Genomic DNA, 57,671 nt, shown 5'->3' with positions numbered 1-57,671 from the left:
AACACCTCTGGCGCCAGTTACTTCTTCAACAGCTTTGGCGATTTGATGCGTGAGCTGTTCTTGAATTTGAAAGCGACGTGCATACATATCAACAATACGTGCAAATTTGGATAGCCCCAACACTTTGCCATTTGGAATGTAGGCAATGTGGCAACGACCCACAAATGGCAACAGGTGGTGTTCACACATGGAGTACAGTTCAATATCTTGCACTAACACCATGTCATCGGCGTCGGAAGTGAACACAGCATTGTTGGTGATCTCTGTCAGGGTTTCACGATACCCCTTAGTCAGATATTCCATCGCTTTGGCTGCGCGCTTTGGGGTATCTAGCAAGCCTTCGCGTGAACTATCTTCACCAACCGCATCAATGATCTGTAAGTAACTGTTTTTTAAATTTTCGTGCATAATATTCTCTGTTTACTTTAAATGGCGTCCACCGTCTACAGGGATAGAGCGGCCTGTGATGTAACTGCTAGTGAGCAGCAGCTCTACACTGTTAATTATCTCGATACATCCAGGCTCAATACCCATCAGTGACTTTTTCAAGGTTTTTTCCTTGTAATCGGGCGTATCGTGTTGATTAAAGATGATCAAACTAGGGGCTACTGAATTGACTTTAATCTTGGGGGCTAACTTACTGGCAAAGGAGCGAGTCAGGTTGTCAAGTGCAGCCTTACTGGCTGCATAGGCAATGTGTTTAGGGCTACCTTTTTCAACGACGTAGTCGGTCAAATGAATGATATCAGCGATACCATCATGGGCATGTAATAAATCGGTCAATGCAAGATTCAGCATATAAGGCACTTTGGCGTGTATATGCATCATACTATCGAATAAATTGGCAAAGTTGGGGTTGCTGGCTTCACAGTCCCAGCTTGAAGCATTATGAATAACTGCACGCAAAGACGAATAACACATTCTTATCTGCGTCTCAAGTTGCTCTAGTGCTTGAGGGTGCTCAAAATCACAGGCAATACAATGTACACCTTGTTGCTCTAATTCATCAATCACAGGGTGTCTAGTTCGATAAGTCATCACGACGGGTTGATTATTAGCAATAAAGTGCTGTACCAACGACAAGCCAATACGCTGTCCTGCGCCAGTGATCAATATCGGAGATGTCATTAACAGGGGTATTCCTCTAAAAAATATCAATAAGTTAACTATAACGTAATTTTTACGTAATGTTTGGCTTTGTCGATCATTGAGATGTTGATTTTTAAAAGGAAGAGGACAGCATAGCTTGGCTATGCTGCTAGGTGGTATTAATCGTAAACGGTCGGGATTGGCTGGCGTTTGTGTTGTGTACGTTGATAAATAGCAATCAGCTTTTCACTGACTTCAGGAGCTACGTCTTTGCCTTCAAGAAAATCGTCGATTTGGTCATAAGTTAATCCCAGAGCTTCTTCGTCTGTTAAGCCCGGTCGGTCACATTCGAGATCTGCCGTTGGTGCTTTTGTAACTAACTCAATAGGGGCTTTTAAATGTGCGGCTAAGGCACGTACTTGGCGCTTTGATAGGCCAAATAATGGTGCTAAATCACACGCCCCGTCACCAAATTTAGTATAAAAGCCAGTGATATTTTCGGCGCTGTGATCAGTGCCTACCACGAGACCATTAGACAGACCTGCAACCTCGTACTGTGCTACCATGCGCTGGCGAGCTTTTACATTACCTTTGACAAAATCAATGGCGCTTGTACCTGGCAGTGTCAAGCCTGCATTTGTGACGCCTTGCATGGCTTCTTTGTGCATCGCATCGACGGCTGGTTTAATATTCACGGTAACGCGTTTACTTGGTTTGATGAAATTGAGTGCCAGCTGCGCTTCATCTTCATCGGCTTGGACACCGTAAGGTAGACGCATTGCGATAAACTGGTACACCGTTGTATTGTGTTCAGCGTTTAGTTCATCGACGGCAAGTTGGCACAATCTGCCACAGGTAGATGAATCTACGCCACCACTGATCCCTAACACCAGTGTTGTACAGTGAGCGCTTACAAGACGCTGTTTTATAAAATCAATTCTACGGGTAATTTCATAGGCCACATCGATTTGTGGCTGTACTTGCATTTCTGCCAGTATCGCTTGGCGCATGTTACGTTCCTCATTGCCTGTGCATAAGCGGGTATTATGTTTTTATTGTCCGAAAATTTAAAGTCCTAAGTGCTGTTTGATATCTGCTAGTTCTTTCTTCAGTTGTTCGATTTCGCTTAGCAGTGCGTCTAAATCGCTATTTTGGAGTTTATCTTCGTTAGCACAGTGGCTAATGGCGGCCGTTTCTTCCTTTTGAAACAGGTGTACGTAGCGGCTTTCCCGTTTTCCAGGTTCACGGGACAGCTTTTTGACATGGCCTTGCACTTGTAACTCGTTGAGGGCAGCTTCCACTTCTGTCACTTGATTAAAAGTTGCTAGACGTGTACTTCGAGTTCTCAGTTCGCCTGGAGTTTGTGGGCCTCGAAGTAGCAGTAAACAAATAATTGCTCTTTGCTGCTCACTAAACTGAAGGCGACTAAATTCGGTGTTACAAAAGCGGTGGATATACTTGGATACGCGCCCAGATAATGCTTCATCAACTAACACAACGTGCTTTTGTTCAAGGGTATTCAAGCCATCTAAAACTTGCGATTCACTTAAATCCATGACCGGCTCGCGGTTGGATTTTTGATTACACGCGTTTGTAAGTGCATTGAGTGATAAAGGGTAATGTTCGGGCGTGGTGGTTTGTTTTTCCAGTAAACAGCCGACGATGCGCTGTTCGATATCGCTTAATTCCATGATAATACTCGCTGTTTTTTTCTTACTCTACGCTATTAAAGGCGCTTTGTTTAGTCTCTGTACCCCATTGGCGAAGTTTAATTTCTAGCTCTTCAGGTTTTATAGGTTTCGCGAGGTAGTCGTCCATACCTACGGCTAAGCATTCTTCTTTGTCGCCTTGCATTGCGTTGGCTGTCATGGCAATGATGGAAGTTCTTTGATGTTGTTTTCCAGCCCCTCCTGAGCGTATTTGGGTGGTTGCTTGATAACCGTTGAGTTCCGGCATCATACAGTCCATAAAAATAATATCGTAAGGCGTGTCTAGTTTTTTCAAATGAGAGACTGCTAATTGACCATTTTCTTCACAATGTACGTTGATATCGAACCTTTTCAGCAGCTTTTGAGCGACAATTTGATTGACCTTGTTGTCTTCAACAAGTAGCACTCTAAGATGGCTCATATCCGTGATTTGATCTAACAGTAAAGTATCCGAAGATTTGATTTGGCAGACTTTTAACATATCTGAAGGAGTTAATGGCCTGAATAAGGTCAGGCTCGTTTGCAGCGCTATTTTGTCATGAAAAGAAAGGTATTGGTCATTTAACACGGCAAGGCCTCCTGAGGAGCGCTTAGCTATCTCTTGTAGTTGAGAAAGCTGAGCTTCTGAAGCTTGTTTGATAATATCGTATGCGATAATAAATGCTGGGTTGTTAATCGGCTTGTCGGTTGCAATCGCCATCCCGCTTTCAAGAGTGGCGACATGGATTAACTCAATTCCCCAAGCATCAAATAGGAAGTGATTGCTTGTTGGGTAATATTGCAATTGATCTATGATGATTAACCCCTCACAGTTAGATTTTACGGGGAGCACTTCCGCTGGTTCGCGCAGTTCAATACAAAAGGTGAAAGTACTGCCAATGCCTTCTTTACTATAAGCATTTAAAGAACCACCAAGTAACTCACACAGTTGCTTTGCTATAGTGAGACCAAGTCCAGTTCCACCAAACTTTCTTGTTGTTGATATGTCAGCTTGTGTAAAGGAGTTGAAGACCTTTTCAAGTTGGCCTTTATTCATACCTACGCCTGTATCTTCAATACTGCACCACAAGCGGCAGTGACGCTGCTGCTGTTCCGTATAGCAACTCAATGTTACCTGACCCTTTTCAGTGAACTTAATCGCGTTACTTAATAAGTTATTGAGAATTTGCTTGAGCCTGTTAGGGTCAGTTTTGGCGTACTGCACATGCATTTTATGGGTGTCTAAAAACAAGGTTGTTTGATTTTCATGCGCTTTGGGTGCAAAAGTGCTGATGCTATTGCTGATCACTTGTACAAGATCACACTCAATTTTTTCAACGCTGAGCTTGCCAGCCTCAATTTTGGAAAAATCGAGAATATCGTTGATGATGGTCAGTAGCGACTCTGCCGAGCTTTGCGCCAACTCCAAATGGTGCTTTTGTGAAGCGGAGAGTGTGGAATGTAAAACAACGTCGAGCATGCCAAGTACACCATTCATAGGCGTCCTGATTTCATGGCTCATGCTTGCTAAAAACTCGGCTTTCATTTTGGCAGACTGCTGTGCGAGCTCTTTTTCCATGATGGCTTGCTGGCGAGCATGGCGCTGTTCTTTACTGGCAAATAAACTGCCCAATGTTGCTGCAACTGCTTTCATTAACTTTTCGTCTGTTTCGTCCCACTCCAAATGAGGGTGCTGATATTCGGCGCAAAGTAGGCCAATGGCATGTCCTTTGTAAAAAATACCAAAGCCAAGTAGTGCATTCACCTCGTAAGGCTCTAGATAAGTGTCTTTGAGCTCTTTTGTGCATTCGTGTGTTTGCGCAAAGTTGGCACGAATGAATTCATTTTTAAAAATTGCGGAGAATAATGCGGGGAGCTGTTTTTTCCGCCAAGCAGGAAAGTGCTGTAGGCTTTCTTGCGTCGCGTTACTAAAGCTCATTGGGATCAGTTGCGTACCATCTGAGTTAAGCAACCAAATACTTGCCCGTTGTGCTTCAAGGCCCTTGCAAATAGAGGCGATGGCGATTTCTTGTGCAGCATCTAAGCGCAAATTAAGTACCGCTTCATGACTACTCAGTTTTGCTAAAATTTCATTGTTCCTCGCTACTTTGTTATGTTCGATCTCCAAACATTTGCGAGCATGTATGTTCTGCACCGAGCCGTAAATTTGGCTAGTGTAATGGCCTTGGCGAACAGTACGTCCTTTGATAAGTATCCAGCGCTCGTGATTTTTAGCGGTTGTGATCATAAGCTCGAGGTCGAAGTCGACGCCTTTTTTAATGGCGTCATCAAAGGTTTTTTGCATCAGGTTTCGGTGTTTACCAGCCACAAAAAATTCAGTCGTCGCTAACCAAGAAGGTTTGTAGTTGTCAGGTACGTCAAATATTTTTTTGGTGACTTCTGACCAGGTAATTTCTCGCGTTTTTAGATTGACTGTCCAGGCGCCAACTTCAGCCAGCGCGCCCATGCAAGTGAGTGAGTGGGCATTATCTTGGAGTTGCTTTAGTAGTTTATTGAAGAAGATAAAAGCAGCCAAAAAAAGCATAATGATGACTAACAAAGCAAGTCTAAATGGCCATATTGCGGCACTGTCTGGATGCCAGCCTCCTCTGGGGTAAACGTACAGTTTCCAGAAGCCAGAGGAAACCGCGATATTAAAGATTAGCGGTTGCTCCAATAAAACACTGCTGTCGCCATAGAAAAACTCACCTGTTTCACCAAGACCATCTTTGCCTTGAATCGCCACTAAGTAGCGATTGTTTAAGTTATCGAGTTGAACATGGTCGAATAACTTGTCGATATCAATGACGACAGACAGCAGCCCCCAAAATGCGTTGTTTTTATTGAAGATGGGCACGCGCGCGATGAGTGCTTGGCCGCCCTGCTGAAGTGTCAATGGACCTGCGAGTACAATTTCACCGGTGTCTCTTGCTTTAATCGCAGCACCACTTTGGGTCGGGTGGGACAAGTAATTAAGACCAACAGCTTTCTCGTTACCTTTTAATGGGTATATGTATTGCAATTTCATATCGGGAGCCGCGCCGATATTTCGCAATACACCACTGGAGCGGTATAGCGGTGAGGCAATTTGCTCAAACGAAGATTGGTCTAACTTATCTTGTTGCAACATGGCAATCGCAAGTCCGCGAACGAGTTGGATATTCGTCGCTAAAATACTCTCTAGCTGGGTTCTATAAACATTGATTTTTTCGTAGGTGCGGCTTTTTTCTTCTTGCATTAAGCGGGTGGTATTTACGGAGTCGACATACCAACCAAAAGCGATAACGGCGAGCAGTAACAACCAAAAACCGATTTTGATTGAGCGAGTCTTCCTTGGTGCATTGGACAGGTTTTCAAACATTATGGTTAGATGGTTGCTGATGATTTTTTAACTATAGTCCACGCACCGTTTTAGCAAAAGAATTGTCGTAAATTATACGAAATACAAAGGTTTCAGTTGAAGTTAGTAAAGTGGTCGACAAAATTTTTTAATTCGTCATAAATTATTGATTAACTACTATAGTTGCCTCACTACAAAAAAAGGGGAAAGGACATGTTCAAATTCTTTAAGTGGTTGGTAAGTGCCGTTATCTTTTTACTTTTGTTTGCCACCGCTGGCGTGTATGGCTTTCTATCACTGAGTTTACCGAGTTTGAATGGTACGCAAAAAAGTGATGCCGTTTTAGATGATGTTCATTTATTTAGAGATCAGCTAGGACATGCGGTGATTGAAGCGAATAGTCAGCGTGATGCCGCATATGGTATTGGTTTTGCGCATGGGCAAGATAGGTTTTTTCAAATGGATTTACTTAGGCGTAATGCTGCAGGGGAGCTCAGTGCGTTATTTGGTGAGGCTGCTGTAAATCTGGATAAAGAGATGCGCTTTCATCAGTTTCGAAAACGCAGTGAGCAAATAGTTGCCTCGTTAGACACAGAGCATCGCTCATTGCTAGAAGCCTATGCGAAAGGTGTTAATGAAGGCCGTGCGCAATCAGGCGTGAACTCATTTGAATATGTGTTGACGGGGGCTGAGGTTAAACCGTGGCAACCTACAGATAGCATGTTGGTGATTTTTAGCATGTACCTTGATTTACAGTCACTGACTTATGAGCGAGATCAGGCGGCACTACAAATTGAAAACTTGTTTGGCCAGCAAATGCGTGCGTTTTTAATGCAGCCGAGCAAGTATCAGGCAGCTTTAGACGGCTCTCGTCTTGAGCGATACAGCGGCCCGGTTCCAGAGTTAATTGGTGCCACCCGACATGCGCGCGTTAGTCACATTGCCTCTAAAGTGCATTTTGGCAGTAATAACTGGGCGGTTACGGGTTCGCATACAAAAACAGGCCATGCGATGCTATCGGATGATATGCATTTGAGCTTAAACGTGCCTGCTATTTGGTATCGAGCCCAGCTTAACTACAAGCACCAAGATGACACTGTGCAAATTACAGGGGTTTCTTTACCTGGTGTGCCCGCGATTGTGGTAGGCACAAATAACAAAGTAGCGTGGGGATTTACCAATGGCTATTTAGACGTTGCGGATTGGGTTGCGCTGACAAGTCAGAGTAAAACGTGGCAAGAAACTGAGCAAATCGAGCTACCCAAGGGACAGTCGCGTGCGTATCAGCTGACTATGAGTGACTATGGTCCAGTTAAAACCATCCAAGATAAGCAATATGCACTGAGTTGGGTTGCCCACCAACCTTATGCGGTGAATATGCGATTACTTGACCTTGCGCATACAAGCAGCGTCGATGAAGCAATGGCTATCGCGCCATCAGTTGGTATTCCGGTACAAAACATGATGATAGTAGATGCTCAAGGAAATGCGGGATGGCAACCGACTGGGGCGATACCCGCAAGAACGATGCCCTCAGATGTTGCCGTTTTAGAAGCAGACTATTCTGCAGCATGGCAGCAAAATGAGCATCACAGGCCAACCGTGGTCAACCCTAGCGCAGGTAAGCTCTGGACAGCTAACGCCCGAGTTGTATCTGCGCAGCAGCACCAGCGTTTTGGTGACGGTGGTTATGCAATGGGCGCGAGAGCGCAGCAAATCCGAGATCGTTTATTTGAAAAAGATCAATTTGTTGAGCAGGACTTCAACCATTTGCAGTTAGACAACGAAGCGCGATTTTTGCAGCCTTGGCATGCCCAGCTTAGCGCATTGCTTAGTAGCTCGAATGACAATGAACAAACGTATGCCCATGATCTGAATTATTTAGCGAATTGGGCCAAATGTGCCTGTGCTGACTCGGTGGGCTATACCTTAGTACGATATTACCGAGATGCCTTGATTGATCTTGTTTTCTCACCCATCGAAGAGAAAATGGGTGAGGTAAGCGGTACGCTCAGTCCAATCAAGCGTTATTTAGAAACGGCGTTATGGCAATTACTTGAACAGCAACCCACAAGTTGGTTGGCGGAATATACGAGTTGGTCTGAGTTACAGTTGGCAGCGTATCAAAAAGCAAAAGAGAACTTAACGCAAGAATATGGACCTCAAATGGCAGCATGGTCTTGGGGTGAGGTGAATGCGTTGAAGGTACGTCACCCTTTTAGCCGTCAAATGCCCATATTAAGCGGCATACTCGACATGCCTTCGGTAAGTGCCTTTGGTGATAATTTCATGCCTGCTATCCAGCGCTCTAACTTTGGTGCTTCACAACGCTTTATTGCCCAGCCAGGGGCTTTAGACAATGCCATTCTCACGGTTGCTGGTGGGCAAAGTGGCCATCCGCTTTCACCGTTTTATCGAGCGGGTTTTGAAGCCTATGCTAACGGCGATCAAACGCCGTTATTGCCAGGGCAAGTGGTGCACCATTTAACCATCAAAGCATCATCAGTGCAGTGAGATAGTGATCATACGGGGGCGACAGTCAGTCTATTTCGCCCCTTATGTTTGCTTTGGTAAAGTGCCAGATCAGCTCGTTTGAGTGTCTCTTCAAAGCTGTGCTCAGGAAGCCAAGTGGTGAGCCCAAAACTCATAGTTACCTCTAACTCATCCAGTTTAAAGGCCATCGCTTCTATTTCTTGGCGCATCATTTCCATACGGTGTTGTGCGTCATTTAATGTGCAGTTGGGTAGCACAATCAAAAATTCTTCGCCGCCCCAGCGAACGCCTATATCTGCCTCTTTTAAATTGTGCGAAATACAGTTAGCGACACGCCTGATAACCTCATCCCCCCGCTCATGGCCATATAAGTCATTAATCCGCTTAAAATGGTCAATATCGGCCATGATCACACTCATTATCTGTTGATTTTCTCGACAGCTCTTTGCGGCTTGATGGATGAGATCATGAGCATATCTGCGATTGAATAAATGAGTAAGTGGGTCTTGCGCTGCAAGTGTTTGTAAATCGACGCGCTGATTAATGGTGATCTCTCTGATTAGGCCGATGGTGTAGATCATGGGAATGCCACACACAACCACATTGATAAAGTGCACATAAGGTGCAAGGTCATGTATTTCTAATTGATATGGGGGGGGGGTGAATACCCAATACATACTCGCAAAAGCGATGATAATGGCTGCACACCAGACCACCGCTTGGGTTAACTTTAATTTGGTATCTAGCAACAAAAGACAGGATGCTGCCCACAGGTAAAATTGAAACCCGTAAGGAATACCTATTATTGCGGTCACTAAAATAGAGTGGGCGGTGACTTCTAAACTAAAAATACGTAGCGCCAATGACTGTTTTGCGTGTTCAAGTAGGCGAATACCAAACCACCAAGTCGCAACGCTGAGTACATTAAAAGCGGCCAGTAACTCAACACCCACATATAAAAACACACCAATCAATGATGCGTGGAGCGCCAAACAGTACCAAGCAACCTGTATGAGCAGTTGGTTTTTGCGTTGTTCTACTTCATCTGGCTGTCTATGCGGATGATCCACGTACCGCCTCTTCAATTTGACACTGCATTGCGAAATATCAGCGATTACAGTGTGATAAACACGAATAAGGATAAGTATAGTTGTTTCTATACTATTTGAGGCATTCACACTTTTGTTGATGTTTTCGACGATAGTATTTGTACCTAGCGCTCGCCAAAATCCAGTGTTACTGTAAACTTTTCAATAGCCTGTAATCGTTCTTCATTACTATGCTATAAACATGGTGGTGTAGGTAGGAGGGAGTATGTCGATAGAGAAAGCGCGGATCACTTTGTGTAACGTTAGTAAGGCTGACTATCCGCAAATTAAAACGCTGATGGACGAAGCGTATCCTGATCTCGGCGGGGCTTGGCCTAGTCATACTATTTTTAGATTGATTGACCAGTTTTCGGAAGGGCAAATCGGGATCTTAGATGAAGATCGGTTAGTGGGCTTGGCGTTGAGTGTCCAAGTTGATTATCAACGCTTTTCGAACCCGCATACCTATGATGAAATTGTCGATGCACATAATCGCGTGTTCAGTGACAACAATGGTGATGCGCTATATGGACTGGATGTGGTGATAGCAAAAAGTCACCGAGGTATGCGTCTTGGCAGGCGTTTATATGATGCGCGCAAAGAGTTGTGTCGGCAGTACAATCTAAGGGCGATTTTGGCTGGTGGTCGGATCCCTCGTTATGCCAATCATAGCGATGATATGACCCCAATGGAGTACATAGATAAGGTCGACCATAAAGAGATCTACGACCCCATTTTAAGTTTTCAACTGGCTAATGATTTTCAGGTAAAAAGGTTACTTAAGCAGTATTTACCAGAAGATGAAGACTCGGCAGGATATGCGACCTTGCTTGAGTGGAACAATATCTTATTCGAGCCAACCGACACTGTGATTGATGTACAAAAAACCGTGGTGCGCGTCGGAGCCGTGCAATGGCAAATGCGTTCGGTCAGCTCTGTTGAAGAGTTGATGCGCCAAGTGGAGTATTTTGTTGATACGGTGTCCGAATACCAAAGTGACTTCATTCTATTCCCTGAGTTCTTTAACGCACCTTTGATGGGGCTACAACAGCACCGTAATCAAACGGAAGCCATTCGTTATTTAGCTGAATATACGGAGCAGTTTCGCGATGCGATGTCGACCATGGCCATAGAGTACAATGCCAATATTGTGACAGGCTCCATGCCATTGTTGGATGGAGAAAAAATATATAATGTCAGCTACTTATGTCATCGTAGCGGTAAAATCGATGAGCAGCGCAAAGTACATATTACCCCTCACGAGGCCTATGATTGGGTGATTGAGGGGGGAGATGAAATAGCTGTTTTTGACACCGATGCAGGTCGAGTGGGGATCCAAATTTGTTATGACGTAGAGTTTCCAGAGTTGAGCCGGATCATGGCAGAGCAGGGGCTAGATATTTTGTTTATACCATTTTGGACTGATACAAAAAACAGCTACTTACGCGTACGCCACTGTGCTCAAGCTAGGGCCATTGAAAATGAATGCTATGTAGTGATTGCCGGCAGCGTTGGCAATTTGCCGCAAGTGGATTCTTTGGATGTGCAGTATGCCCAGTCTGCTGTGTTAACCCCATCGGACTTCGCATTTCCTCATGATTCAACCTTGAATGAGGCAACACCTAACACGGAAATGTTGTTGTTCAGTGATTTAGATTTGGATAAGCTAAAGTTATTACACAGTGAAGGCACGGTGCGCAATCTCAAAGACCGCCGCACCGACTTATACAAGGTGGTAATAAACCCGCCTATCAATTAACTTAACATAACCAGTGCAGCGGCAACGCCAATTAACACAAGACCTATATTGTCGCTGCGTTTACTTGGCTGCTTAAGCCAATAGAAAGAAATTAGCAGCGTAAAAAACACTTCAACCTGACCGAGGGTTTTAACATACGCAACATGTTGTAAGCTCATTGCGCTAAACCAACCGACTGAACCGACGAAGCTCGTGAGGCTGATAGCGGATGTGAGCTTGCGCTTTTGCCATAGCTTTTTCCAAGTGTGGCGCTCTTTGCATGACAAATACAGGCTTAAAATAATAGTTTGGGTGCATAGTACACTCAGTAGCACCCAGGCTGCACTGTGTAAGAATGGCAGTCCAGTCGTTAAGCTGGCCTCTCGCACCCACAACGATGTCAGCGCAAATGCTGTGCCACATGCCAGGCCTATCAGGGCCGTGTTAAGGCGAAACTGCTTTAAATTAAAGCCGCTGAGCATTAACACAGCGACTGCGCCGATGGCAACACCAAGCCAGCCAATGACTGATAAACTTGAGCCAAAAAGCAGCATGCCTAATATAGCGGCCATCAATGCTTCACTTTTGGCAAGGCCCGCGCCCACGGCATAATTATTTTGTTTAAATAGGACAACCATCAGTCCAGTGGCCACGATTTGCATGACGCTTGCACCGAGTATGTAACCGATGAAGGTTGGGCTTGTATTTAGCAGCGGTGCACTTTGCCAATGATATAAACTCACTAGATAGAGCGCAGCTAAAGGGCTCGCGAGCAAAAATCGAGCAAGTGTTACGCCAGCTACGCTTGCGCTCGCGCTTAAGCGGCTTTGTAAGGCGTTGCGCCAAGCTTGTGAAAATGCGGCAAGCAGGGTGAAAAAAATCCAAGTCATTGTGTTAAATCGTTATTTTTTATTGAATGTAGCAATTTCTGGGTGTGGGAGCGATTGAATTAAATTCATCATTTAGGTGTGACATTATGTCGCATCGTATTGTCTGCAATCGCTTTGTATACTTAACACGATGCTACGCAATTAGCCGCCAAGTTGTTGAGGCGGCTTTTTTATTGCTTACTTTGTGGTACTGTGACTTGGACAAATAATATTCAAGGAGTCGGTATGACAACCATCGTTATCTGCGCATTAATTGCGGTAATTCTTCCTTATCTCGCCAAAGCCCCCGTTGCCATTGCACAGCATCAATTGGGCGGTTATGACAATGCTCATCCCCGCGCACAACAAGCTAACTTAACGGGGTTTGGTGCAAGAGCGCTTGCCGCACATCAAAATAGTTTTGAGTCATTACTGGTTTTTTCCGTTGCCGTTGCCGTGGTGCTGGGCACAAAAACGCTTGGCTCTACGATTGAGTATTTGGCGATAGGGCATATTGTGGCGAGAGTGCTTTACTGCATTCTTTACTACTTGAATTTACATATTTTGCGTTCAATTACATGGGCAGTAGGGCTTGGGTGTGCGGTTGCGATGATAGCGCTAAGTTTATAAAAGATAAGCCAGCACTGGACTGTTAGCGCTGACTTATGGTGATTAATGTGCGACTCTTACGCGCTCATGTTTTACTTTCTGTTTGTAAGACACATCTTTTTCACTCATTGCATAGTCAAGTTGTACGGTATGCAGTTCCATTGTGTTCGAAGCGGATGTGTACTGCCATTGTCTCAGCGCCTTGATAGCACTTTGTTCAAACACGCCGTGAGGTTGTGCGTCAATCACTTCAATGTTATTGGTATAACCGTGCGCATCAATGGTAAATTGTAATGTCACGTAGCCTGATGTGCCGGCGTTCGCCGCTTCGGCTGGATACTTGGGCTCAATACGCATAATGGGCCTAGGTTTGCCATCATGTTTACTAGCCTCGACCTCAACTGATTTGGATAAGGCCACTGTACTCAGTGAACAACATGCCAGAGCAACTGCTAAGCATTTTGCGCCAAATGATGAACTTTTTAGGTTTTGTAAGTGAACAAGTCTTTGCTTCATAGTGTTTTTATCTCCGTAGGATGCGTATGCTAAGGCGCCATGACGGGCATTCTGTAGGCAATTTATCAGCGCCTTCGCATACATTAGGTGTTGATGATGGTCTTTTTGTTGTAATACTTTTTCATCGCATGCCAGCTCCTGTACACGGCGAAAACTTTGGTAGCCAAGCCACAGAATAGGATTAAACCAACAGCCGATACACAGTAATAACAGCGCCATATTGGCAAGGTTATCGCGGCGATGAATGTGCGTTTGTTCGTGCTCCAGCAATAGTTGCAAGGTATCTGAGTCATACTGCGTTTTATAGTCGCAGGGCAATACTACAATGGGGCGCCATAAACCGATCACCATAGGGGTGCTAACGTACTCACTTGTAAAAGATGCATGCTCAAGCCCTTGATTTGTATTGGCTTGGATATTTAATGTTTTAATAAACCGATAGTGTTGCCACATCACCACGGCCAGCAGTACCAATGTAACTAGAATATACATTGCACTTGTATTGAACTGCCAAGCTGATACTTGTTGATGAACTTGAGGTGTCACTAGAAAATAGCTAATGGCGCCATTACTGATTGGTTTAAGCTCATTAGGCAGGCAAAGTGCTAGGATACTCAGTGGCACTACCCACCATAAACTGTAAACCAAGCGTGCACCTAACCAAGTTATCGCATAGCGTTGTAAAACGATTAGGAGCGCTACCATGGCACTTAACAGCAGTTGCGTATTTGGGCTTAATAGCCACTCTGTATACGTATATAGCATGTTACTTTCCTTGTTTTTGTTCCCACTGTTCTATGATCTGTTTTAACTCATCAATATCCTGTTGCGACAGTTGCTCAGTTTTGGCAAAGCCGCTCACTAAGGGGGCAATGCGTCCTCTAAAAAATCGTTCTAAAAAGCTTTGGCTTTCTTTTAAAGTGTAAGCCTCTCTGCCAATGGTGGGGCTATAGATGTACTCGCGACCTTGCTTTTCAAAACTCACCGCTTGTTTTTTTACCAAGCGGCTAACAAGGGTTTTAATGGTTTTTTCATGCCATTGGGTATCGCTACTTAAACGCTGGATAATATCGCTGGCTTTTGCTGGGTGGCCTTGCCACAGGGCTTCCATCACGGCAAATTCCGCTTTAGACAGTTCAATCATTTTATTGCCTACAAGTGTAATCGATAAACTTAAGATTACACCTGTAATCAATTATGTCAAGCGGGTTTTTAGTCAATGCCTAATAAAGTGTGGTTGATCGGTTGGTACCTACCCTCTGATAAGTCAGAAGGTAATTGGTAATCGCCAATGCGTACTCGGTGCAAATCAATCACGCGATAGCCACAGTGTTTGGCCATTTTGCGAATTTGCCGATTAAGGCCCTGCTTTAAAATAATCTTAAAACGGTCGGGTTCGATTATGCTTACCTTACAGGGCAACGTCATTTGTCCATTGAGGGGGATGCCGTTCGCCATGGTTTGGCAAAAGCCAGCGTCGAGTGGACGGTCAACTTGTACCCAATATTCTTTTTCCACATGGTGATCGGGATGAATCAAGCGCTGACACAATTCGCCATCATTAGTGAGTAATAACAAACCTCGGGAGTCTTTATCTAAGCGGCCTATGGGGTAAACGCGTTGCTCAGAGGGTAAATGGTGGATCAGGCTGCTAGGGTCACTCGCGTTGAGTTTGCAGTCAATGCCTACTGGTTTGTGATAGGCATACAGCACTTTATTGGCGATGTAAGTGACGCGCTGCCCTGATACCAGAATGATATCGTCTTCAGTAACATGATCGATATGGTTTGCCAGGCGGCCATTAACGGTCACGTCACCCGCATCAATCAACCGAGAAGCTTGGCGGCGAGAACAAACTCCCGCATGACCGAGGTATTTTGCAAGGCGTGTAGACATATTCAGGGTTCACTGCAGCGAAAAAGGAAAACCTAACATATTTTCGCCAAATATAAACGGCTAATGGACTATAAAACAGCTCTGGGATGAGAGTTGTCTGTTTTTAATCTCTTAGTACTTACGTACTTCAAGGCTTACTGCAAAGCCATCGAAATCATACGAATCGCTATCTTTTGCCAATGAAGTCCGACCAACCCTTGTGATGCCCATGGTGTGTATGTAGGCGTCCACGGTCTCTAGTTCGGTCATCAGACACTCTAGGCCGATTCTCAAATCTCTTAAAGAAACATAATAATGACGAGTAAGCTGAGTGGCGCTAATTTAATAGAATTGGCTCATGTTTTATTAATCAAATTATGAATTCGTTTTTCTCGTGATACGTTCATGAATGGCACGTAGTTGCGTCATCCAAATTCCCCGTTTTAGGAAATCCTAAGGTGGAAACAAATACCAGCATTGAGGTTATGAGGTGAATAGATTTCCCTCTATCTTTAATAGCAAAAATAACTTTTTATAGATCTTTGGTTTACATGGTGGTGGCTTTAAATTAACATTCGTTTCGGATTTACATACTAAACAAAAAAGGAAATTTATAATGAAAAAACTACTATTACCCGTTCTAGCGTTAGTTTCACTATCTTCACAAGCAGCTCAACTTGAAATGGTTAGCGAGTTGAGTGTACAAGAAGCGCAAACTATCAGAGATAACTTATCAAGTGAGCAATTATATGCATTTGATAATGCAATCAACAGCCAGTCTTCAATGGCTATTCTTTATAAAGACAGAGACTATGGTAGTGAATATCGTATCGTGATTGGAAATGTTAGTAATTTCCGTGATATTGGTTTCAACGATACCGCATCTTCTATCAAAGTTGTTAATTCCACGGGTGTTATTTTATACCGTGATAGAGATTATGGTGGTGACTACCGTGTTGTTTTGGGTCAAGAAAGTAACTTAGTCAATATTGGCTTCAATGATGCGACATCTTCTTTGAAGTTTTTCTAAAATAGCAAATACAACAATTTGTTACTTTGAAATAAAGGCAGAGGAATCTGCCTTTTGTGTATTCTCAAAATATGTCATTTGACCATGCTGTATGGTAGTCTTACATTTTCGTTCAGTCATACCTATCACTATGAAAAAAGCCATTTTTACCCTCGCCATTGGTGACAACCCCATGTACCAAGCCGCGATTTTAAGTTTTAAACACTATGCTGAAAAGGTGGGGGCGGACTTGATCATTTCGGATGCGCTTCATTACCCCATTGATATTAAGAACCCTAAACATAATGCGAGCCCTGCTTGGACTGAGAAGCTAAGAATTGGCGAGCTTCAAGAGCAGTACGATAGGGTATTGTATGTTGATGCCGATGTGTTAATCACTCCACATGCAAGAGATGTATTTGAGCTTTATCCTGATCTTGAAACAGCTTATTGGTTTGATGAAGGTGTTATTCAAGAACGTGCAGATGATGTTGCCATGATCTGCGATGCGCTTGGTCAAGTTGACTGGCCTAAAAAGAGCCATCGACCAGTGTATTACAACGCAGGTATTATATTAACGTCTGCTCAATGCCCCCTTTTCAAGCTAACTAAGTTAGAAGATTTACAGGCTGTTTGTAATGAAATAACCCATTATGATCAGAGTTATTTTAATTACACATTACACAAGCATGGTATTAAGCATGAATCACTTGATCGTGCATTTAATCGTATGGACATGTTTGGGCAGGAGAAATACTTAGAAGCTGATTTTATTCATTATGCGGGTAAAGGCTACGCGAAAAATAACCGCCGCCGTGATGTGCAGTTTTTAAGAGATTTTGCGCAGCTTTATAAAGGCATCGTGCCGCAGAATGAAATTGAACGACTACAGGCCAAGGCGTGGAAGAATTTCTTAGACGTGGTATATAAAAAATATCCTGTACCAAACTGGCTAATAAAATTATGCAGCGAGTCATTTGTGCCTCGCTAAGCACAAAATTGGGTTAACCTTGCTTTGGTTAACCCAAACCGCGTTATTGCACAGTGTTGTATAAGATTGCGTGAATCGCCGTTTTAAAATCTCGTCCATACGCAATCCCCAGCTCTTTCAATCGAGAATCCGCCAATGCACAGTCATACGGGCGCGGCGCATCTTGCTGTGGCGCATCGACTCGCTCTATTAATGACGTTGGATAACCAAGAATATCTGCCATGATGCATGCCATGTCATACTTGGTCATGGCTTGGTTATCGGAAATATGAAAAATACCGCCTAATTGCACTGACTGTTTTAATAAATCTCGTAAAGTAAAGGCAATGTCTTCAACATGTGTGGGGTAGCGCACCGCCCAATTATCTTGATGGCTTGGTTCATTGGCGCTGATAGACGTGGCGATAACCGACACCGCCGATTCTGCTAAATGCGTTACCGCACCATATAAAACCGGAACACGAATAATGCTGTGTTTTTCGGATGCAGCTAAGACTGCTTGCTCGGCACTGGCTTTACTTTGGCCGTACAGGTTGAGTGGATTGGGGGGGGCGTTTTCAAAATAGGGCGCATCATTGCCATCAAATACATAGTCGGTACTGATGAACAAAAGTTGTATATTGCGTTGTGCACATTGCTCGGCCAAAAACTGACTAGCTGCCACATTGAGGGCGATGGTTTGCTCTGGTGCGTTTTCACACACGTCGGGTTTGCGCTCGGCTGCGGCGTGGATCAAAGCATCTGGTTGGTGGTTGTCTAAAAAATCGATAACGGCTTGCTGGTCGCCTAAATCAAGCGCATGTAATGGGGCTTTTGCGCGGCTAAACCCCGTACCAATGACCTCAAAATGTGCAGTTAGGGTTGAATAAAGCGTGCGACCTAATAATCCGGTGGCACCGGTGATCATTACTTTTTGCATAGCGGCTCCGAGGGTTAGTTCCTAGAATGAGCCGCTAGCTTAGCAAGTTTTCTCCGCTTATGCTTGGTTAACTTTCGCGTCGGTTTCCCAGTGTTTTGACTTTAAGCTAAGTAAACCAATGATGATGCCAACGCCTATGCAGAATAGACTAATTTGTAGGTATAAATTGGGCATTTCTTCCACTTTGTTGGGGTCAAAGTTACCCGCTAACAGGCCTGAAATAATATTGCCGATTGAGTAAGTCAGCACAAATACGCCCATCATTTGCCCGGCAAAACGCTTAGGCGATAGTTTGCTTACTGCGCTCAGCGCCACGGGGCTTAAGCATAGCTCGCCCACTGTGTGTAAAAAGTAGGTGGTGATCAACCAATAGGGCGCTACTTTTAGCCCTTGAGCCACATATTGCGATGCCATAAACATCACTAAAAAGCCGCTTGCCATGATCACCAGCCCAACGGCGCATTTCATGTTGTATGACGGGGTGATCATGCGTTTGGCTAGGTTGATCCAAAGTGCGGCAAAAAATGGCGAGAGAATAATAATGAATAAGGCGTTAGCCGATTGGAACCAAGCGGTGGGGATGGAAAAGGTGCCAACCATTCGGTCGGTATAATCTCGGGCGAATAAGTTAAGGGAGGAACCCGCTTGTTCAAAGCCTGACCAAAAACAAGCAGAGGCCACACAGACAAAAAACAGCGCCCACATTTTCTTTTTCTCCTCTTCATTTAAATCGCCTTTGAAATAAATAAAGCCATAATACATAAAGAAAATAATGGTAAAGGCAACAGCCACATATTGGGCAAGAATGACGGGGTTAATGGTCATGATACCCATGTAAGTCAGGGCTGTGATGGCCGTGACAGTTGCGATAACTGCCCCAATTACGCCCCATACTTTTTTAGCTTGTTGCGGTGAGTATGGGTTGGTTGGGTTTTCTCCTACGCCTGTAATATTGCAAAGGGTACGGCGATATTGAATAAGGCCAATGGCCATACCGACTGCGGCTGCACCAAAGGCATAGTGCCAGCCAACATGTTCCATAAAGTAACCGCACACATAGTAACCAATCACAGAGCCGATATTGATCCCCATGTAATAAATGGCATAACCACTGTCTCGGCGTTCATCGTCTGAGCTGTAGAGTTGACCGACCATAGCACTGATATTGGGTTTTAAAAGCCCTGTGCCAAAAGCCACAAAAATTAAGCCGACAAAAAAAGAATGCGCGCTGGGAATGGCTAAGATGATGTGACCACACATGATGATGATACCGCCGTACCATACGGTTTTTTGTCCGCCTAGCAGGCGGTCTGCAACCCAGCCACCGGGTAAGCCTAGGAAGTACACGGCGCCAGTATACAAGCCATAAATAGCGGCAGCGGAAGCGACAGTAAAGCCAAGCCCTTGCTCCTGCAGGCTGGCTGTCATAAATAAAACCAGTAGGGCACGCATACCGTAATAGCTCATGCGCTCCCACATTTCTGTAAAAAAGAGTGTTGAAAGGCCTTTTGGGTGACCAAAGAACCCCGTATCCTGTGCTGACATAGTACGTTCCACTGTTGTTTGTTTTTTCGTCAGCTTTTATTAGTAGGCTAAAGCTTGGCTGAATGCAACCAAGCACAATAGCTGGATAATGTCAGGGCGCGATGAGTGAAAATTGTTTATCTAAAATTGAGGTTATTTAACTGCAAAATATCGCTGATCTCAATGTCAGCCAAGCCTCGGTAATGATAGCTTTCGTCTTGATTATTCAACCACACGCTGTGGCAGTGTGCGTTATTGGCGCCTTGCACGTCGGTATCGAGGTTATCTCCGATGTGCAGTATTTGAGCGTTCTCAACATTCAATTGCTGGGCGGCATTATCAAATAGGTCGCGATAAGGTTTTGCGCGCCCATCAATACCCGCTTGCAGCACCAATGAAAACATCCCAGCTAAGTTAAACTGCTCAACATCGGCATTGCCATTGGTGATGGCGATAAGGGCGTAACGCTGACTTAATTGCTTTAGCATCGTGATCACGGGGTCGGGGACCACAATTTGACTACGCGCTTGCGAAAACGCGTCAAAAGCAAGGTCCGCATGCTGTTTTGCTTGTGAAGGTGCATAACCACATTCGAGCATACCGAGATATAAAGCGTGTTTGCGCCAAGCGCTGACATCATGTTCAATGGCTGGGTTTTCAGCCCTAGCCTGACGACGACAGTGCTGCCAAAACTGACCGTCTTGATGTGGCCAATTTGCAACTTGCGTGAGATAGTCATCCTGCGCTTTCAAGGCGCGAGCAATGATTGGATGGTTGTTATAGAGGGTATCATCTAAGTCAAAACTGAGTACTTTAATGTGACCGATAGCACGGTTAAATCGCATGTTACTTACTCGCTTTATGGTTATTTGTTATGGCTGCGTTTTTTGGCTCTTGGATGAGCTTGGTCGTATACCTTTGCCAAATGCTGAAAATCAACGTGTGTATAAACTTGTGTTGCTGACAAGCTACTGTGGCCAAGCATTTCTTGAATGGCCCTTAAATCGCCACTGGATTCTAACATATGACTAGCAAAAGAATGGCGCAATTTATGTGGGTGAATCGGCGTGCTGATCCCTTGTTTTACTCCCCACTCTTTCATGCGCTCTCGTACGTGACGAATTGAAATACGCTGTTTGCGGCGACTCAAAAAAACCGCGACTTCACCTTCATGGGCAAATTGCCCTCTGAGCAACAACCACTGCTCCAGTGCTTGCAGTGCCTTGCCGCCAACGGGAACAACACGCTCTTTTGAGCCTTTACCCAATACGCGAATTTCACCATCACGTATATCGCCTAAATTGACATTGACCAGTTCACTAATACGTAGCCCGCTGGAGTACATAAGTTCCATCATGGCTTTATCACGTATCGCCAATGCATCGTCATCGCTAATTGACAGCAGCTGCGCCATTTGGTCAACATCGAGATTTTTTGGAAGGGGCTTATCAAACTTTGGGCCTTTGATCCCTTCACCAGGGTTAGTGACTGTACTGGTTTGATGATGCTTTACTTTTAAAAACTTATATAAGCTGCGAATACAACTGAGCTTTAAGTTAATGCTGCGTGGATTGTACTGCTTGGCACGTAATTGCATGCTAAAGCGACGAATTTGTTCACTGCTGACCTGCAACCAGCTTTGTGTTTTTGGCGCGAAGTATTCAGCCGCTTGCTGTAACTGGGTTCGATACTGAGTTATGGTATGGTCAGAGTACTGTTTTTCATGGCGTAGGTAGCCCATAAAATCATCAATAGGCTTAAGCCATAAATCGCTCAGTGGTACTTCTTCATCTGCCACAATATTATGCCAAAGCGCTTAAACGTAGTTGCAATGAGGTAATAAATTCTTGCATAAACAAGTTGTCATTGCTGGGGGCGAAATGCTCGGCACTGCTGCTTGCGAAGGCCAGTAATGCCTCGGGCTTTTGTACATCACCAATTAAGTACAATGCCACCGATTGCACGTTGTCAGGTTGTTGCCATAATAATTCACGCTCTTGGCTGGATAATCGGCCAAGGTAGACGCCCGTTTGTGCCAAACGCCGTGAGATGATGTCGTCCAACTTGCACTCATAAGGGGTGAGTTCACAACTGATAACATAGGGTGCACGCACCAGTGTGTCGGCCAAATGCGAAGCCAATTCTGTAAAGCTATGGCAGTGCCAAAGTTGTCGTTGGCATTCGCTGAGTAACTTAAAAACTTGTTCATTTTCAAGGGCGCATTGTGACATCGCTTTAATTTGTTGCTTCAACCGCGCATTTTCTTCGCGCAGCAAACGCTGTTGTTGTAGTGCTAGGTTTGGCAAACCATCACTTTGGCCTTGCAATTCAAGCTCAAGCAATACATACGGATGCTTGATCAAAAAGTCGGGGTGATGGGTTAAATAATCACAGATTTGTTTCTCATCAATATCAGTTTTATTTGTCATCGTTCCCCCAAAGTTTATAGTGAGATCTGTCCGTCAAATACATGCTCTGCGGGACCCGTCATTTTCACGCTATGTCCCTCGCCTTGCCAGCGTATTTGCAAACTACCGCCCGGCAAATCAACACGTACTGTATTGGCGAGCTTTTTTTGTGCAATGCCAACGGCAACGGCAGCACAAGCGCCACTGCCACATGCTAAGGTTTCTTGTGCACCGCGCTCCCAAACACGCAACTTGATATGCTCAGGGTTAAGGATCTGCATAAAACCGACATTAGCGCGTTCCGGAAAACGTTCATGGGTTTCAAGTAGTGGTCCCAGCTCATCCACATTCGCTGTGTCTATGTCATCCACTTCCAGTACGCAGTGTGGGTTACCCATCGACACTACGCCGCAAAACACGGTATGTTCTTGCGCGCGCAAAATGTAAGTTAATTCGGGCTTACTGGCCTTAAACGGGATACTGCTGGGCGCAAAATGTGGATGCCCCATATTAACCGTCACTTGGCCGTCTTTTTCAGAGTACAAGGTGATGTTACCCGATTTGGTCGATACTGTGACCTTATGGCGATTGGTTAAACCTTTCATGCGCACAAAACGGGCAAAGCAGCGAGCGCCGTTACCACACTGTTCTACTTCCGTGCCATCGGCATTGAAAATACGATAATGAAAGTCGAGATCTGGTGAATAAGGGGCTTCAACCATCAACAGTTGATCAAAGCCTATTCCAAAGTTTCTGTCAGCGAGTTTTTTTATTTGGTCTCGAGATAAAAATACATTTTGGGTGATGTTGTCGACCACCACAAAGTCATTACCCAAACCATGCATTTTTGAAAAATTTACAAACATAATGTCTTAATACAACTCCAACTGAGTTTACTTTGCCACGCTCTGGGCATCGCTGTCATTAACAAATTAAGGTAATACATGCTCGCCTTGCCACAGCGATGAAATAGTCTCGCGTTGACGCACTACGTAGCATTGGTCGCCATTGACCATTAATTCAGCCACTCTTGGCCGAGAGTTGTAATTAGAACTCATGGTAAAGCCATATGCTCCCGCACTGCGCTGTGCCAGTAAATCCCCGGCTTGAATGGCTAAGCGCCTATTTTTACCAAGGAAATCGCCGGTCTCACACACCGGACCCACCACGTCATAATCATGACTTGGTGTGTCATCAGTGCGCGGGTTAACGGCAATTATGTTTTGCCAAGCTTGATAGAGAGATGGGCGTAGCATGTCATTCATACCCGCATCGACAATGGCAAAATGTTTGTCTTGTGAACATTTTAAATATTCAACTTTGGTCACTAAAATACCGGCATTTGCAGCAATGGCACGGCCCGGCTCAAAGACTAACTCAAGGTTAGGATAGGTCGTCAATTTGGCTTTTACTTCAGCGGCATAAGCACTCGGGTGAGGCGGCTTCTCACTATCGTAAGGTACACCCAAACCGCCACCAATATCTAAATGTTGTAATTCAATACCCGCACGTTTTAGTTGCTCAACCAGCTCCAGCACTTTATCTAATGCTGCTAAAAAGGGTTCAATTTCCGTTAGTTGAGAGCCGATATGAAAATCAACCCCAACCACTTCAATACCCGGTAGGGCATAGGCGCGTTGGTAAACAGCAAATGCTTGTTTAATATCAATACCGAACTTATTTTCTTTTAAACCCGTTGAGATATAAGGGTGGGTTTTTGCGTCGATATCAGGATTAACGCGAATAGACACTCGGGCAACCTTTGCATTGCTAACTGCTACTTCGCTGATCCTATCTAGCTCAGCAATCGACTCGACATTAAAGCACTTAATATTGTGCGACAGTGCAAAGGCAATTTCATCCGTCGTTTTAGCAACTCCTGAAAACACCACCTTGCTGGTGTCGCCACCGGCTTGAATAACCCGTGCTAACTCACCTTGAGACACAATATCAAACCCTGCGCCTAATCGCGCTAATACGTTTAACACTGCAATATTGGAATTAGCTTTAACGGCATAACATACGACATGCGGGTGGCCTTCAGCTGCATCGGTAAAAGCGTGATAATGTCGCTCTAGCGTCTTTCGCGAATAGATGTAACATGGCGTACCATGTTGTTTAGCAATATCGGCTACCGCGACATCTTCGGCAAAGAGTTGTTCATTTTTGTATTGAAAAAAGTCCATCTAGTCATCCTGCTTTTTGGTTTGTGTGTCATCGCCTTTATCACTGTTGTTTGTCTGAGCTGGTTGGGTTTGGTTCGTGGTTGGGCTCTTTTGTTTTTCAGGTAAATAGAGCGGCCCACTTTGACCACATCCCGCAAGTATAAGAGTAGTGAAAATAACCAAAAAAAATAAGCTTGTTTGTGAGAATGTCGCTTTCATTAGATTAATGATGTCAGTGGCTTTATAATCGCAGAGTAACAGAATTCGTAAAAAAAGCAGCTACTGAAGTAAGTATTTTGATGCTTGCTGACATTAATTTTGTACCCAGAGGGAAACCTTATGACTGATTCCGAGTACCATGAGTTGGCTGACGCCCTAATGCTCACCATTGAAGAACAAATAGACGACTGCGACGCCGATTTAGATTACGAGTCGGCTGCGGGCATTTTAGAAATCATTTTTGCTGATAAGAGCAAAATTGTGATCAACAAACAAGCACCACTGCACCAGGTTTGGGTTGCAACTAAGTTCAATGGCCATCATTTTGAACTGCATGGCGACAAATGGATAGACAATCGCTCTGGCGCGGAGTTTTGGCAGTTTATGTGTGATGCGGCAACTCGCCAAGCGGGTACTCAAATTGTGTGGGAAAAGAACTGATGCTGCCATTTGTAGAATACGCCGCGAAAGAGGCGCATACAGCCAGTATTATTTGGCTACATGGCTTGGGGGATTCTGGCGAGGGGTTTTTACCAATTGCACCTGAACTCAAATTGCCCGACGAGTTGGGTGTGCGTTTTATTTTTCCGCACGCCCCAGAGCAGCCCGTAACGATTAATGGCGGTATGTTCATGCGCGCTTGGTATGACATTAAATCGCTTGATTTAGACAATCGTGCCGATGAAATCGGAGTGAGAGAATCAGCCGCTGCGGTTGAGCAACTGATCCAAGCTGAATTAGATAAAGGTATTGCGCCTGAACGCATTATTTTGGCTGGTTTTTCGCAAGGCGGTGTAATTGCTTTGCATTTAGCGCCACGATTAACGTTTAAAATTGCGGGCGTTATGGCATTATCTACTTATATGTGCGCACCGCAAAAGTTGGCTGATGAAGCGCAGCAAACACAACTAAATATTTTTATGGCGCACGGTAATCAAGACCCTGTGGTTGATATGTCGGCGGGACGCCAAGCCTACGACGTGTTAACAAGCCAAGGTTACGACGTGAGCTGGCAAGATTACCCGATGGCGCATCAGGTATGCTATGAAGAATTGGTTGCTATTCGTAACTGGTTAATAGAGACATTATCTTAATATTGAGGAGCTGCAGCAATGACACAAAGGATCGTAATAAAAACGTCCGTTAATCGGGTGCCACAGGCCAATGAAAAAGTAAGCTATCAATGGCACTGGCGACGTATTTTTGCGGCCTCGAGTATTGTGTTGTTATTTGCTGTGGCGCTCGCTTATGGGTTGATGAATTCAGTGAATGCCGATGAATTGGCGACTCAATCTGAACCGTCACAAGCCGTCCTAACTCAGCAGGTTAGCGATTCGCTTAGTGATGCACCAAAGGAGCTCAGTGCTCATGTTTTATCTGACCAAGAGACAGAGTTACTAGAAGCTGCGGATGGCCGTACAGTGCAAACCAAACAAAACGAGGTAGCCCAAGTCGATACAGCGCTTGCCAATGCATCAACTGAAACAGAGACTGAAGTTGACGCATCGACTTTGGTTGCCCCTGACAATGAGCGTGTTATAGAGCCAAAGGCTTCAGAAGCACACGGTGAATTAGCTCAGCAAAACGATGATGTTGAAGTAAGCATCAATGAATTTGCTGAGGGAGCTAATGTGAAAAGCGTGGCGCTGGGGGCGCAAATAGATACCAACTTCGTCAGTCGTGCCGTACTAACCACAGGTGTAGTAGCACGTGAGCCCATTGACGTATTAAAAGAGAATTTAGATAGAGGGGCGTTTGACGAAAAGCTGTATTTCTTTACTGAAGTGAATAATATGCAAGGACAAACGATCCAGCATTTATGGTTTCATCAAGATCAGCTCATGGCGGAAATTTCACTTGAGATCAGCGCGGTGCGCTTTAGAACGTATTCAAGTAAAAATATTATGCCAAGCCAGACAGGCCCTTGGCGTGTAGAGGTAGTTACCGAACAAGGTGAGCTACTTGCACAGAAGTCTTTTCGAATTATTTCACAAGCCCAATAAGGGCCATTAAAGGTTTATCATGACACAACAACATACCTTGCGAATTGCGACTAGAAAGAGTGCACTGGCACTATGGCAAGCGGAGTTTGTTAAAGCACAACTGCTGCACTTTCATCCAGAACTCAATGTGGAGTTAGTGCCAATGTCGACGCAAGGAGACATTATTCTCGATACGCCGCTGGCAAAAATCGGCGGTAAGGGTTTGTTTGTTAAAGAACTAGAGCAAGCAATGCTCGATGGTCGTGCCGATATAGCGGTACATTCAATGAAAGATGTGCCAGTTGAGTTTCCTGAAGGGCTTGAATTGCACACTATTTGCGAACGTGAAGACCCGCGTGACGCGTTTGTGTCAAACCAGTACACACAACTAGATGAACTGCCGCAAGGTGCCGTAGTGGGGACTTCGAGTTTACGTCGTCAGTGTCAAATTCGCGCTGCGCGCCCTGATTTGGATATTCGTGATTTACGAGGCAATGTGAACACTCGTTTAGCTAAACTCGATAACGGTGATTACGATGCCATCATACTTGCCGCCGCTGGCTTACTGCGTTTAGACATGCCAGAGCGCATTGCAAGCTACATTGAACCAGAGCAATCGTTGCCGGCCAATGGTCAAGGTGCTGTTGGTATTGAGTGTCGTAGCGATGATGCGCAAACTAAAGCTTACTTAGCACCGCTAGAGCATGCCATTACGCGTACTCGTGTGCTAGCTGAGCGAGCGATGAACCGTCGTTTGGAAGGGGGGTGTCAGGTACCAATTGGCGCTTATGCTGAGGTAGAGGGTGAGCAAGTGTTCCTACGTGGTTTAGTCGGCGCGATTGATGGCAGCGAGATTTTACGCGCAGAAGCCTCTGGTGCAAGTGTGGATGCCGAGCAGTTGGGCGTAGAGTTAGCTGAAAAGTTATTGGCACAAGGCGCGGATAAAATTTTGGCTGAGGTTTATAAAGACGCAAAATGATGCGAATTGCCGTCACTCGACCAGAAGGAAAGGGTCAACAGTTAATTGAACTATTGACCCAAGCTGGTGTTGCCAGTGTACACACCCCAGTGCTGCGCATCGAAGCATGCGCGCTTTCGGCGCATGAGCTGGCACCTATCGCAGAGGCTGACATCTTGGTGTTTATTTCCCAAGATGCAGTTAAACATCTTGCCACACAGCTTGATAAACTGCCCCAAACCGCGCAAGTGTTCGCCGTGGGTGAGCAAACCGCGAAGGTATTACAATCCCACTTTGGCGTCAAAGCGACAAGCCCTAAGCAACAAGACTCAGAAGGCTTACTTGCCTTACCTCAATTACAGGATATTAGCGATAAACAACTAGTGATTGTTAAAGGACGAGGTGGTCGTGCTCTGCTAGCGAGTACGTTTAAGCAGCGTGGCGCAATCGTTAATCTATGTGCTGTATATGAACGTTTGAGTGAAAAAGCGTATTCTGATAACTGGTTAGACCACTGGCGTGCTCAGCAAATAGACGGTATAGTCTTGACCAGCAATGCGGCCATTGATGCCATTTTTAATGCCCAGAACAAAGAATTATTAGACTGGCTCAAAGCAAAATGCTTTTATTTGGTGAGTGATCGCAGCGCAGACTATTTACAGACCACGTACGACGTGGATAGGCAGCATATTAAGGTTGCCAAGGGGCCAGGGGATCTGGCGATATTCAATTCCATCGTGCCAAACCAAGAGCAGCAAGGTAGCCATATGAGTGAGCAAAATACGCAATCGCAAGATGTTGCAGCACCCGCATCAAGCGATAAACCGATTTTTAAGCAAAAAGTCAGCAAGCTGGCCATCCTCGCCTTTTTGGTGGCATTAGCGGGTGGTGCAGCGACCACAGGTTTAATTATTCATGGTCAGCAGATCAGCGATAAAACCTATGCGGCACTTGCCGAGTTAAAAGCGCAAAATGCACAGTTGCAAGAACAAATAAATCAATCACAGCAGCAAGTGGTGGCTATGCAAGCTGCAGATAGCCAGAAAATGCGAGAGATTGAAACGCGTTTAGCGGCGCAATCTCAAACCGTTGAAGCGCAATTACAAAGCGCGCTTTCTCAAGCCAAACAACAGGTCAGCGGCGCGCTAAGCAGCGAAGCACAGTATTTACAGCGTATGGCTGAATTTAAAGCCCATGCTGAGCGTGATTTTGCAGGTGCAATTGCGGTGTTACAACGCTTCTATCAGGTGGTGCAAAATGAGTCGAACAATACTCAGTTGCTAAGCGCAATCGCGACGGATATTGCTACTTTGCAAGCGCAGCCTAAGCCGGCTTTGGAAGCAACCTATTTGCAAATAAATGGCATGCTCAATCAAGTGAGTGACTTGGCTTTACTTGGTGTGCAAATACCCAAACCCAAGGCGAATCCAGATTATGCCTTATCTCATGATATTGGAGACTGGCTTGGTAACATTGAACGCTCTTGGCAGCATTTTAAAGCGACATTCCTAACGGTTAAATTCAAAGATGCGCCAGTGATAGAGCCTTTGTTGGATGGACAACATCAGCAGTTGTTGCGAGCGCAGTTACGTAGCTATTTGTCGCAAGCGCAAACAGCTTTGGTGGATAAACAAGCGAGTATCTTTTTTACCGCGCTGAAGGGCGCGACGGATACACTAGAGCAGTATTATGACCAAAACGATTCTGCTGTACAGGCAATGCAAGCGCAGTTAGAAGCGCTACAACAAATGCCGTTGCAGTTTCATAGCAAGGTAGAATTAGTCTCTGGAGGGGCGTTGAAGGAGTGGTTGCAATGATAAAACTACTTCTCGTCATTGCTGTTATTGCAGTCGCCTTGGCGGCGGGGCACTTGCTAATCGATGAAGCGGGCTATGTGCTGATTGCATTCAACGAGACCACCATCGAAGGAACGCTATTTTCATTTGCGATCTTATTTGTCTTAGCGGTTGCCATATTGCTCGTCATTAAATTTGTGCTTGGTTGGGTATGGAAAGCGTATCGCTCAACCACGGGGCACTTTAGTAACAAACGTCGTGCTAAATCTCAGCAAGCACTAAATCATGCGATTTGGGCTTTATTGAATGAAGATACGCAATCGATTAAGGCTGCATTTTCAAAAGTAGACGCACCTGAACCTTGGCAAGATCAACAACATGCAATGTTGGCAAAAGCAGCGTTGTTAGACAACGACCAAACGCAAGCTTTAACTCACTTACAAATGATGTCTGATTATGGACAAGGGCAAGTCCCAAAATTGTGGCTCAATGCCAATCAATCTGAACAAGCGTTGGCGTTGCTGGCTCAGCCTATGGAACAAAAGAAACCCAGTGCAGCGGCTATCAGCAGCTATTTAGAAGGGTTATTGCAGGAACAAAAGCTCGATGAGGTGATAGAGACACTGAAAAGCAAATACAAGCATATGGATCTTGCCCATGGGCAGTGGCAGAGCTTTTTTAAGCGCTTTTTTAGTGCAGCGGGTGCGACTGCGTCAAATTACTTCTCATCTTTACCAAAAGCAATACAGGCCCATGCGCAAACAGCCTACTTGCAGGCGATGGCTGCGCAAGGTTTGATGGTGGATATTCATGATGTACTGGTGAAATTGGCAAAAAAAGGCCAATACCACCAACTCGCGCAAGTGTTGGCACATGCAAAAGGAAAAGATGTGAAACTGATGCAGGTTATTCAAGCACAATTGAAAAAACAGCCCGAGCATAGTGAATTATTGGTTTGTTTAGCTTGCATGGCCAATGCCGAGGGCGACTTTGAGTTAGCTGCAAAAATATTTGCCAGTTTACCTGAGGCCGATTGGCAAAGTGCTTGGATTGAGCCGGCATTGTACGCTTTTGAGCAAACAGGCCAGTATCAGCGGGCTTATCAGCTCGCTCGCCATCAGTGGTAAACATGCAAGAGCCACAGTTGCAAAAAAACATATAACAAAGACCAACATGTCCTATTAAGCCAGCAGTTGCTGGCTTTTTTGTACTTGCATAAATAGGGTACTGGGTTAAAAATGGACATGTGTCCTTGATCTTGTGTTAAAGGCGCGTATGATCCCAAAAATTTTATCTGCAGCCGAGTGACCTATGATCAATAAAACCTTACCTTTGCTTGATTTACACCGCCACCTTGATGGAAACGTGCGAGCCAATACGATTTTAGAGCTTGGTCAGCAGTTTAATTTACCGCTACCAGCGCACGATTTAGAAGGTTTGCGAGAGCATGTGCAGGTGATCGACAATGCGCCTGACTTGATGGCATTTTTAGCCAAACTTGATTGGGGTGTAAAAGTGCTAGGGGATTATGATGCGTGTCGTCGTATTGCAATGGAAAATGTAGCCGATGCGATTGCGCAAAACATAGATTATACCGAGTTAAGATTTAGTCCGTACTATATGGCACAAAACCATAACCTGCATCCACAAGGGGTGACGGAAGCGGTTGTTGATGGCATAAAAGCCGCTACGCAAGGTAAAGACATCAATGTGAATTTAATTGGCATTATGTCGCGTACCTTTGGCGTAGAAAAATGCCAATATGAGCTCGATGCCTTGCTGGCGTGCAAAAATGATTTAGTCGCTGTTGATTTAGCGGGTGATGAAATTGGTTATCCGGGTGAATTATTCGTTGAACATTTTAAGCAAGTACGTGATGCCTATTTGGGCGTGACCATTCACGCGGGCGAAGCGCGTGGCGCCGAGAGCATGTGGCAAGCAATTAACGAATTGGGTGCTACACGTATCGGTCATGGTGTTAAAGCCATTGAAGACCCTAAATTGATGGATCATTTACGTGACCAGCGCATAGGCATTGAGTCATGCTTGACTAGTAACATCTTAACCAGCACAGTTTCAAATTTAGAGACGCACCCGCTGAAACAGTTTTTAGCTCATGGCATTTTGGCTACTTTGAATACCGATGATCCGGCGGTGCAGGGAATTGAGCTGGATTATGAGTACCAAAAGGCCGCGCCTCAGGCTGGGTTGACGCAAGCTGACATTGAACAAGCACAGCGCAATGCCGTTGAAATTGCCTTTTTGAGCGACAGTGAAAAACAAGCGTTATTGGCAAAATATCGTTAAACGCCTTGATAATAGAGCAACAAAAAACGCGCTCATTAGCGCGTTTTTTGTTTTCTGCCGTGACATTTATTTTATAAATGCGAAGGCATCGGCGTACATATGCGCGCGCTCTGCACCATGATTGATAAAGTCATCGCGCACGATACCTATCATGTCAAAGCGACCTGCCATGTAAATACTGTATGGTTCAAGTGACATGATGTCTTTCATAACGGCCTTATGCACATAACCTGTGTGACCTTGCCAAGTATCCGTTGGGTTTTCTACAACAGGGATAAATTGGAAATTTTTATGGCTGTTTGCCCAGTTTTCCATTTCAGCTTTTGCGTACAGCGCAGACTCGTCTTTCACTCCCCAGTAAAACAAAACAGGTTGAGTGCAGCCAATTTCGGCAAGATGATCAGCCATAGACTTCACATACGAAAAACCAGTTCCTCCGGCTAACAGCAAGATTGGGCGAGGGTCATCAACACGTAGCTGTGAGATGCCAAGGCCCACTTCAAGATCGACCTGTGCATGGTTTTTGTGAGCTTCACGCAAGTGTTCAAGTGCTTGCATGGCGTAAGAATCTGCACCCGATGCACCAATATGTAGTTCTAATTCATTTTTTAAAGACGGGCGGCTGGCGATGGAGAAAGCGCGCTTATCTTTTTCACCTAGTACCAGTTGTAAGTAATGACCCGCCTCAAACTCAACTGCGACTTCTGGTTTGAGCGTCACCTTATGAACAAACTCTGTAAGTGGCGTGATGGCAGCCACTTCAGCTTTAACTAATTGCATAATTTACCTTTCGCACGGCGATTAAATATGTATTTGTATAAAGTATGGGCACTCTATCACAGCCCCCAGCGTTATCCTATTGCTTAATGGTGATCCCTAAGCTATCCCAAATATCATCAACGCGTTGTTTTGTTGCGTCATCCATAACAATTGGCTCACCCCACTCACGATCGGTTTCTCCTGGCCACTTATTGGTGGCATCTAAGCCCATTTTTGAGCCAAGACCAGAAACAGGGGATGCAAAATCCAAATAGTCGATGGGGGTGTTATCGATGAGCGTGGTATCTCGTGTTGGGTCCATTCGTGTGGTGATGGCCCAGATCACATCATTCCAATCCCGCGCATTGACGTCGTCATCACATACAATGACAAATTTGGTGTACATAAATTGCCTTAAGAATGACCAAACGCCCATCATTACGCGCTTTGCATGGCCTGGGTATTGCTTTTTCATGGTCACGACGGCCATGCGGTACGAGCAACCTTCAGGCGGTAAATAAAAGTCGACAATTTCAGGGAACTGCTTTTGCAGAATTGGTACAAAGACTTCGTTTAATGCCACGCCTAAAATAGCCGGCTCATCCGGTGGACGGCCTGTATAAGTGCTGTGATAAATCGGGTTTTCACGGTGGGTGATGTGAGTGACTGTCATTACTGGGAAATCATCCACTTCGTTATAGTAACCCGTATGGTCACCGTATGGACCTTCTGGCGCCATTTCACCGGGCATAATATAACCTTCAAGTACAATCTCGGCACTTGCTGGCACTTGTAAGTCATTAGAAATAGACTTGACCACTTCCGTTTTTGCGCCACGTAAAAGCCCGGCAAAGGCATATTCGCTTAAGGTGTCAGGTACCGGTGTGACTGCACCTAAAATGGTCGCTGGATCCGCACCTAGCGCTACTGACACTGGGTAAGGTTCACCGGGGTTTTCTTTACACCACTCTTGAAAATCAAGCGCGCCACCGCGATGTGATAACCAACGCATAATGATTTTATTTTTACCCAGTAGTTGCTGGCGATAAATGCCTAAATTTTGGCGTTTTTTGTATGGGCCTTTGGTGACCGTTAAGCCCCAAGTGATTAGTGGCGCAGCATCTCCCGGCCAACAGTGTTGAATGGGCAACTTGGTTAAGTCAACATCATCACCACTTTTGACAACTTGCTGACAAGGCGCTTTTTTCACTTCCTTGGCGGGCATGTTGAGTACTTGTTTATAGGCGGGTAGCTGACCCAGTGCTTCCTTGATCCCTTTTGGCGGCTCAGGCTCTTTCAAAAATGCGAGTAACTTACCGACTTCTCGTAATGCGTTAACGTCTGACTGGCCCATCCCCATTGCAACGCGCTTGGGGGTGCCAAATAAATTGGCCAGCACGGGAATATCAAAGCCAATTGGGTTTTCAAACAACAGCGCTGGGCCACCGGAGCGCAGTGTTCTGTCCGCGATTTCCGTCATTTCCAATTTAGTGGAAATAGGCTGACTGATACGGACTAATTCACTTTGTGCTTCCAAGCGGTCAATAAAATCTCGCAAATCTTTATATTTCATTTTGTTACTGAGCATGTGAGTTTGGCGTCAGTATATCAAGCTCATTTTAAAATGGGCAGTGATTCGAGTTCGGAGCTAAACACATTAGGCCAGTTATTTGATATTGTGCAATACTTAGGTGTTTAGTCTGTTTTCAAAGAGGGCGCTTTGCTCTATAGTCGTTCCTACGCCTTTAAATCAGTGGTGGTAGTGGGTTTGCAGATTATAAAAATAATAATGCTATGTACATCAATTATCAGCGGCGCATCGTTTGCTTTTTCTAAAGACGATATCGCGTTTGCTGAGCATAGTGCTGTGATGATGATCATTAATCCGCAATCGGGGAAAATAATCGCTGCGAATAAGGCTGCGACGCGGTTTTATGGTTATTCCCGTGATGCACTTCATACTATGCGTATTCAAGAGATTAATCAGCTCAACCCTGAGCAGGTGGCACAAGAACGCGCCTTGGCAATGGAAGAAGGACGCAATTATTTTATTTTTAGACATAAATTGGCGGATGATTCGTTACGTACCGTGAGTGTCTATTCAACGCCCTTTGTGGATGATACGGGTGAAACTCAGCTGCTTTCTGTGATCCATGACATCAGTGCACAACGCGCGTTACAAGACTCCTTGTGGTATTACCAAAATAACTTAGAAGAGCAAGTCGCGCTGCAAACCAAAGAAATACAAGAGGTCAATGACATCCGGCAGTTGTTGCTCGTGTTGGTGATAGTCATTCTGTTGATTTTTAGTGTTGCATTGAGTGTATTATTGGTGCGTTTGCGCAAAGCCAAGCGCCGGACAGAGGCGCAAGGTGCGCGCTTGAGCGCCATTTTCAATAGCATTGAAGACTTGCTGATATTTACCGACGAACATGGCAAAATTCGCTCCGCTAACCAAGGTGTATCAAACACTTTTAGCCACTTTTCAGACCTTTTGGGTGGACCAATTAGCACGTTATTAGGTGAGGCCTCTTGTGTGACCCAGTCCAGTTGTCATCACGAAAATATACCCATGACGCTGTCCGAGGTGGTACGCACTTTTAGTGTGACGAAAACCCCTGTGCAGGATGCAAGTAATCAACTACTGGGTTATGTGTATTTGCTGCAAGATGTTACTGAGCGTTTGGAAGTTGAGAAACAGCAGCGTTTGGCCAGTAAGGTATTTGAAACCACCAGTGAAGGGGTGTTGGTGTCAGACAGAGACAACCGCATTCAAATGGTCAATCGTGCCTTTACTGAGATCACTGGCTTTAGCATTGCTGAAGTGCTGGGCCAGTCGCCTTCCATGTTTAATTCCGGTCACCATAATAGCGCGTTTTTTGGTACGCTTTATCAGGCGCTGAATGAGCGAGGGCACTGGGAAGGGGAAATTTGGAATCGACGCAAAAATGGTGAGGTGTATCCGAGCTGGTTGCAAGTATCGGCCGTCTTTGACCTAAAAGGTGAGATAGAAATGTATGTTGCCTTGTTCAACGATATTACGTCACGCAAACACCATGAACAACTGATGTGGCAGCAAGCTAATTTTGATACTTTGACTGGCCTTGCTAACCGCCATCACTATCACGAAAAGTTTGATGTTGCTCTTGAGGATGCAAAAGAACATGGCACGCGTTTGGCCATTTGTTTTATCGATCTAGATCGCTTTAAAGCGGTGAACGATACCTTGGGCCACCATATTGGTGATTTACTGCTTATTGAGGCGGCACAGCGAATTCAAGATTGTACACGCAGTAGCGATACGGTCGCTAGATTGGGTGGCGATGAGTTTGCCATTTTACTTCATGATATTAAGCAAGTAAGTGATGTCGAAAAAATTGCCAATAAGATTTTACACCAGTTAAGTAGTCAGTTTGTGTTAGAAGGGCATGAGGCTTTTGTTTCTGGCAGCATGGGGATCACTTTTTACCCTGACGATGGTAGTAGCCGAAAGGTACTGCTGCGAAATGCAGATAGTGCCATGTATAAAGCCAAAGAACACGGTCGTAATTGCTTTCAATTTTACACTTCAGCGATGCATGAAAATGCCAAAGCACGCAGTCAGCTGGAAGGGGCGCTTCACAAGGCGTTAATTAATAAAGAGCTATCGCTTGCCTATCAACCACTTCATGATAAAGCGGGACAGGTAGTGGGCGCTGAAGCTTTGCTTCGTTGGCACAGTGAATCTTTGGGATTAGTGCCTCCTTCGGAGTTTATTCCGATCAGTGAGGAGCTCGGCCTTATTTTAGCGATGGGCGAGTGGGTGTTGTATCAAGCTTGCTCACAGGCAAAAAGTTGGTGCGATAGACTGGATGCGCCGTTTTTCATTAGTGTCAATGTGTCTAGCACGCAGTTTAAGCGCCAAGATATTTCAGCCCTAGTTAGTGCCGTGTTGCGAGAAACGGGCCTCCCCAGTCAATGTTTGACCATAGAGATCACTGAAAACGTGTTGGCCGATAACTCTGATCATATTTTAAGGCAGTTACGCGCACTTCGTGACATGGGCGTGGAATTGGCCATAGATGACTTTGGTACGGGATACTCTTCGTTGAGTTATTTAAAGCGTTTCCCGTTATCCAAGCTTAAGATAGATAAAGAGTTTATTAAAGACTTGCCTGAAGATGCAGAGGATCGCGCGATGGTGAGTGCGATTATTTCCATGGCGACTAATTTGCACTTGAGTGTTGTCGCCGAAGGAGTTGAAACACAAGCGCAATTAACCCTACTCAAAGAATTAGATTGCGACTACACCCAAGGCTATTTGCATAGCAAGCCGATTAATTCAGATGCATTTGAGCAGTATCTAGTGGCTGCGCATGGGGTCGATTTCACATAATTGAGTGTGTATTTGACACAATTGCTTTAGTGCGAATTTTGCTTTGGGATTTTGCTGTTGTGCTGATTGCCTTAACCAATGGATAGCTTGTGATAAGTCTTGTTCGCCACCTTGACCATTTTCTAACATGCCCGCTAGGTTATATTGGCCCCAGCTATCGCCTTGTTGTGCTGCCAATAAAAACTGCGCCCGAGCCTCAGGTAAATCACCCTGTCTAAAAAGTGCGATGGCGTCATTGTTGTGAGGGTTCAGTGCTACCTTGGTACGGATATTCGAATTGATGGCACTCGGTATGGCGCGTCTTTTTACTATACCACCGAGCACATAAATATCATTTGGACGGTACACATCAACAATTGCTTGCTGCGCAAAATGGTCAGCGAGTTTGTTTCGCTGCAACTTTAAGGTTTGCGTTCTAAAATAGCTGTCTAACATCAGTGAGTCGAGTTTGATAGCACGCTCCGCACCACGTAATTTTCGGTAAGTAAAATTGCCCTGCAATAACTCAACGTGTTCTTCGTTCACGCTCAGCACTTGTACTACACGGTATTGCGCTTGGTATTTTCGTTGTGCTTGAAAGTGACCCATATTTAATATCCACACATCGTGTTGAAGCGGCGCATTGAGTATGGCTTGTTGTTGCTCGTGGGTTTGATAATGTTGCTGAATAAGGTATGCGATGCATATTAAGATGCTGGCAATGATAGTTTGGGTTTTAAATTTGATTAGCACGGTCTCGATGAAATGATGTATCGAAAACATTAAACGCATAAGTGGTGATATATTATCGGTACGTGACATGTGCAAACTCCTTGTATAGACAACTGAATGTGTTGTTATATTTAGTCTTTGATGAAGGGCGAGGTATATCTCCATCACTCAGCCAAAGATGCAGCGAAAACAAGCGCCTGTTGCTCGCTTCACATACACTAGCTCACCACCATGGTTAATCATTATCTGTCGACTCAAACTCAAGCCTATCCCTGAGCCATGCTGTTTGGTGGTAAAAAAAGGAACGAATATCATATCAATAACATGGTCGGGGATACTAGGTCCAGTGTTGGCTATTTCTATAAATACCTGCTGCGTCTCGTTTTGTCCCAAAGTGAGGGTGATCATGGGGACGGTAAGTGTGTTTTCGTGGGAAGTTGAGTTAACTGCTTCAATGGCGTTCTTTAGCAAGTTAATGAGCACTTGCTCAATCTGGCCTTTATCTATCAAGGCATTCTGAGCGGTTTTGATATGCAGTTCGAACTGAATTTGGGCAAGACTCAATTGACTCTGATGTAACAAAAGCGATTGTTCAAGTACCAAGCCGAGATCGTTTAGCGCTAAGTTAGGGGAAGGCAACGCGCTTACTTGTCTAAAGTTATCGATAAATTCACCTAGATGCTTGGTACGTGATGCCAGAGTATTGAGAGCTAAACGAAGATCGTCTTTATCCTCTTCATCGTTAAACGTGAGTGAGTTGGGCAACAAGTTCGTACAAGTGTTTGCAATAGAGGCTAATGGCGTAATTGAATTAGCCACTTCATGTGTCAGCACCTGAGTTAGGCGTTTATAAGCCTGTTGCTCTTTGCTGAGTAGCGCTCCATGAATAGACTGTAGCGTTACAATACGCGTCAACTGACCTTGGATCTGGGTAACACTCACTTGTATAGACAAGGTGTCTTGCTGTTCTCCCCGTTGCCACTGTGCACAACTTCGCAGATGTGTGTCGGTTGCCAGTATCAAGGCACCGATAGGCTCAATGTCAGATAGGTGACGAACCGGTGTCCCCAGCAGTTTTGCAACGGCTGGATTAGATTCAATGACTTTTCCTTGGGCATCACACACCAATACAGCAAGATCGATATGGACTAAGAGTGTTTGTAAAAACTGGGCTTGCTGCTGTGCGCTATAGCGTGCGCTTTGCATCTGTGTTTTTACACGTTCGATTTGTTGTCGCAGTGGGTGATCATGACTGAGGCCAAGTGTGCTATCACCGTTTGCTAACGCGTTGATAACCGAGGTAAGTTGTTTTTGTTGCTGTTTGAATAAGTTAAATATGGCACTTATAATTGTGACCAATATCAAGGTGAATAGTAACCAAAATGCGCTGACACTGGCTTGTATATACAAATAAGAAAGCGCAAAAATACATAAAATTAAAGCGCTTAGTAAGGCTGTGAGCTTAATGGTCGGTGTACTCATTCTGTGTGTAAACGTCATAGGCCATACTTCTCTAAGCGACGATACATCGCACCACGCGTTAAACCTAACGCTTTAGCTGCATGGCTGACGTTACCTTGATAATGAGTTAGTGCAGCGCGCACCGCCCGCTGCTCTAAAGTCTCAAGATTAAACGTGTCAAAATCGCTGTCAGTATTACAAGATGCTGGTGAAAGTGTTTCCTGTGCGCCCACAACACTGCCGATATCCAAAACGGCACCATCACTTAAAATGACGGCACGTTCAATGGCATGAGCGAGCTCTCTCACGTTTCCGGGCCATTTATAGTGACACAGTGCTTGCATATCTTGGGGGAGAATAGTGAGAGTGCGCTTATATTTTTGACAAAAATGTTTGAGGTAATAATCCGCAAGTAAAGGAATGTCTTCTATCCTGTCTCGCAATGCAGGAAGACGTATTTCCACCGTGTTTATTCTAAATAGTAAATCTTGGCGAAATCGCCCTTCGTTGACGGCATCATGTAAGTTATCGTTAGTGGCGCAGATTAAACGAATATCGACATTGATAGGCTTTGTACCGCCAACAGGGGTGATTTGGCGGTTTTGCAAAGCGGCTAATAGTGATGCCTGATGAGTCAACGGTAAATTGGTCAGTTCATCTAAAAATAAGGTGCCCCCATTGGCAAGCTCAAAACGTCCCATTTTGTCCGCTTTAGCATCGGTAAAAGCTCCTTTTTTATGGCCAAACAGTTCGCTCGCAAACAAGGTGTTGGTCATTGCGCCCATATCTAAGCTGATCAGTGCGCCGTCGCTTCTTAAACTTGCTTGGTGGATTGCATGCGCTGCGAGTTCTTTGCCTGTGCCGCTTTCTCCTGTGATCAGGATATTGGCATCGGTTTTCGCCGCTTTTTGGATAGTTGCAAACACTTCTTGCATTGCACGGCTTTGACCTAAAAAGTCAAATGTTGGCCTTGAAGCGGATTGTTTGAGTGCTTGATTGAGGCCTCGTGTTTGTCGAGAGAGTTGACTGACTTGCTGCTTGTCTTTGGCGTGTGCAAAGGCAGCCGTGATAGCGCCAAGTAATTGGTCATTTTGCCAAGGTTTGGCAATGAAATCAGCGGCACCCGCTTTGATGGCTTCAACCGCTAATTGAATATCGCTATATGCTGTCATGAGCAACACAACGATGCTTGCATCTTGTGCCAGAATTTTTTTCAGCCAGTAAAAGCCTTCTTGGCCGCTAATGGCGTCAAGACTAAAGTTCATATCAAGTAGGATCACATTGATGCTGTTAGCCTTGATAATATCTTCAATATCAAAAGGGTTATCTGTGGTTTTTACTGTTTGATAGTGCTGTTTAAGTAGCAATTTGGCTGCGATTAAAATGTCTGGATTGTCATCAACGACTAAAATTGCCCCTTGCTGTTTATTGCTCACACTCTATCTCTTATTTTTCTTTTAGCTTAACGCACTTCGTTGTTTTGAGTCTATTGCATTCATGTCCATTAATGGGCACTTGGACTTTATGAAAGTGTTCTATTAATGGACACTTTGATTTAATTATATTTTTAAGTGTTTGAAAATATAGCTTTTTATTTCTGGCACAAGACTTGATATTCCTTTCCTATCAATCGTATTACAACGGTTCGCTAAAAATGACGGGGAGTGGTGAATATGGATAGGAAAATAGCCAAGTCAAATAAACTGAGACAGTTAAAAACTGCGGCTATTGTTGCAGTTGCACTGGGTGCAACCGCGTTGACATATGGCTTTAGTCAAAGCCAATCTCAAGGTCGTATGCAACGCTTAGATAAAACGAGTGTGACCATCAGTACAGTGCATCAAGGTACATTTGTAGATGCGCTGCGACTGCGAGGACAGGTTGTACCCAAAACAACTGTTTATCTTGATACCATCGCTGGCGGTCAAGTTGAGGAGCGTTTGGTTGAGCAAGGTGAGTATGTGGAAAAAGGGCAGCCTCTTGTACGCTTGAGCAATACCAGTTTGCAGCTTGATGTAATGAGTCGGGAAGCACAAGTGACGGAGCAACTTAACTTCTTGCGCAATACACAAATGAACATGGAAACGAATCGTTTGAACTTACGCCGAGATTTACTTGAAATAGAACTACAGATCAAGCATCTAGAGCGTCGTTTTAAACAGTCTAGCGCATTGGTTGCGAAAAATATGATGGCTCAAGATACGCTCACCGAAATCGAAAACGACTTAACGTATTACAAAGCAAGAAAAGAGCTTACTCTAGAGCGTCAAGCGCAAGAGAGCAGTATTCGCAAAGTGCAAATTGCGCAGTTAGAGGACAGTGCGGCGATGTTACAAAAGAACCTCCAGTTTGCGCGCAATAATTTAGACAACCTATTAGTATCCGCCCCCGTATCAGGCTATTTGAGTGAGCTTGATGTAGAGATGGGTGAGTCGAAGGCTCGGGGTGCTCGGTTAGGTCAGATTGATATTCCAGATGAATATAAATTAGTGGTGCGTTTAGATGAGTTTTACCTTAGCCAAGTACAACTTGAGATGCCAGTGAGGCTAGAACTGGCTGGTACCACTTACCATGCTTCAGTCAGTAAGGTCGATAGTCGCGTATCGCAATCACAGTTTCGCATCGAAGTAGACTTACCAAATGAGGTGAGCCATATAAAACGTGGTCAGAGCGTTGATATTGAGCTGATGTTGGGTGGTGATAAAGCACATGCTTTGCTCCTAGAGCGAGGAGCATTTTTTAGTAACAGTGGCGGGAATTGGGTTTATGTGCTGAGCCAAGACGGACAAAGTGCGGTACGTAAAGATGTGACGTTAGGTAAGAAAAACTCAAGCTATTTTGAAATCGTCAATGGCTTACAGGCTGGTGATCGTGTGATCACGTCAAGCTACGCCAGCTTTGATAAAGCACAAAAAGTGAGCTTCAACTAGTTAACCTCTGCTGAGGCTAATTAATGCCGGCAATAGCACAATTTAAAAACAAGAATTAGAAGGAAGAATAAGATGATCAATTTAACTGATTTATGCCGCGTATTTCGCACCACAGACGTTGAAACTACGGCGCTTAATCACATCAACTTGAAGGTCAATGAAGGTGAATTTCTCGCGATTATGGGGCCATCGGGTTGCGGTAAGTCAACCTTGTTGTCAATTTTGGGCATGTTGGACTCACCTACATCCGGTGGCTACGAGTTTGCAGGAATTGATATTGCGGGTTATAGCGAAAAGCAGCTTGCTCAGCTCAGAAAGTCATCAATCGGGTTTGTATTCCAAAGCTTTAATTTAATTGACGAATTGACAGTGTATGAAAATGTGGAATTACCTCTACAGTATCTCAACATTTCTAGGTCTGAGCGTAAGCAGCGAGTAGACAGTATGCTAAAGCGTGTTGCCATTGATCATAGAGCGGACCATCTCCCACAGCAATTGTCAGGGGGCCAGCAACAGCGGGTAGCGGTTGCGCGTGCGCTCGTGATCAATCCTAAATTGGTATTGGCCGATGAACCTACAGGTAACTTGGATTCAAAAAATGGCGATGAAGTGATGGCCATGCTCAGAGAGCTAAATCGCGAGGGCACGACCGTGATCATGGTGACGCACTCGGAAAAAGAAGGGGCGTATGCAGACCGCCTTGTACGTTTACTGGATGGACAAGTCCTGATCGATAAGGCTAATTCAGTTCAACACATGAGCGGGGTGGCCTAGTATGTTTGGAAATTACTTGGTAACGGCTTTACGTGCCTTTAAAACGCAAAAACAGCATTTTATCTTGAATTTACTAGGCCTCAGTGTTGGGCTGGCGGCAGCCGTGATGGTGGCACTATTTGCAAAAAATGAATTGTCATACGATAGCCAGCATCCTGATGCTGAAAATATTTATCGTATTGCACAAGATTACAGAAAAATAGGGCTTTCAGTTATTCCCATTTTTAACTATGCAAGGGGGCTGCAGGCGCTAGAGCTGAATCAAGTTGATGATATATTTGCGCTCACCATGCTTTCGCATGACTCGAGTTCTGAGGTAGCCACAGATGTACAATATCGCGGTCAAGGCTACAAATTAGAGGGACTTTACAGTGCATCGGCTAATATTCATGATTTTATGTCAATTTCGACACTGTATGGCGATTTAGCACAAGCCTTAAGTACACCAGGTGGTATCGCATTGAATCAGTCTGAAGCACAACGTATTTTTGGTAAATTGAACGTGGTAGGGGAAACCTTAAACCATGCCAATGGCAACTATACGGTTTATGCCGTGTTTGCTGATTTACCCGAAAATACGCATTTTGCCTTTAAAAGTTTGGCTTACCAAAAACAAGATCTGAATAACTTTGACATGCAGAATCACTACGTTTATCTCAAACTAGTGGATGGTGCAGATATCAGTGTGATTGAGCAGCATTTAACAGAGCGTAACTATACAGGTGAATTTAAGGGCTTACTTCGAGTTGAATTACATCCGCTACTCGACTTGCACTTAAATGCAAAATCTCCTTTTGAAATGAAAGCCGGTGGCACCAAACAAGCAGTGAATATCTGTCTTGGTTTAAGTGTGTTATTAGTGTTAGTGGCTGCGTTTAATTTTATAAATATGTCGATTGCGCAATCAACTAAGCGTGCAAAAGAGGTGGGGGTACGTAAGGCTCTGGGCGCGAGTAAAAGCCAGTTAGTGACTCAATTTTTGTCTGAGTCGGTAATGGTCTCCTTACTTGCGATGCTAATTGCTAGTTGTATTGTTGAGCTGACATTGCCAAGTTTTAATATGTTGGTTGACCGTGAATTGACTTTCAACTACGCCTCATCATATAGCGTGATACTCGTTGTTGTTGCACTCACGGTAGGGTTAGTCTCGGGCTTATACCCCGCTTTATTCATCTGCGCATTTAGTGCTAAAAGGGTACTCAGTGGTGACTTACAGCGTGGTAGTACTGCCATATTTGTACGTAAGAGCTTACTTACATTGCAAGCTTCGCTCTCTATAGCATTGATTATTGCTTCAGTGACATTGCAGCAACAGTTAGCACATTTGCAAAGCTTGCCACTTGGGTTTAGCAAAGCACATCAGTTGGTGGTTTCACAGCTTCCCATCGACTTGGTGCTGAGCAAGCAGCCGAGTGCGCTAGTTAATAAGTTGCAGGCGATTGACGGTGTAAAAGGCGTTACGATTGTAGATACTAAACTCACCTCATCCATTAATGCATCGGTTAAACCGACTTGGCCAAATGGTGAAACAACAGAAGGAGTAGTGCCATTTGTTGGTACTGGGTTTGGTATTGTGGACGGGCTTGGATTACAGCTTTTGGCTGGTCGTGATTTTAGTGAATCTTATGCATCTGATTGGGTATCGCGTGAAGAGGGGTTAGCGCATATGGGCGCTATCGTTACAGAGTCGGTTGTACGCCAAGCTGGTTTTGAAGATAACGCACAGATCATTGGCAAGGTTATCTCTGATCAAGGTCGCGGAATGCGTATGAAAGTTGTGGGTGTTGTGGCCGATGTGAAAATAGGCAATATGAAAGAAGAGTATTCAAATATCTTCTTCTTGTGTGGGATGACACTCGTGCCGACGGCCGATGTGATACTGAAAGTGGAGCAGCAAAACTTACCTTACATTAAATCACAGCTAGGCCATATTCTAGCTTTGGATCATGGTGTATATGAGCCACAAATTGAGCTTTTAACTGAGAGTTTCAGCGCATTGCTCAAAGGTGACCAAAGGGTGTCTGATGTGGTGCTATTGTTCTCTAGTCTGGCCATATTTCTAACGATATTGGGTACCTTTGGTTTGGCTTCTTTTTCTGCATTGCGTAGACAAAAAGAAGTGGCCATGCGCAAGGTGCTGGGCGCTTCGCGCTTCAGTTTGATAAACTTGCTGGCGAAAGAGTTTTTATGGCTGGTGGGGCTGAGTGTGATCATTGCTTACCCGTTAACTTATTGGTTTTTGGAGCAGTGGCTATCTAACTTTAATGACCGAGTCGTTCAATCATGGTGGATATATGCTGTTGCTGCTTTGGTTGTGGCTGGGATCACTTGGTTAACGGTAGCGAGTTTGGCATATAAAACAGCTAGTACTCGCCCGTCACTGATTTTACGCTATGAATAATACCTATACTTCATAAAAACTGGGTGATGAAATGCAATAGGGTCACCTTGCAGTGACCCTATTCTAAGTCATTATTTGCCAGTCATGGTTGTCTTGGCATTCGCAGCCATCATTGCGAAGACCGCATACGCGGCGGTATTTTGTTTTAGTTTTTTAGGCTCAACCTTATCGAGTGTGTCGTCGGCAGTATGGTGATAATCAAAATAGTCACGGCCATCTTGATGTAGTGCGAAAATAGGTGCACTGATTGCGCGACGTAATGGGATAAGATCGGGACCACCATGCGCATTATTTGCACCAATATAAGAGATGTTTAAAGGGGCCAATTCTTTTGCTATGGCTCGCACAACGGGCAGCGCTTGTGCACTAACGTGAGACTCAAAGCCATAAACAAAATCGGCACCAAAGTCAGATTCCGCTGCGGCAACAATGTGATCGAGTTCTTTCGCGTGTTGTTTAAAATATGCCTTTGCACCCCAAAGCCCTAGCTCTTCAGCGGCAAATAACACCACACGAATACTACGTTTTGGGCGGGCTATGTCTCGAATGTGTTTTGCCGCAGCCATGGTTAGCGCCACGCCTGCACCATCATCAAGCGCACCTGTACCGAGATCCCAAGAATCCAAGTGGCCACCAATTAACACGTATTGCTCTGGAAACTCAGTACCTTTTATTTCTCCAATTACGTTGTAGCTGATACCCTCACCAAGATCTTCCGTTTGTACATTGATGTTTACTGAAACTGTTTCACCTAAGCTGATTAGGCGTGCAATTTGATCTGCATCTGGATTCGCAATCGCTGTGTTAGGTATTTTGCTAACCCCTTCTTGGTAGCGGCTGTTGCCCGTATGTGCAAAACGATGATGGCTGGTACTGACCGAGCGCATCATGTAGGCCATCGCCCCTTTTTTAGCCGCTTCGACAGCACCACTGTTGCGAGCACGCACGGCAGGACCATAACCGTTACCATCTATATGACGGTTCATACGATAATTAATAAACGCAATTTTGCCTGTCAGGCTGTTTTCGGGGGCGGCAATAAGCTCATCTAGGGTTTCAAACATCACGACTTCGCCAGTAATACCAGATTTCGCTGTACTCACACTGTTACCTAGTGCGGTGATGTGCAGAGGTTGCTCACTTGGTGTTATGATTTTGCCCGACTCTTGATAGCGACGCCAATGAGGAAACGTTGCCGGTTCCGCCCATACATTATCGAAACCTAACTGTTTGAATTGCTGTTTGGCCCATTCGACAGCCTTTTTATCATTCGCACTGCCAGGCAAACGCGGTCCAACTTCAGTGGTCAATGACTCAAGGATTTGCCAGCTTAGATCACTATTGAGCGCAGCCTTTCTGACCTGCTGAACTTGTTGTAACTGTGTTTCGGTAAACTCAGGAGATTGCGCCATGCTTGATAAAGGCATGAGTGCACATAACGCTATCAGTAGTTTTTTCATAATGTCCTTGGCTGATGGAAATAAAACGAGGGCAATAGTGTTGCATTTATTTTTCAGTTGACCAAGTAAATGGGACAAAATCTATACGCTTTTACATACTCGACAGACGCTAATTCTGCTAAAATGCCGATTAATTTAGTTCTTCGAGATGACACATGAGTACAACGGCTTTTAACTCCTTACCTTTAGCCCAGGAATATTTAGAAACACTAAACGATTTAGGCTTTAAGAGCATGACACCGATACAGGCGCAGAGTTTGCCCGTGGTGTTATCTGGCAAAGATGTGATAGCACAAGCAAAAACCGGTTCGGGTAAAACCGTCGCTTTTAGTTTAGGCGTTTTATCTCGTTTAAATGTAGCGCGTTACCGAGTGCAAGGCTTGGTGTTGTGTCCGACCCGAGAATTAGCTGAACAAGTCGCTACTGAAATGCGTAAGTTAGCTCGTGGCATTCATAATATTAAAATTCTTACTTTGTGTGGTGGAGTTCCAATCGGTCCACAAATTGGCTCCCTTGAACATGGTGCACACATCATTGTAGGTACGCCAGGGCGTGTTGAAGATCACCTATTTAAAGGTACTTTGAATTTGACAGAAGTCTCTAGTTTAGTGCTCGATGAAGCGGATCAAATGTTAGACATGGGCTTTGCAGATGCATTAGATAACATAGTGTCGTATTTACCAAAAGAAAGACAAACTCTGCTGTTTAGTGCAACCTACCAAAAGCGTATTGAAGAAATAGCGCAGCGCGTTATGCGTGAGCCTGCAATGGTGAAAGTTGAAGAACAAACGGTCAATACCAGTATCAAGCAGTTATTTTTCAAGCTAGATAATAATAAGCTGCGTTTCAATACGCTACGTCTATTACTGCTGCAACATAAACCGCAAAGCTGTGTGGTATTTTGTAATACCAAAGTCGAGACGCAGAAAGTGTGTGATGAGCTTAAAGCCGCTGGTTTTAATACGGTTGCTTTGCATGGTGATTTGGAGCAGCGCGAACGTGAACAGACTTTGATCCGTTTCGCTAATAAGAGTGCATCGATTTTGGTCGCGACAGATGTTGCCGCCCGAGGTCTGGATATTGATGATATGGATATGGTGATCAACTATCATCTCGCCCATGATGCACAAACTCATGTCCACCGCGTGGGGCGCACAGGCCGTGGTGGTAAAAAGGGTTTGGCGTGTTCTATTTATGGCGAAAACGAAGCGTTCAAACTGGCCCAGATTGGTGATGTGTACGATCGTGACTTTACACCTTCACCAACGCCTTCTTTGAGTTTATTGGATAAACCGCCATACAAGCCAGAGATGGTTACTTTACAGATTGATGGTGGTAAAAAGCAAAAAGTCCGCCCGGGTGATATCGTTGGTGGTTTAACGGGTGAGCAAGGTATTGCTTTTGCACAAATTGGTAAAATCAATGTGCTTGATAACTGCGCTTATGTTGCCGTTGCCCGCGATGCGTCAAAGCCTGCATTCAGAAAGCTGAGCGAAGGCAAGCTCAAAGGCCGTAAGTTCAGAGTTCGCCGAGTTAGCTAATTGCGAATAGGTGTGCTTTGAGCAATTCATAATCTTGTTTGAGTTGCACGAAGCGCGCCGCGCAGCCACCTAGCTTATCAGGGTGTTGTGCCAGCGCTTGATGACGCCACTGCTTTTTTAACTGCTGTGCACAATACGGGTAGCTTAATTGCCAACGCTGACAGATGTGTTTTATTTGTGCTTCTGACACTTGCTCGGCAGGTGCATTCTTGGTGTATATGCACCAAAAGCTATCCAACAACGCTTGTATTTCATCTTCGCTTGTATCGTAGTTTTGCCAATCTAAATAATAATCACGCAATGGGTTATCAATAGACAGCATATCGTTAGCTGTCTCTTGTAACTGAATGTGCATGGATGACACAGTTAAAGCTAATCCATCTTTGAGTAAATCATCTTGTAACTGAAATAATGCATTCATGATCATAAAATTACGTTTGAACAAGTTTTTACTTGGATTGCTATCAAGTTGAGGTAACTTATTTTCACCGTTTAACGTGGCTGCAAGGCTATGGATTTTGTGTTGCTGTTTATCCGATATGGCAATGAAAATGGCGTCTAGAAGCGGGTTGAGCATTGTTCCACCAGTTGAGTTAGTGTATCTTCAGCATAGCATTTTTTAGTTTTAAGTGGCGAGATCCAGGGATGATCAAGAGAATATTCTCTGTTGTATTAATATACACCTTAATTTACATAGCGTTAGCATTTCCTGCATCTGCGAGTGACTCGTCTACAGGCTTGGCGACACAAATAGCACAACTAGATGAAGGCCAAAGTTGGGAAGACATTTCTTCATCTGGGCAGAAATTTCTTGCTCATCCACAACTCACACCAGAGTTACGTTTTGAATTATTGACTGCTTTAGCCAAAGCAGCCTTTATTCGAGATGATTTTGTTTCCTCAGAGCATTATCTCAAGATTATGCAGCAAGAATATGCCAGCAGCCCCCATAGTGATGAGCATTTTTTTGCGGTGAAATTACTGGCAATTAATACCTTTCATCAAGGCAGATACATATCGGCCATTGAGCAATATTTAGAAGCACTTAAATTAGCTTCGGCGCGAAAAAAGCCTCTAGAGCAAGCAGATATGCATAACAACTTGGGACTTTCCTATATCAATACCAATGAGTTAGAGCGCGCTATTTATCATTATAGTGAAGCGCAAAATCTGTATCAGAAACACGGCAGACTACAGGATCAAGCGGATATATTACTCAATATGTCAGGTTTGTATATAAAGCAGTACCGATATGATATTGCAGAAGAAATGCTTGTTTCCGTACTCAAGATGTTGGCCAACCTGAATGATGGTGAGGGCATGGCTATTGCACATTCGTTCATGGGGAAGTTACTCAATCATAAAGGTGAAAATGATAAGGCTAGGCATCATTTTCAAGCGGCACTTGAGTACTACCAATCTAAGAATGATACCGATAAATTAATGGCGCAATACGCCTATCTCGCCAATATCAGCATTGCGCAAGGGGACTTTGAACAAGCACAAAAAGAAGCGAATTTCGCATTGTATTATGCTGAAAAAATTTCCAATTTATCAGGAAAAATGCAGGCACTGCTTCCTTTAGCCAAAGCCTATTTTGTGAAAGGCGATTTAGTACGTGCTAAACAAATGGTTGATGAATCGTTGTCACTCGCCCAAACATTGGGTGCCGGAGAAGTTGAACCTGATGAACTCGCAACTTTAGCGTTGGTACAAGCTGGGTTGGGCGAATACGAGGAGTCGATAAGGAATTTCAACCGTTTCAAAACTCAGCAATACGAATTCTTGAATGAAAATGTATTGGCGAAAATGGTCGATTACCAAAATCGTATTGAAGCAGCAGAACTAAACCGAGAGATCGCCGAGTTAAAGCAAAAGCAGGCATTTCAAGCGTTGCAAATTGACAAAAGAGAGCAAGTTATTTGGCTGAGTGCCATGGTGGTTTTGTCGCTGTTTATTGCAGTGGTTAGCTTGTATTTCAAACAGGCTGAAAAAAATGCCAAGGTGCAACTGAAAGAGAAAGTGGCTGAGCGAACAGCTGAATTACAGCGCGTAGCGGATGAACTCAGAGAAGCCAGCCAAGTGAAGAATCAATTTTTAGCGAATATAAGTCATGAGATCCGCACGCCTTTGACATCCATTATTGGTCAAGCTGAAGCCATGCTGTATGAGCATGGTACTAATCAGGCATTAAAAGATTCATTAGGGGTTATCCAAAGGCAAGGAAAACATTTAAAAGAACTTGTTAGCGACGTACTTGACCTCAGTCGTATTGAAGCACAACGTTTTGAGCTTGAGTACAGTGATTTTACTTTGCAAACCTTGTTAGACGATATCAATGGTATGTTTAAAAATGCATGTCAGAGTAAAGGGCTCAACTTCAACATACATGGTGACTTTGAGCCAGCGCTCACAATTAATTTAGACTATATGCGTTTGAAGCAGGTGCTGATTAATTTGCTCGGGAATGCGGTTAAGTTTACCGAACGTGGTCGTGTAACACTGCATATTGAGAGCCAGCCAGCAGGGATTGTTTTTAAAGTAATAGATACTGGAATTGGTATGAGCCAAGAGCAGCTAGGACGCGTTTTTGAAAGCTTCCAGCAAGGGGATAATAGCATTACGCGCCGATTTGGCGGTTCGGGTCTTGGGTTGTGTCTGTCTCAGCAATTAACAGAGATGATGGGAGGCAGTATTAGCGTCAAAAGCGAACTTGGCGTGGGTAGTGAGTTTTCTATTTTTGTGCCTTGCTCTGCGAAAATGGTGGAAAATGCAGTGCCGTTAGAAGTAGTCACACCAGTCGCTTTAGCTCATGGCAAGGTACTCATAGCTGAAGACCATGATGATAACAGAGCATTATTTGAACGCATTTTGAAGCGGTTAGGACTTGAAGTGGTAGCAGCGAGAAATGGTAAAGAAGCCGTGGAGATGTGTCTTATGGAATATCCTGATGTGGTACTCATGGATATTCAAATGCCCATTATGGATGGTGTTGAGGCATTGAACTTGCTTCTTCAGTCTGGCTTTGAGCAGCCTGTTTATGCATTGACAGCTAACGTTATGGAGCATGAGATCCAGTCATATTTGGATGCTGGCTTTTATGGGCATTTAGGCAAACCACTGGATACCAAGGTTCTTCATAAGATACTACATAAGCATTTAGGGGATGTGACACAAGCAGAGCATCATTCTATTGATATGAGCGATTTGGTGGCTAGTTTTGCATCGTCATTACCTAGCGAGCGTGATGAGCTTATTGAGTTGTGGGAGCGTAAAGATTGGTTACAAGTACAAAAAGTGTGTCATCGTTTGTCCGGTGCTGCGAGTACCTTTGAATTTTCTTCACTGGCGAACACTTCACGACAACTAGAAAGAATGCTGATTAAAAAGGAATTCAAACAGGCTGAGCACCTGTATCTTATTTTATGCGACGAGCTGAATTACATTGGCCTATCAGAAGAGCTCGATGCTAGTTGAGTCATCATTACCATTATTATTGGCTTGCTCAGAGGGTACTATAGTCGGCTTGGCGTCTCGCTGCGAAACATCAACAGGAGGTTGGTCGACTTTGAATAGCGAGAGTTTTTCATGAATTGTCAAAGCAAGATTCAGTAAGTCACTGCTGGACACTGCTTGGATCTTTGAACTGGATAGCGCATCAGAATTCAACTCGACCATAGATTCAATACAGCTTTGTGCCTCGTCTGATACAAGTTTTTGTTGTTCGACTTGTCCTTGAATACTGTGCGACATGTCATTGACTTCAATCATCGCTTTTTCAATTTGATCCATTTCTTTAGTTGACGCTTCAGATAAAGAAACCGTTTGCTCAGTTTTAGTTAGTGCATCTTGCATTAGTTTATGCGTGTTATCAGTGCCCGCTTGGATTTTTGTAACCATGTCCCGTACTTGTTGTGTCGATTGACTTGTTCTTGCAGCAAGGCTTCTGACTTCATCCGCAACGACTGCAAACCCTCGTCCTTGCTCTCCCGCTCTAGCAGCTTCAATTGCCGCATTGAGCGCAAGTAAATTAGTTTGCTCTGCGATAGAGTTAATGACCTCAATGACCGAACTTATCGCATCACTATCGGCTTTTAAACTCTCGATTTGCGTGCTGGTTTGCTCTATATTTTTAACAAGGCCCAATAAACTATCCTGACTGCGGTCGGTGTCCTGTCTGGTTTTCTTAACCGCGAGGGTTGCATTTTCGACCGAGTGATATATTTTTTCTAAATTCTCATCTAACTCTTTTGAGACTTCCAACATACGATTAATTGATGTGGCAAGATCTTGCCCATGCGTATATTGAATGGATGCTTTTTGCGTCATCGACGCATAGGTATCTCTTAGATTATCAGCCATGGGTGATAACCTAGCTGACGATGCGTGAATTTCACCAATGATGTGCTCTATAGTGGCAAGACTGGCGTTTAAAGCAAGGCAAGTTGCGGGCGTACTTTTATCTAACTCATCAAAACGGAAGGTCAGATCTATATTGTTTTCTTGCACTAATGCATGCAATAACTCATCAAGGTAAGGCGCCTTAGCATCACGATGTTGACCGTAGAGAGCGAATGCGAGAATAACGATATTGGTCGTTACTACGAATAAAGAGGTAATCAATACGCTTAGAGAAAATGAAAAGGCGATTCCTAAAATAATCACCGTGTTAACTGTGCATGCGAGTAAAAGAGGTTGCCAGTGTTTCATTGTAAACAAGGATACTTTAATTGAAGATTAGATCTTCTATGTATAGTTTATAAATGATGCATCGCCAAATGTGGGACAATAAGAAAGCCTGCATAAGCAGGCTTTTTTTAGTAATAAAATCATTACTTACGACGCATTAAGTCGAAAAATTCGTCGTTAGTTTTGCTCATTGAAAGCTTGTCAATGAGGAATTCCATTGCATCAATTTCTGACATTTCATGGACAATCTTGCGTAAAATCCACATCTTTTGAAGCTCGTCTGGTTTAGTAAGCAACTCTTCACGACGAGTACCTGAGCGGTTAAAGTCGATAGCAGGGAATACACGTTTTTCAGCAATCTTACGGTTAAGATGTAATTCCATGTTACCTGTACCTTTAAACTCTTCGTAGATAACTTCATCCATCTTAGAACCAGTATCGATAAGGGCTGTAGCGATGATGGTTAAGCTACCACCTTCTTCCACGTTACGTGCTGCACCAAAGAAGCGTTTTGGCTTGTGCAGCGCGTTGGCGTCAACACCACCCGTCAATACTTTACCTGAAGAAGGGATCACCGTGTTGTAAGCACGGGCTAAACGTGTGATTGAGTCGAGTAGAATGACTACATCTTTCTTATGCTCAACTAAGCGCTTGGCTTTCTCAATCACCATTTCTGCAACTTGTACGTGACGGTTTGCTGGCTCATCAAAGGTCGATGCTATCACTTCACCCTTAACTAGGCGTTGCATCTCCGTTACCTCTTCAGGACGTTCGTCGATAAGCAATACCATCAAGGTAGCATCAGGGTTGTTATACGTGATCGACTGAGCGATATTTTGCAGTAACATCGTTTTACCCGCTTTTGGCGGTGCAACGATCAGTGCACGTTGGCCTTTACCAATTGGTGAAGCTAGGTCCAATACTCGCGCAGTAATATCTTCCGTACTGCCATTACCACGTTCCATAACAAAACGTTCGTTAGCATGAATTGGCGTTAAGTTTTCAAACAAAATCTTAGTACGAGAGTTTTCAGGTTTATCGAAATTAACCTCGTTGACTTTCAATAACGCAAAGTAGCGTTCACCATCTTTAGGTGGACGAATAAGACCACTGATGGTGTCGCCGGTGCGCATGCTAAAGCGTCGGATCTGGCTTGGAGAAACATAAATATCGTCTGGGCCAGCTAAGTAAGACGCTTCTGATGAGCGCAAAAAGCCGAAGCCATCTTGTAGAATTTCTAAAACACCGCCGCCGTAAATGTTTTCACCACTTTTAGCGTGGGCTTTCAAAATGGCAAAAATAATGTCTTGTTTTCTTAGACGTGCTACGTTTTCGAGTCCCATAGACTCAGCTAGTTTTACAAGTTCGTTGATTGACTTGTCTTTCAGTTCGCGTAAATGCATATTGGTGGGTTCTTTATTACAATTGTCATTCTCGTCTATACGAGAGAGGTTGATTTGATAAAGCTAAAGGTTAGTGGTGATATAAGTTAGCAGGTAGGCCGCTGGCCGTCCAGTCTTTATACAAATTTTGTGTCAAAAATCCAAATTTACTTGAATTTTCTGTAATACACACCCGCCAGTTGTGTCTGACGGATGTGTATACAAACACTTTAGATGTGGTTTTCTAGGAACTCAACAAGTTGAGTTTTAGACAACGCACCTACTTTAGTAGCTGCAACATTACCATCTTTGAATAGTAGTAATGTTGGGATGCCACGAATACCAAACTTAGGTGGAGTACCAGCATTTTGGTCAATGTTCAGTTTACCAATTGTCACACGGCCATCGAACTCGTCTGCCACTTCGTTAAGAATTGGGGCGATCATCTTACAAGGACCACACCATTCAGCCCAGAAATCCACAAGTACAGGCTGATCAGATTTCAGTACGTCTGCTTCAAAGCTGTCGTCGGTAAGTTGAATAATTTTGTCGCTCATTGCGCTCTCCGTTAGAATTAGGCTAATTATTTAATGCGTATTTAAACACTCTTGTTTCTTATTGCAAGTTTAAACGTTATGCTTTATCGCTATGACTAAGACACATTTGACCAATAAAAAATTTTCTGACTTTGCTTTAGCACCGGAAGTGGTCGCCGGTTTAACTGCGAATGGCTTTGAATATTGCACGCCAATCCAAGCAAAGTGTTTACCTTTTGTTGTTGATGGCCGAGACATTGCGGGCCAAGCACAAACGGGCACAGGCAAAACATTGGCTTTTTTAACAGCCACTTGCCACCGTTTGTTACAATCAGAAGGGGCTTCCAGAAAGCAACCAAGGGCACTGATCATGGCTCCTACAAGAGAGCTGGCGATTCAGATACATAAAGATGCAAAAATTATTGCGCCACACTGTGATCTTAAACTAGGTTTAGTATATGGTGGCGAAGAGTATGAAAAACAACGTGCACAACTTGAAAATGGCGTAGATATTTTAATTGGCACGACAGGGCGATTAATCGATTTTTATAAACAAGGCGCGTATAGCCTTAATGAGATTGAAGTTGTGGTACTTGATGAAGCGGATCGTATGTTCGATCTTGGCTTTATTAAAGACATTCGTTACTTGTTTAATCGAATGCCAGAGACGTCAGAGCGTTTAAACCTATTGTTCTCGGCAACGTTGTCGTATCGAGTGCAAGAGTTAGCATTTGAACATATGACTAACCCTGAGCATGTGCAGATTGAACCGGATGTAAAAACGGGTAAGCGTATTCAAGAAGAGTTATTCCACCCATCTCACGATGACAAAATACCCCTTTTACTTACATTAGTTGAAGAAGAGTGGCCTGAAAAAGCGATTATTTTCGCAAACACCAAACAAAGTTGTGAAAATGTATACGCGTGGATGAAGGCGGATGGTCACCGAGTTGGATTACTCACAGGTGACGTAAATCAGAAAAAACGTCAAAGCATTCTCGCGCAGTTCACTAAAGGTGAGGTGGATTTTCTAGTTGCGACTGACGTTGCGGCAAGAGGTCTGCATATACCAGAAGTTAGTCACGTGTTTAACTTTGACTTACCAGATGACTGTGAGGATTATGTTCACCGCATTGGTCGTACGGGCCGTGCTGGAGCATCAGGACATGCGATTAGTTTCGCGTGTGAGCAATATGCGTATAATTTACATGAAATAGAATCATATATAGAGCATGCCATACCTTTGTCTCATTATGACAAGTCTGCATTGCTAGAAGACTTAACTAAGCCTAATATGCAAAGAAAAAGGAACTACTCGTCTGGACCACGCAACCGTAACAACGGACGTCGTCAAGGTAGTTACCAAAAGCAACGTTCTAATTAAGTGAAGAACGAGTACATTGGTAGTTGTTACTAGAGGTTTAATGTAGTGGGGCAAAAAATTCCTCAAAGCGATGTGTTTGCTGTTATTGATCTGGGCTCTAACAGCTTCCACATGTTAATCGCAAGACATGTGGCGGGCGGCGTTCATACTATCGGTCGGGTAAAGCGAAAGGTACGTTTAGCGGCTGGTTTGGATCAAAACAACGTTTTATCACAAGAAGCGATGCAAAGAGGCTGGGAATGTTTGGCACTTTTTGCAGAGCGTTTACAAGATATTCCAAAGCAAAATATTAGCATTGTTGCTACAGCTACACTTCGCTTGGCTATGAACGCTGAAGAGTTTAAGGAACGAGCCGAACAGATCTTGCATCATAAAATTAATGTGATCAGCGGCGAGTTGGAAGCAAAAACTATATATAAAGGGGTTGCACATACGTCAGCTTGCCAAGGGCGTCAATTGGTCATCGATATCGGTGGAGCTAGTACTGAGGTAGTCATTGGTAAAGGGTTCGATGCGCTTCTTTATAAAAGCCTCAATATGGGGTGTGTGACTTATTTAGAAACTCACTTCAGTGATGGACTATTAAGCAAAGCCAACTTTGCACACGCAGTATCGGCAGCAAAAGCAATCATTAAACCTATCCAGAACGATTTTATCAATATGGGATGGGAACTTGCCATTGGAGCTTCAGGCACTGTACAAGCAATTCAAGAGATCCTCTCAGCAGATGGTCAAAGCGATATGCTTACTCTTGCTAAACTCAAAGAGATCCAGAGCCAAGCAATTGCATGTCATACCATCGCCGAACTTGCTTTACCTGGGTTAAGCGAAGAGCGTCGTTTAGTTTTTGTTTCTGGGTTGGCTATTTTAATAGCGCTTTTTGAGTCACTACATATTACGCAAATGGGGTTGGCTGGAGGTGCATTGAGAGAAGGTGTGCTTTATAGCATGATCCCGGAGCTACATAACTCCGATATTTGTAAGCGAACACTGGATAGTTTTTCAGACAGATATCACGTGGATAAGCAACAAGCGAGTTATGTATCTGAGCAAAGCCTATTACTAGCGAACCAACTCAGTGACGTTTGGCAACTTGATATTGATGCTGCGAAGAAAATACTCAATGCAGTTTCTTATGTGCACGAGATTGGATTAATCGTTGACTACAAGCTATACCATAAGCACAGTGCTTATATATTGAGCCACACGGGTATGCCGGGGTACTCTAAGACGGAAAAGCAGCTGATTGTTTTGTTGACAGCATCTCATCGCTCTGATCTGAGTTTAAAGCAGTACACTAGCCTAGGTTCAAACAATGTACTCGCACAACGTTTGACACGTATAATTCGTCTTGCCGTGATCTTATCCATGCGCCGTCAAGATGATGTTGCACCACCCGTAACAATCACATCGGACAAACACGATAAACTGATATTGGGCTTTGAAGCTGAATGGCTAACTAATCACCCTCTAATGGAAAGTGAGATAGAGCAAGAAGCACATTATCAATGCAAAATCGGTTGGGATATACAAATAGAGCGCTTTTAAGCGCTCTATTTGTATATAAAATTACCAGAAATAGCCGTTTCGTTCAAAAATCACGCGAACAATCCATTTTTATCACTTTTCTTCAGAAATTTTCTAAAAAACGCTTGCGCTTTTAATTCGCCGCCCTATAATGCGAC

At 44.3% G+C, this 57,671-nt stretch carries 49 protein-coding genes (1 of these 49 running past the window's edge); 20 read left to right on the top strand and 29 right to left on the bottom strand.

Annotated features, from left to right (window positions below; all coding sequences use genetic code 11):
• From folE to ACW689_RS17740, 5 genes are all read right to left on the bottom strand, one after another.
• A protein-coding gene (gene folE, locus ACW689_RS17760; protein WP_476293390.1) for a GTP cyclohydrolase I FolE crosses the window boundary here: on the bottom strand, positions 1-408 show its 5' portion. Its footprint begins 147 nt before the window's first position; 408 of the gene's 555 nt are visible here — the first part of the coding sequence; its start codon is at positions 406-408; the stop codon falls past the left edge of the window.
• A 12-nt stretch (positions 409-420) separates the two neighbouring features.
• Entirely contained in the window at positions 421-1,128 is a 708-nt protein-coding gene (gene folM / locus ACW689_RS17755; RefSeq protein WP_476293389.1) for a dihydromonapterin reductase, read from the bottom strand.
• Positions 1,129-1,268: 140 nt separating this feature from the next.
• A complete protein-coding gene (gene nadE, locus ACW689_RS17750; RefSeq protein ID WP_476293388.1) occupies positions 1,269-2,099 on the bottom strand; it encodes an ammonia-dependent NAD(+) synthetase in 831 nt (276 codons plus the stop codon).
• Positions 2,100-2,156: 57 nt separating this feature from the next.
• Entirely contained in the window at positions 2,157-2,780 is a 624-nt protein-coding gene (locus ACW689_RS17745) for a YceH family protein (RefSeq protein WP_476293387.1), read from the bottom strand.
• A gap of 22 nt (positions 2,781-2,802) precedes the next feature.
• Entirely contained in the window at positions 2,803-6,138 is a 3,336-nt protein-coding gene (locus ACW689_RS17740) for an ATP-binding protein (protein WP_476293386.1), read from the bottom strand.
• 192 nt (positions 6,139-6,330) lie between these two features.
• On the opposite strand from ACW689_RS17740, the gene ACW689_RS17735 reads away from it, so the two are divergent.
• Positions 6,331-8,631: a penicillin acylase family protein gene (locus tag ACW689_RS17735; RefSeq protein WP_476293385.1), complete on the top strand. Its 2,301-nt coding sequence runs from the start codon at positions 6,331-6,333 to the stop codon at positions 8,629-8,631.
• An 8-nt stretch (positions 8,632-8,639) separates the two neighbouring features.
• Here the strand turns inward: ACW689_RS17735 and ACW689_RS17730 are convergent, their stop codons facing one another.
• Positions 8,640-9,680, bottom strand: coding sequence for a GGDEF domain-containing protein (locus ACW689_RS17730; RefSeq protein WP_476293384.1), 1,041 nt, complete (start codon positions 9,678-9,680; stop codon positions 8,640-8,642).
• Between the two features lie 244 nt (positions 9,681-9,924).
• Between ACW689_RS17730 and ACW689_RS17725 the strand changes: the two genes are divergently transcribed.
• Positions 9,925-11,457: a GNAT family N-acetyltransferase gene (locus ACW689_RS17725; protein WP_476293383.1), complete on the top strand. Its 1,533-nt coding sequence runs from the start codon at positions 9,925-9,927 to the stop codon at positions 11,455-11,457.
• On the opposite strand, the gene ACW689_RS17720 is transcribed toward ACW689_RS17725, so the two are convergent.
• Positions 11,454-12,326, bottom strand: a complete 873-nt coding sequence (locus ACW689_RS17720) for a multidrug transporter (RefSeq protein ID WP_476293381.1) — start codon at positions 12,324-12,326, stop codon at positions 11,454-11,456. The genes ACW689_RS17725 and ACW689_RS17720 overlap by 4 nt on opposite strands.
• A gap of 225 nt (positions 12,327-12,551) precedes the next feature.
• Between ACW689_RS17720 and ACW689_RS17715 the strand changes: the two genes are divergently transcribed.
• Positions 12,552-12,935, top strand: coding sequence for an MAPEG family protein (locus tag ACW689_RS17715; RefSeq protein ID WP_476293380.1), 384 nt, complete (start codon positions 12,552-12,554; stop codon positions 12,933-12,935).
• Positions 12,936-12,977: 42 nt separating this feature from the next.
• Here the strand turns inward: ACW689_RS17715 and ACW689_RS17710 are convergent, their stop codons facing one another.
• The 4 genes from ACW689_RS17710 to ACW689_RS17695 all read right to left on the bottom strand — a co-directional run bounded on the left by ACW689_RS17710 (position 12,978) and on the right by ACW689_RS17695 (position 15,575).
• Entirely contained in the window at positions 12,978-14,195 is a 1,218-nt protein-coding gene (locus tag ACW689_RS17710) for a M56 family metallopeptidase (protein WP_476293378.1), read from the bottom strand.
• A gap of 1 nt (position 14,196) precedes the next feature.
• Positions 14,197-14,574 (bottom strand): BlaI/MecI/CopY family transcriptional regulator, encoded by a 378-nt coding sequence (locus ACW689_RS17705; protein ID WP_476293377.1) that lies wholly within the window; start codon positions 14,572-14,574, stop codon positions 14,197-14,199.
• 68 nt (positions 14,575-14,642) lie between these two features.
• A complete protein-coding gene (locus tag ACW689_RS17700) occupies positions 14,643-15,326 on the bottom strand; it encodes a pseudouridine synthase (protein WP_476293376.1) in 684 nt (227 codons plus the stop codon).
• A 111-nt stretch (positions 15,327-15,437) separates the two neighbouring features.
• Entirely contained in the window at positions 15,438-15,575 is a 138-nt protein-coding gene (locus ACW689_RS17695; protein WP_476293375.1) for a hypothetical protein, read from the bottom strand.
• A 346-nt stretch (positions 15,576-15,921) separates the two neighbouring features.
• Between ACW689_RS17695 and ACW689_RS17690 the strand changes: the two genes are divergently transcribed.
• Together ACW689_RS17690 and ACW689_RS17685 are read left to right on the top strand one after the other, a co-directional pair.
• Positions 15,922-16,335 carry a hypothetical protein gene (locus tag ACW689_RS17690; protein ID WP_476293373.1) on the top strand — a complete coding sequence of 138 codons (414 nt, stop codon included), beginning with the start codon at positions 15,922-15,924 and terminating at the stop codon, positions 16,333-16,335.
• A 130-nt stretch (positions 16,336-16,465) separates the two neighbouring features.
• Complete coding sequence (locus ACW689_RS17685; protein WP_476293371.1) at positions 16,466-17,305, top strand: glycosyltransferase; 840 nt, start codon at positions 16,466-16,468, stop codon at positions 17,303-17,305.
• Between the two features lie 43 nt (positions 17,306-17,348).
• On the opposite strand, the gene ACW689_RS17680 is transcribed toward ACW689_RS17685, so the two are convergent.
• From ACW689_RS17680 to lptM, 8 genes are all read right to left on the bottom strand, one after another.
• The gene (locus ACW689_RS17680; RefSeq protein ID WP_476293369.1) at positions 17,349-18,224 is read right to left on the bottom strand and encodes a dTDP-4-dehydrorhamnose reductase family protein; all 876 of its coding nucleotides are present in this window, start codon (positions 18,222-18,224) and stop codon (positions 17,349-17,351) included.
• 57 nt (positions 18,225-18,281) lie between these two features.
• Positions 18,282-19,769, bottom strand: a complete 1,488-nt coding sequence (locus ACW689_RS17675; protein ID WP_476293368.1) for a peptide MFS transporter — start codon at positions 19,767-19,769, stop codon at positions 18,282-18,284.
• A 116-nt stretch (positions 19,770-19,885) separates the two neighbouring features.
• Positions 19,886-20,593 (bottom strand): HAD-IA family hydrolase, encoded by a 708-nt coding sequence (locus tag ACW689_RS17670; protein ID WP_476293366.1) that lies wholly within the window; start codon positions 20,591-20,593, stop codon positions 19,886-19,888.
• Positions 20,594-20,613: 20 nt separating this feature from the next.
• Positions 20,614-21,489 carry a tyrosine recombinase XerC gene (locus tag ACW689_RS17665; RefSeq protein WP_476293418.1) on the bottom strand — a complete coding sequence of 292 codons (876 nt, stop codon included), beginning with the start codon at positions 21,487-21,489 and terminating at the stop codon, positions 20,614-20,616.
• 61 nt (positions 21,490-21,550) lie between these two features.
• The gene (locus tag ACW689_RS17660) at positions 21,551-22,177 is read right to left on the bottom strand and encodes a DUF484 family protein (RefSeq protein WP_476293364.1); all 627 of its coding nucleotides are present in this window, start codon (positions 22,175-22,177) and stop codon (positions 21,551-21,553) included.
• A 14-nt stretch (positions 22,178-22,191) separates the two neighbouring features.
• Positions 22,192-23,022: a diaminopimelate epimerase gene (gene dapF, locus ACW689_RS17655; RefSeq protein WP_476293362.1), complete on the bottom strand. Its 831-nt coding sequence runs from the start codon at positions 23,020-23,022 to the stop codon at positions 22,192-22,194.
• A gap of 66 nt (positions 23,023-23,088) precedes the next feature.
• A complete protein-coding gene (lysA, locus tag ACW689_RS17650) occupies positions 23,089-24,342 on the bottom strand; it encodes a diaminopimelate decarboxylase (RefSeq protein WP_476293360.1) in 1,254 nt (417 codons plus the stop codon).
• Positions 24,343-24,540: an LPS translocon maturation chaperone LptM gene (gene lptM, locus ACW689_RS17645; protein ID WP_476293359.1), complete on the bottom strand. Its 198-nt coding sequence runs from the start codon at positions 24,538-24,540 to the stop codon at positions 24,343-24,345.
• Positions 24,541-24,660: 120 nt separating this feature from the next.
• Here lptM and cyaY point away from each other — a divergent pair, with 120 nt between their 5' ends.
• The 7 genes from cyaY to add all read left to right on the top strand — a co-directional run bounded on the left by cyaY (position 24,661) and on the right by add (position 31,583).
• Positions 24,661-24,981 (top strand): iron donor protein CyaY, encoded by a 321-nt coding sequence (gene cyaY / locus ACW689_RS17640; protein ID WP_476293358.1) that lies wholly within the window; start codon positions 24,661-24,663, stop codon positions 24,979-24,981.
• On the top strand, positions 24,981-25,634 hold the full coding sequence (locus ACW689_RS17635; RefSeq protein WP_476293357.1) for an alpha/beta hydrolase: 654 nt from the start codon (positions 24,981-24,983) through the stop codon (positions 25,632-25,634). Before cyaY ends, ACW689_RS17635 begins: the two co-directional genes overlap by 1 nt.
• 18 nt (positions 25,635-25,652) lie before the next feature.
• The gene (locus tag ACW689_RS17630; protein WP_476293355.1) at positions 25,653-26,543 is read left to right on the top strand and encodes a DUF2914 domain-containing protein; all 891 of its coding nucleotides are present in this window, start codon (positions 25,653-25,655) and stop codon (positions 26,541-26,543) included.
• A 19-nt stretch (positions 26,544-26,562) separates the two neighbouring features.
• A complete protein-coding gene (gene hemC, locus ACW689_RS17625) occupies positions 26,563-27,501 on the top strand; it encodes a hydroxymethylbilane synthase (RefSeq protein ID WP_476293354.1) in 939 nt (312 codons plus the stop codon).
• Positions 27,498-29,297, top strand: a complete 1,800-nt coding sequence (locus tag ACW689_RS17620) for a uroporphyrinogen-III C-methyltransferase (RefSeq protein WP_476293353.1) — start codon at positions 27,498-27,500, stop codon at positions 29,295-29,297. The genes hemC and ACW689_RS17620 overlap by 4 nt, the downstream gene beginning before the upstream one ends.
• Complete coding sequence (locus tag ACW689_RS17615) at positions 29,294-30,403, top strand: heme biosynthesis HemY N-terminal domain-containing protein (RefSeq protein ID WP_476293351.1); 1,110 nt, start codon at positions 29,294-29,296, stop codon at positions 30,401-30,403. The genes ACW689_RS17620 and ACW689_RS17615 overlap by 4 nt, the downstream gene beginning before the upstream one ends.
• Before the next feature lie 184 nt (positions 30,404-30,587).
• Positions 30,588-31,583: an adenosine deaminase gene (gene add / locus ACW689_RS17610; protein WP_476293350.1), complete on the top strand. Its 996-nt coding sequence runs from the start codon at positions 30,588-30,590 to the stop codon at positions 31,581-31,583.
• Positions 31,584-31,649: 66 nt separating this feature from the next.
• Here the strand turns inward: add and fre are convergent, their stop codons facing one another.
• Positions 31,650-32,363 carry an NAD(P)H-flavin reductase gene (fre, locus tag ACW689_RS17605; RefSeq protein WP_476293349.1) on the bottom strand — a complete coding sequence of 238 codons (714 nt, stop codon included), beginning with the start codon at positions 32,361-32,363 and terminating at the stop codon, positions 31,650-31,652.
• A gap of 76 nt (positions 32,364-32,439) precedes the next feature.
• Complete coding sequence (gene ubiD / locus ACW689_RS17600; protein WP_476293348.1) at positions 32,440-33,915, bottom strand: 4-hydroxy-3-polyprenylbenzoate decarboxylase; 1,476 nt, start codon at positions 33,913-33,915, stop codon at positions 32,440-32,442.
• 216 nt (positions 33,916-34,131) lie between these two features.
• Here ubiD and ACW689_RS17595 point away from each other — a divergent pair, with 216 nt between their 5' ends.
• Positions 34,132-36,717 carry a sensor domain-containing protein gene (locus ACW689_RS17595; RefSeq protein WP_476293347.1) on the top strand — a complete coding sequence of 862 codons (2,586 nt, stop codon included), beginning with the start codon at positions 34,132-34,134 and terminating at the stop codon, positions 36,715-36,717.
• On the opposite strand, the gene ACW689_RS17590 is transcribed toward ACW689_RS17595, so the two are convergent.
• From ACW689_RS17590 to ACW689_RS17580, 3 genes are all read right to left on the bottom strand, one after another.
• A complete protein-coding gene (locus ACW689_RS17590; protein WP_476293346.1) occupies positions 36,685-37,518 on the bottom strand; it encodes a tetratricopeptide repeat protein in 834 nt (277 codons plus the stop codon). The genes ACW689_RS17595 and ACW689_RS17590 overlap by 33 nt on opposite strands.
• Positions 37,519-37,596: 78 nt before the next feature.
• Positions 37,597-38,928: a sensor histidine kinase gene (locus ACW689_RS17585; protein WP_476293345.1), complete on the bottom strand. Its 1,332-nt coding sequence runs from the start codon at positions 38,926-38,928 to the stop codon at positions 37,597-37,599.
• Entirely contained in the window at positions 38,925-40,325 is a 1,401-nt protein-coding gene (locus ACW689_RS17580) for a sigma-54-dependent transcriptional regulator (RefSeq protein WP_476293343.1), read from the bottom strand. The genes ACW689_RS17585 and ACW689_RS17580 overlap by 4 nt, the downstream gene beginning before the upstream one ends.
• 237 nt (positions 40,326-40,562) lie before the next feature.
• Here ACW689_RS17580 and ACW689_RS17575 point away from each other — a divergent pair, with 237 nt between their 5' ends.
• From ACW689_RS17575 to ACW689_RS17565, 3 genes are all read left to right on the top strand, one after another.
• Positions 40,563-41,819 carry an efflux RND transporter periplasmic adaptor subunit gene (locus tag ACW689_RS17575; RefSeq protein ID WP_476293342.1) on the top strand — a complete coding sequence of 419 codons (1,257 nt, stop codon included), beginning with the start codon at positions 40,563-40,565 and terminating at the stop codon, positions 41,817-41,819.
• Positions 41,820-41,891: 72 nt separating this feature from the next.
• Positions 41,892-42,593: an ABC transporter ATP-binding protein gene (locus ACW689_RS17570; protein ID WP_476293341.1), complete on the top strand. Its 702-nt coding sequence runs from the start codon at positions 41,892-41,894 to the stop codon at positions 42,591-42,593.
• Between the two features lies 1 nt (position 42,594).
• Positions 42,595-44,994: an ABC transporter permease gene (locus ACW689_RS17565; protein WP_476293340.1), complete on the top strand. Its 2,400-nt coding sequence runs from the start codon at positions 42,595-42,597 to the stop codon at positions 44,992-44,994.
• 71 nt (positions 44,995-45,065) lie between these two features.
• On the opposite strand, the gene ACW689_RS17560 is transcribed toward ACW689_RS17565, so the two are convergent.
• A complete protein-coding gene (locus tag ACW689_RS17560; protein WP_476293339.1) occupies positions 45,066-46,454 on the bottom strand; it encodes a M20/M25/M40 family metallo-hydrolase in 1,389 nt (462 codons plus the stop codon).
• Positions 46,455-46,609: 155 nt separating this feature from the next.
• On the opposite strand from ACW689_RS17560, the gene dbpA reads away from it, so the two are divergent.
• The gene (gene dbpA / locus ACW689_RS17555) at positions 46,610-47,995 is read left to right on the top strand and encodes an ATP-dependent RNA helicase DbpA (protein WP_476293338.1); all 1,386 of its coding nucleotides are present in this window, start codon (positions 46,610-46,612) and stop codon (positions 47,993-47,995) included.
• On the opposite strand, the gene ACW689_RS17550 is transcribed toward dbpA, so the two are convergent.
• The gene (locus ACW689_RS17550; protein ID WP_476293337.1) at positions 47,988-48,572 is read right to left on the bottom strand and encodes a DNA-J related domain-containing protein; all 585 of its coding nucleotides are present in this window, start codon (positions 48,570-48,572) and stop codon (positions 47,988-47,990) included. The two genes, dbpA and ACW689_RS17550, sit on opposite strands and share 8 nt — an antisense overlap.
• Before the next feature lie 68 nt (positions 48,573-48,640).
• Here ACW689_RS17550 and ACW689_RS17545 point away from each other — a divergent pair, with 68 nt between their 5' ends.
• Positions 48,641-51,472 carry a tetratricopeptide repeat-containing hybrid sensor histidine kinase/response regulator gene (locus ACW689_RS17545; RefSeq protein WP_476293336.1) on the top strand — a complete coding sequence of 944 codons (2,832 nt, stop codon included), beginning with the start codon at positions 48,641-48,643 and terminating at the stop codon, positions 51,470-51,472.
• Here ACW689_RS17545 and ACW689_RS17540 read toward each other — a convergent pair.
• The 3 genes from ACW689_RS17540 to trxA all read right to left on the bottom strand — a co-directional run bounded on the left by ACW689_RS17540 (position 51,449) and on the right by trxA (position 54,623).
• Positions 51,449-52,705, bottom strand: coding sequence for a methyl-accepting chemotaxis protein (locus ACW689_RS17540; RefSeq protein ID WP_476293335.1), 1,257 nt, complete (start codon positions 52,703-52,705; stop codon positions 51,449-51,451). The genes ACW689_RS17545 and ACW689_RS17540 overlap by 24 nt on opposite strands.
• A gap of 122 nt (positions 52,706-52,827) precedes the next feature.
• Positions 52,828-54,087 (bottom strand): transcription termination factor Rho, encoded by a 1,260-nt coding sequence (gene rho / locus ACW689_RS17535; RefSeq protein ID WP_476293334.1) that lies wholly within the window; start codon positions 54,085-54,087, stop codon positions 52,828-52,830.
• A 209-nt stretch (positions 54,088-54,296) separates the two neighbouring features.
• Positions 54,297-54,623, bottom strand: coding sequence for a thioredoxin TrxA (trxA, locus tag ACW689_RS17530; protein WP_476293333.1), 327 nt, complete (start codon positions 54,621-54,623; stop codon positions 54,297-54,299).
• A gap of 91 nt (positions 54,624-54,714) precedes the next feature.
• Between trxA and rhlB the strand changes: the two genes are divergently transcribed.
• Both rhlB and gppA read left to right on the top strand, forming a co-directional pair.
• Entirely contained in the window at positions 54,715-55,986 is a 1,272-nt protein-coding gene (gene rhlB, locus ACW689_RS17525; RefSeq protein ID WP_476293332.1) for an ATP-dependent RNA helicase RhlB, read from the top strand.
• A gap of 45 nt (positions 55,987-56,031) precedes the next feature.
• Positions 56,032-57,534, top strand: a complete 1,503-nt coding sequence (gene gppA, locus ACW689_RS17520; RefSeq protein WP_476293331.1) for a guanosine-5'-triphosphate,3'-diphosphate diphosphatase — start codon at positions 56,032-56,034, stop codon at positions 57,532-57,534.
• Positions 57,535-57,671: the final 137 nt, after the last annotated feature.

This window comes from Pseudoalteromonas sp. ABE4_541 (genome assembly GCF_056312285.1).
The sequence above is the reverse complement of the archived record's forward strand: the minus strand, read 5'-3'. Positions and strand labels throughout refer to the sequence as shown.

Excerpts from the sequence above, each read along its gene's own strand:
- folM (WP_476293389.1), bottom strand. The coding sequence starts at position 1,128 with ATGACATCTCCGATATTGATCACTGGCGCAGGACAGCGTATTGGCTTG.
- nadE (WP_476293388.1), bottom strand. The coding sequence starts at position 2,099 with ATGCGCCAAGCGATACTGGCAGAAATGCAAGTACAGCCACAAATCGAT.
- ACW689_RS17745 (WP_476293387.1), bottom strand. The coding sequence starts at position 2,780 with ATGGAATTAAGCGATATCGAACAGCGCATCGTCGGCTGTTTACTGGAA.
- ACW689_RS17740 (WP_476293386.1), bottom strand. The coding sequence starts at position 6,138 with ATGTTTGAAAACCTGTCCAATGCACCAAGGAAGACTCGCTCAATCAAA.
- ACW689_RS17735 (WP_476293385.1), top strand. The coding sequence starts at position 6,331 with ATGTTCAAATTCTTTAAGTGGTTGGTAAGTGCCGTTATCTTTTTACTT.
- ACW689_RS17725 (WP_476293383.1), top strand. The coding sequence starts at position 9,925 with ATGTCGATAGAGAAAGCGCGGATCACTTTGTGTAACGTTAGTAAGGCT.
- ACW689_RS17720 (WP_476293381.1), bottom strand. The coding sequence starts at position 12,326 with ATGACTTGGATTTTTTTCACCCTGCTTGCCGCATTTTCACAAGCTTGG.
- ACW689_RS17715 (WP_476293380.1), top strand. The coding sequence starts at position 12,552 with ATGACAACCATCGTTATCTGCGCATTAATTGCGGTAATTCTTCCTTAT.
- ACW689_RS17710 (WP_476293378.1), bottom strand. The coding sequence starts at position 14,195 with ATGCTATATACGTATACAGAGTGGCTATTAAGCCCAAATACGCAACTG.
- ACW689_RS17705 (WP_476293377.1), bottom strand. The coding sequence starts at position 14,574 with ATGATTGAACTGTCTAAAGCGGAATTTGCCGTGATGGAAGCCCTGTGG.
- ACW689_RS17700 (WP_476293376.1), bottom strand. The coding sequence starts at position 15,326 with ATGTCTACACGCCTTGCAAAATACCTCGGTCATGCGGGAGTTTGTTCT.
- ACW689_RS17695 (WP_476293375.1), bottom strand. The coding sequence starts at position 15,575 with ATGACCGAACTAGAGACCGTGGACGCCTACATACACACCATGGGCATC.
- ACW689_RS17690 (WP_476293373.1), top strand. The coding sequence starts at position 15,922 with ATGAAAAAACTACTATTACCCGTTCTAGCGTTAGTTTCACTATCTTCA.
- ACW689_RS17685 (WP_476293371.1), top strand. The coding sequence starts at position 16,466 with ATGAAAAAAGCCATTTTTACCCTCGCCATTGGTGACAACCCCATGTAC.
- ACW689_RS17680 (WP_476293369.1), bottom strand. The coding sequence starts at position 18,224 with ATGCAAAAAGTAATGATCACCGGTGCCACCGGATTATTAGGTCGCACG.
- ACW689_RS17675 (WP_476293368.1), bottom strand. The coding sequence starts at position 19,769 with ATGTCAGCACAGGATACGGGGTTCTTTGGTCACCCAAAAGGCCTTTCA.
- ACW689_RS17670 (WP_476293366.1), bottom strand. The coding sequence starts at position 20,593 with ATGCGATTTAACCGTGCTATCGGTCACATTAAAGTACTCAGTTTTGAC.
- ACW689_RS17665 (WP_476293418.1), bottom strand. The coding sequence starts at position 21,489 with ATGGGCTACCTACGCCATGAAAAACAGTACTCTGACCATACCATAACT.
- ACW689_RS17660 (WP_476293364.1), bottom strand. The coding sequence starts at position 22,177 with ATGACAAATAAAACTGATATTGATGAGAAACAAATCTGTGATTATTTA.
- dapF (WP_476293362.1), bottom strand. The coding sequence starts at position 23,022 with ATGTTTGTAAATTTTTCAAAAATGCATGGTTTGGGTAATGACTTTGTG.
- lysA (WP_476293360.1), bottom strand. The coding sequence starts at position 24,342 with ATGGACTTTTTTCAATACAAAAATGAACAACTCTTTGCCGAAGATGTC.
- lptM (WP_476293359.1), bottom strand. The coding sequence starts at position 24,540 with ATGAAAGCGACATTCTCACAAACAAGCTTATTTTTTTTGGTTATTTTC.
- cyaY (WP_476293358.1), top strand. The coding sequence starts at position 24,661 with ATGACTGATTCCGAGTACCATGAGTTGGCTGACGCCCTAATGCTCACC.
- ACW689_RS17635 (WP_476293357.1), top strand. The coding sequence starts at position 24,981 with ATGCTGCCATTTGTAGAATACGCCGCGAAAGAGGCGCATACAGCCAGT.
- ACW689_RS17630 (WP_476293355.1), top strand. The coding sequence starts at position 25,653 with ATGACACAAAGGATCGTAATAAAAACGTCCGTTAATCGGGTGCCACAG.
- hemC (WP_476293354.1), top strand. The coding sequence starts at position 26,563 with ATGACACAACAACATACCTTGCGAATTGCGACTAGAAAGAGTGCACTG.
- ACW689_RS17620 (WP_476293353.1), top strand. The coding sequence starts at position 27,498 with ATGATGCGAATTGCCGTCACTCGACCAGAAGGAAAGGGTCAACAGTTA.
- ACW689_RS17615 (WP_476293351.1), top strand. The coding sequence starts at position 29,294 with ATGATAAAACTACTTCTCGTCATTGCTGTTATTGCAGTCGCCTTGGCG.
- add (WP_476293350.1), top strand. The coding sequence starts at position 30,588 with ATGATCAATAAAACCTTACCTTTGCTTGATTTACACCGCCACCTTGAT.
- fre (WP_476293349.1), bottom strand. The coding sequence starts at position 32,363 with ATGCAATTAGTTAAAGCTGAAGTGGCTGCCATCACGCCACTTACAGAG.
- ubiD (WP_476293348.1), bottom strand. The coding sequence starts at position 33,915 with ATGAAATATAAAGATTTGCGAGATTTTATTGACCGCTTGGAAGCACAA.
- ACW689_RS17595 (WP_476293347.1), top strand. The coding sequence starts at position 34,132 with ATGCTATGTACATCAATTATCAGCGGCGCATCGTTTGCTTTTTCTAAA.
- ACW689_RS17590 (WP_476293346.1), bottom strand. The coding sequence starts at position 37,518 with ATGTCACGTACCGATAATATATCACCACTTATGCGTTTAATGTTTTCG.
- ACW689_RS17585 (WP_476293345.1), bottom strand. The coding sequence starts at position 38,928 with ATGACGTTTACACACAGAATGAGTACACCGACCATTAAGCTCACAGCC.
- ACW689_RS17575 (WP_476293342.1), top strand. The coding sequence starts at position 40,563 with ATGGATAGGAAAATAGCCAAGTCAAATAAACTGAGACAGTTAAAAACT.
- ACW689_RS17570 (WP_476293341.1), top strand. The coding sequence starts at position 41,892 with ATGATCAATTTAACTGATTTATGCCGCGTATTTCGCACCACAGACGTT.
- ACW689_RS17565 (WP_476293340.1), top strand. The coding sequence starts at position 42,595 with ATGTTTGGAAATTACTTGGTAACGGCTTTACGTGCCTTTAAAACGCAA.
- ACW689_RS17560 (WP_476293339.1), bottom strand. The coding sequence starts at position 46,454 with ATGAAAAAACTACTGATAGCGTTATGTGCACTCATGCCTTTATCAAGC.
- dbpA (WP_476293338.1), top strand. The coding sequence starts at position 46,610 with ATGAGTACAACGGCTTTTAACTCCTTACCTTTAGCCCAGGAATATTTA.
- ACW689_RS17550 (WP_476293337.1), bottom strand. The coding sequence starts at position 48,572 with ATGCTCAACCCGCTTCTAGACGCCATTTTCATTGCCATATCGGATAAA.
- ACW689_RS17545 (WP_476293336.1), top strand. The coding sequence starts at position 48,641 with ATGATCAAGAGAATATTCTCTGTTGTATTAATATACACCTTAATTTAC.
- ACW689_RS17540 (WP_476293335.1), bottom strand. The coding sequence starts at position 52,705 with ATGAAACACTGGCAACCTCTTTTACTCGCATGCACAGTTAACACGGTG.
- rho (WP_476293334.1), bottom strand. The coding sequence starts at position 54,087 with ATGCATTTACGCGAACTGAAAGACAAGTCAATCAACGAACTTGTAAAA.
- trxA (WP_476293333.1), bottom strand. The coding sequence starts at position 54,623 with ATGAGCGACAAAATTATTCAACTTACCGACGACAGCTTTGAAGCAGAC.
- rhlB (WP_476293332.1), top strand. The coding sequence starts at position 54,715 with ATGACTAAGACACATTTGACCAATAAAAAATTTTCTGACTTTGCTTTA.